Here is a 57671-nt window from a genome sequence, read left to right on the forward strand (position 1 = left end):
TTTAGCGTCTGAGTGTGTCATCTTAGTGTTTCAGTAAGGATTACTAAGTGATCAGATCACACACACTTGAAAGAGTTCAAAAAAAATCCCCAAGCTACAAGCTTGGGGATTTGTGTATAAGAGACAGCGCGTTTGCGAGGCTTTTGAACAGATAGACCGTTTTAAAGGTTTGGACCTGTAGACGGTCTGTGCGGCATATTGTTGCGCAGCTGGTTCATACCTTGGTACATACGTAGGAACCACACGAGAATCGCAAGCGTTGCGAACAGCATACCTACCCAAGGAATGAAATAAGCAACCGTGTCTAACAAGGTACTGTGCACCCAATAGTCACTAACACCAACCAATACACCATTCGATGTTGCCACTGTTACGATCAGAACAACAAAGAACGTGAAGTACAGGAAGAATGTGCGAATCAAGCCGTAGTAATGTGAATTCACTACATCACTGTCTTCACCTTTATCCAAACGGTAACCCGCGTAAATGATTGCGATAACGCCTGAGATCAAAAACGTAAACGGGGTAAAACAACTCAGGATGTAGGCAACCCAAATCCCGTTATGAGGTTTGTTCATTCGTCTTCGCTCCTTTTACGTCCGTTTGAGCTGTGTCAGCCTCACCCATCGCTTCTTTAGATTTCACTTCTTCATACCAAAGGTCGTGGTGCTCTTTCGCCCATGTCTCGTCAACTTCACCAGTAACCATACCTTCTAGTGCACCTTCCATACCGAATAGACCGATGTAGATGTGGAAGATAAAGCCACAGATCAGAATCAGTGCTGAAATCGCGTGAACAAGGTTAGATAGTTCCATATCGCGGCGAGTTTGGCCGAAAATTGGGAAATCCAGAACTAAGCCACTCACTGCAGCAATAGCACCGAAGAAGATCAACAGCCAGTAAATCGCCTTCTCACCACCGTTTGAGAAACCAGCCGATGGATGCGTACCTTTATGCTTACCAACCATGCCGCCCATTTTCATGAACCAACGAATGTCAGTCATTGTTGGAATGGACTTACGCCACCATTTCAACAGAACAAACATCAGCAAGATAAAGAACAAAGGACCCATGTAGTTATGGTACTGCTTCGCCAACATGACGATGAAGCCCCAAAACTCAGTTGGTACGTACGGCTTCAAGAAGTGCTTACCGTAAACCAGCATCAAACCACTGAATGCCAGCGTTAAGAAGGTAAACGCCATGCTCCAGTGCAGTGCGCGGTCTAGTCGAGACCAGCGTTTCATCTTCTTGCCAGTACGTGGCTTGCTTAGCATCAGAGGACCAACGAATACGTAAGCCATGATAACCATTGCGATACTGCCGAAAATCGCGACAGCGCCCGCAGGAGACATCCATTTCTCTTTAAGAATGTACCAAGTCTCACCCGGAGTACTGATCAGCACACCGTGTTCCGCTGATTTCGACGTGGTATAGCCTTCTTGCCCCTCTTTGACTTGACGCCAAAAATCTGCACCTGCAAGTTGCGTCATCTCCTGTTGTACCACTGGAGATGTGTCTTCTTGCGCAGACGCTGGCATCGTGAAGGTCAGCAGTAATGCTGTCATCATAGACAGCATTACAAGAGACGCACGTTTAAGAGTATTTAACATGTGTCTCTCCTACTTAGCTTTTGGTTGCGTCGTAAGAAAGATCGTTACCGTCTGTCCAACCTGCGTTTTTCGCACCGCGCTCAACCACACGTTGACGGAAGATGTCAGAAACTTTCTCTGCATCACCCGCTAGCAGTGCTTTTGTTGAACATAGTGACGCACACATAGGTAGTTTACCTTCAGCAATACGGTTCGCACCGTACTTCTCACGCTCTTCTAGAGAACCTGGTTCTGTGTTTGGACCACCTGCACAGAAAGTACATTTGTCCATTTTTCCACGCTCACCGAATGACGCTTGTTTCGGGAACTGAGGCGCACCGAATGGACAAGCAAACAGACAGTAACCACAACCGATACAAAGATCTTTGTTGTGAAGAACGATGCCATCTTCTGTGTGCTCGAAACAGTCAGCTGGACAAACCGCCATACAAGGCGCATCTGTACAGTGCATACAAGCAACAGAGATTGAGTTTTCACCTGGTTCACCGTCGTTCAGTGTTACTACGCGACGACGTTGAATACCCCACTCAAGCGCATCATCGTTTTCGTTCTTACATGCAGTAACACAGCCGTTACACTCGATACAGCGTTTGGTGTCACATAGGAATTTCATTCGTGCCATTATCAGACTCCTTACGCTTTACGAATGTTACATAGGGTTACTTTAGTTTCCTGCATCAAAGTAACAGGGTCGTAACCGTAAGTGGTTGCCGTGTTGGCTGCTTCACCAACAACATAAGGATCCGTACCTTCTGGGTACTTAGGACGTAGGTCTTCACCTTCGAACTTACCACCGAAGTGGAACGGAATGAACGCCAGACCCGGTTTAACACGACGAGTGACCATCGCTTTCACCTTGATGCGGCCTTTTTCTGCACCTTCAACCCAAACATCATCGCCATCTTTGAAACCAAGATCGTTTGCGTCTTTCGGGTTCACTTCAACGAACATTTCTTGTTGAAGTTCAGCAAGCCATGGGTTTGAACGTGTTTCTTCACCACCACCTTCGTACTCAACCAAGCGACCAGAAGTCAGGATGATTGGGTATTCGCCAGACTTGTCTTCTTTCTGGATAGACTTGTAAAGCGTTGGTACACGGAAGATTGCTTCTTTGTCGTCCCAAGTTGGGTAATCCGTTACAAGGTCACGACGAGGCGTATATAGCGGCTCACGGTGTAGCGGCACGCGGTCTGGGAATGTCCAAACAATCGCACGCGCTTTTGCGTTACCAAATGGGATACAACCGTGCTTGATTGCTACGCGTTGGATACCGCCAGACAGGTCAGTTTTCCAGTTTTTACCTTCCGCAGCTGCTTTTTCTTCAGCCGTTAGGTCGTCCCACCAACCAAGCTGTTTGATTAGCTTGTCAGAGAACTCTGGGTAACCGTCTTTGATTTCACAGCCTTTTGAGTAGCTGTCTTCAGCAAGTAGGCTTTGACCTTCAAACTCAACACCGAAACGCGTACGGAAGTTACCGCCACCCTCTGCAACCGTCTTCGACGTATCGTACAGAATGTGTGTGCCTGGATGCTTCATCTCTGGCGTGCCCCAACATGGCCAAGGTAGACCGTAAGTCTCACCATTCACAGGACCACCCTCTGCTTCCAGAGATGTCTTGTGGAATGTATGCCAGTTTTGTTGGTGCGCTTTCAGACGCTCTGGGCTTTGACCTGTGTAACCGATGGTCCACATGCCTTTGTTGAATTCGCGAGTAATGTCTTCGATCACTGGCTGGTTGTTCTCTACGCGTACGTTTTTGAACAGCAGATCTTCATAACCTAGCTTCTTAGTTAGCAGGTACATGATTTCGTGGTCAGGTTTAGATTCGAACAATGGCTCGATAACCTGATCACGCCACTGAAGTGAGCGGTTAGATGCTGTCACACTGCCGTGCGTTTCGAACTGAGTCGTTGCAGGAAGCAGGTAAACGCCGTCAGTACGATCGTTCATTACCGCTGCGACTGTTGGGTATGGGTCTACAATAACCATCATATCCAGCTTCTGCATCGCTTTCTTCATCTCAGGACCACGAGTCTGAGAGTTTACTGCGTGACCCCAGTAGAACATTGCGCGGATGTTTTCACGTTGACGAATGTTGTCTTTGTTTTCAAGAACACCATCCACCCAACGAGATACAGGGATACCTGCACTGTTCATTGGTTTTTGACCGCCGTAAGCGTTGTCATCGAAACGACCTTTGATCCATTCGTAATCGATTTCCCACACTTTCGACCAATGACGCCATGAACCTTCAGACAGACCGTAGTAACCTGGTAGCGTGTCAGATAATACGCCAAGGTCAGTTGCGCCCTGTACGTTATCGTGACCACGGAAGATGTTTGCACCGCCACCTGATTTACCGATGTTACCTAGCGCAAGCTCAAGTACACAGTAAGCACGAGTGTTGTTGTTACCAGTCGTATGCTGAGTACCACCCATACACCACACGATACAACCCGGACGGTTTTCAGAAAGCAGTTTCGCTGTTTGGTAAACTTCAGACTCAGGAACGCCAGTCACGCGCTCAACTTCTGCTGGTGTCCACTTAGCCACTTCTGCACGGATTTCATCCATACCGAATACACGTTGACGAATAAACTCTTTGTCTTCCCAGTTGTTCGCAAAGACATGCCATAGCACGCCCCAGATGAATGCAACGTCAGAACCCGGACGTAGAGATACGTAGTGATCCGATTTTGCAGCGGTACGAGTACGACGAGGATCCGCCACAACTATCTTACAGTTGTTCTTCTCTTTCGCGATCAGGATGTGCTGCATCGCAACAGGGTGCGCTTCTGCAGGGTTTGAACCAATGAACAGCATCGACTTACAGTTGTGCATATCATTGAAAGAGTTAGTCATTGCACCGTAACCCCAAGTGTTTGCTACACCTGCTACGGTTGTTGAGTGACAGATACGCGCTTGGTGGTCAACGTTGTTGGTACCCCAAAGCGACGCCATCTTACGGAACATGTACGCTTGTTCGTTGTTGTGCTTCGCACTACCCAACCAGTAAACCGAATCAGGACCCGACTCTTTGCGGATGTCCATCACCTTGTTACCGATTTCTTCGATCGCTTGATCCCAAGAAAGCTTCTTCCACTTACCGTTTTCAAGCTTCATTGGGTATTTCAGACGACGCTCACCGTGACCGTGTTCGCGCAGTGCTGCACCTTTTGCACAGTGTCCACCAGCGTTGAATGGGTGGTCAAATGCAGGCTCTTGACCTGTCCACACGCCGTTTTGAACTTCAGCGTAGATTCCACAACCTACAGAACAGTGAGAACAGATGGTACGTTTTACTTCTGTTTTCGCTTCTGGATCCACCGATTTAGCTTGTGCTTTCTTCATCATGCCCGGTGCAAAAAGACTTGCACCTACAACCGCACCACCAGCAGCAAGCGAGGTGTTTTTCATGAATGCACGGCGGGAAACGCCAAGCTGATTGGTTTCTTTGCTCACACTGTCGGAGCGTTTGACAAGTTTCATCCGTTATCTCCTAAAGTGTGTCGTAGTAATCGCGAATGTGTTGAGTTTCACGATACCCTTTCTTCTTCACGTCTTTTTCAGAAGGCTCAACCGTTTCTGAAGCGCTTGCCACTTTTGTTGTTCCAGCGACAACCGCACCAGCTACGGCTGCAGTCGTTAAGCCTTTCAGGAGATCCCTACGGCTTGTATTTATTTCTTTATTATCTTTCATCATTGCTTCCTTACCTTACGGTAGATCTTTGGAGGCTATTGCCCCTCTATCGATATGACCAAGTACTGCTCGATTACTCGTAATCAGTGACGTTTTTCACATCAATTTTTAATTTGTGCTTACTGCTTTTGGTGTTCACGCTAAAGCGCACTTGTTCCAGTGTTAAGAACGCCTCACACAGCTGAGCTGCTGGCTTATAAAAGGTCGCGCTCTGTGCGTTTTCTAGTTGTTGAGTGAAAGAGTTAAACCAAGGTGCGATGTGTTTGTTAAACACCGCTTGTTGAAGGTCTTCTTCTTCACCCGTTAGCATCGACATCACTTCACAAAGTGCTGCGATGTGGTCTTCCGGTTCTTTCACATTTTCATCGCGCTCGAAACCAAGCAGTTCCAAATCGTGACGAATTTCAGCCAGTGGTTTTTCCATCATTGCACCTGTCATGTGCCATGAGCCAAACGGCATAACTTCACCACGACCGATACCAATGAAAAGATCTTGGTATTCATCTTCGAGCGCTTCGCGGTTGGAATCTTTCGCCGCTTGCTGAAGCGCAATCCACGCTTTTTGCATTGCGCTTTCTGATGGTTCAACTTCTAGCGAAGTCAGGAACTCGATCATCTCCTCACTTGGTGCGCTACGGAAGAGCGCTGACAAAACCAAGTAGATCTCTGTTCTCAGTGTTTGTTCTTGTTCTCGTTGTGTATCCACTGCGAGCTCCTAGTATTTCAGTTGTTTCATTGGGTCTTCTGCCATCGACTCAAACATGTCGATCACACGGCAGTCTTCACACATCGCGATACGATTGATCGCCGCTTCATCAGAGAAATGAGAGTGACCGCGTAACTTGTTTTGTAGCATATCGATCATAGACTGAGGTGCGAATGGCTTATGACAGCGAATACATTCCGCTGCTTTCTCTTCGTGAATCACAACCGCTTTTTGGCGCTCTTCTTTCACCCAGTTCATGCGTGGCGTTAGAGTCAGAACTTTCTCTGGACATGCCTTTTCACACAAACCACATTGAATACAGTCTTGTTCAACGAATTTAAGTGATGGAGATTCACCATCGGTATGAAGTGCACGTGTTGGACAAACCGCCACACAACTCATACACAACGTACAATCTTTGCTCTCACAAGAAACATTGCCGTAAGGCGCGTTCGCAGGCAGTTCAACAATGTTCTCAACCGGAATACGAGAAGAAGACATTGCATCCAGCGCAGTAAACAAACGTTGACGCTTGTTACCTTGAAGATCGCCAAGAGCAAGATCGAATGAATCTGTACATAGTGTTGGAGGACCTTCACGAAGCGATTCCAAGTAAAGGATATCGATGGTCTCTTTTGCGATACCAAGTTGATCCAATAGCTCTTGCGCGATACCCACTTCGTTGTTCAGAACACGAATGATGGTTGCAGGCATAAAGCGAGAAGCCGCAAATAGCACTTGCGTCGCGCCATTAACTAGAGCGGCGAACCATGTATCGATACCGATAGAAGGCAGTTCTTCAACCACAATTGGAATCACGTTATCTGGTAGCGCTTTCAGTGCCATCACATTGTAAGTCTCGTGACGAGAGCTACAGATAAGAACGATAGGATCCAGACCGCCCGCTTGCTCGTAGTTCGCTAGCGTGCGTTCAATGAATTTTTGTGTATCTTCAGGATTAGGTAGAGCGTAATGAATCGCTTCTGTCGGACAAGCCGTTGCACAAGTACCCACGCCTTGACACAGGTATGGGTTAATCTCGATGCGATGACCCGTTTTATCGCTGCCTTCACTTGATAGTGCGCCAGCAGGACAAGCATCCACACAACGCTCACAACCTTTTACGCCACGAGAACTGTGCGCACATAGGTCAGTGTCCAGACGGAAGAATTTTGGCTTATCAAACGTACCCATTAATGTTGGGATTTCTTCTAGCGCTTCAGCCAGTTTTGGATAGCCGCGTCCCACTGGGTAGTAACCCGGAACCGGAACCTCTTCTGACATACAGCTGCGTAGACAAAGATCGAGAACAACATCGAAACAATCACTATTAATAGCGACTTTTGCTAGGTTGCTTGTTAGACCGTTATTTTCGATAAGCACTTCAAACGTGCCTAGGAAACCAGAAACCTGAACTGAGTTTGCAAAGTACAGTTCTGGATTGGTGCCTTTCTCTCCGTCTGTAGAAAGAAGTGTCAGGCTGTTCATTTGAGATAGCTGCGCGGCTGCACTCTCAATGATGGCAGTCGGTCCAACAATCAGTGTATTACCGCCACTCTCGTAGCTCACCGTTGGTGGAATAAGATTGGTCAACTCTACGGTATTCTCAAACGCATACAGACGCGCTTTACCGTTATTGGAAGTTGCTTGTTCTAATAGTTGTTTCAACATTGCTCAGTTCCATTTATACGCATGGATAGTTTCTTCCATCTTTCATTGTAGTTAGCGCAGGCGATTCTGCTGATTAACTCGTCAGTAACTACCCCTTTTAGGTAGTCCCACCCGGGTTATCACTGCCTGTTGGGCAAATGGTCTAACTTCAACAAGAATGGTAATGAGCAACAGATAGCAAATGTCGTGCCAATTAAATATCATCTAATTTTCAATAGGTTAGCTATTTATCTTAGAAATTGTAGGGATAAAAAAACCGACTGGGACATTTTGTCTCAGCCGGTTCATTGAGCGTTTAGTCAAAATGTACCTATTCTTTGTGTGGTATATTTTGTCCCACCTCTTCAGGGGCTAGTTTTGTCTCTAGATTATCACTTTCAACAGATGCTGTGTTTATATCCAGTTCTTTTTGTTCTTCGGGAATTTCGGCACCTTCAGCAAGTTCTACATCAGCCGATTCAATATCACTTTCTTCATGAGATTCAGTTAATTGTGTCGTTTCTTCTGCTGGTTCTTCTTCCGTTTTCTCTTTTACCCAATCACGAAGTGTTTCAGCCACCCCTTCAGAAAGCGACTTGAGGTTACTGTAGTCATCATCGTAATCATCCAAACCATCGCGAACGTTAAACTCTTCTGACAAGAACATCTTACGCAGTGCGGCTTTCTTAACGCTCTCTGAAGCCTCAGACACCAATAGCTGCGCTACGGACATCTCTTCAGAATCAGTAGTTTCGCTTGATGCTTCTTGAGCTATTGCTCCTTTAGCTTCAGTCTCAGTAACAGAAGCCTCGGTAGCCAATGTTTGCGCTTCCGTACTTAAGTCTTCATGAGCTAGTGCGGTTTTTGGTTCAGTAGATTCAACAGGCTCCACTACCTTAGCGTCTGTAGACTCGGTAGTGGTTTCTTCCAATTTACGTTTCGACCAACGGCTAAAAAAACTAGTTGCCATTTGCTCTGCCCGCTCCTTTGCGTTTCTTACGTCTTACTTCTAATAACTCACCATGGCGACCAATAAAGGCTTCCATCCAAGCTTGAATGGCTAATGGCATATCATTGGACAACACTAGGTTATCGCCATCCATATATTGTGCAGCAACCGTTTGAGAGGCAGTAAGCAATTGAATTATTGGTTTTTCACCAGAATCCACATTATCCATAATTAAAAACAACTTAGGTTGCTGAGAACTTAGATTAAATCGGTAATCAGTGCGCTCATCTTTATGCAGTTGCAGTAAACACACATCTTGAGTCTCATCCGTTGGCGTGATTTCAAAACCTGCAAGCTGCCATTGAGTCGTAACCCAAATCCCAGTGCTGATTTCGTGCTCTACCAAATCAACGCCAATTGGCCATGAATCTTCTGTTTTTTCGTATTTGTTCTCGAACTCTTTCGTATTCGACATAACTCATCCAGTTTGTTCTATGTAGGCTTGAAGACAGAAAAGGACATTTTGTACTTTGCTTTCAACCATTTTAGCGTTACAAAGCAATAAACGCGCCAAATCAAACTCACTTTTCTCTCTATACAAAATTAGTCTAGCCGTCAGTGTGAGTCTGTGTCATTACTGCGAACTCTCAGTTTTAGCAGACATTTGACGTAAAGCCTCGCAATTTCATTTATACCCGCTATTTTGGAATGAGAATTGCTTTGTAATCCTTGTTAAGACAAAAGAACCCATCAATGAGAGCGTCCATGAGCTCTCTCATTCATCAGGACATGACTGTGGTAAAACCAAACATTATTAAAACCAGTGAAAATCCCCTACAGACCATCGAAGTAGAAGTGTTTGACGAATACGGTGAGAAGCTGACTAAGCAAATTGCGTGTGAACGCCCTCTTACCGTCATGTTGAACTGGAAAGAGATTGTCACACTGATGACACTCGGTTCTCGCCCAGAAGCACTTGTATTGGGTTATTTGAAGAACCAGAGCTTCTTGTCAGATCCTGAAGCGATTGAATCTGTGATTATCGATTGGGAAACGCACACAGCTGCGGTTATCACCAACGAGAACATAGAACATCTTGAAGGTGCATTGAAGAAGAAGACCGTCACGTCTGGTTGTGGTCAAGGCACTATGTACGGCAACGTAATGAAGCAGCTTGAAGATTATCAAGTGCCACAAATGCCACTCAAACAGTCTGAGATATACACCTCGTTAGAAGCGTTGACGCACTATAATGACACTTACAAGAAAGCTGGTGCAGTTCATGGCTGTGCAGTGTGCAAAGGCGATAAAGTACTGTCATTTGTGGAAGATGTTGGTCGCCACAATGCTGTTGATACCCTCGCGGGCGAAATGTGGCTTAACCAAGAAACCGGCGAAGATAAAATTTTCTACACGACTGGTCGCCTTACATCAGAGATGGTAATCAAGGTCGCTCAAATGGGCATTCCAGTTTTGCTGTCTCGCTCTGGCGTTACGCAAATGGGCTTAGATCTAGCCAAGAAGTTTGGCATTACCACTATCGCTCGTGCTAAAGGTTTACGTTTCCAAGTATTCACAGGCGCAGAGAAAATTGATTTTGACGTAAAGGGAAATCAATAACTCATCATTAAGTCGCCAAATGAGTTAGACTTAAACAATCATATGGATTCACAAAGGATGTGAACGATGAACAACGATCAACTGTGGAATTATCTACTCACCCCAAGCGGTATCATCGTTTCGATGATCATTACTTTCGGGCTCGTTGGCATTTATGCTTATCTAATGAGGCAATTTAAGGATTGAACGCCACAACCTAGCGCTAGCAAAGAATTAGCGCTCACAAAGAATAGACATAAAAAAAGACCTCGCGATGAGGTCTTTTTCTTTATTCGGAAGAAGGATTAGCCTTCAATACCACGAGATTTTAGGAACTCAGAGTAAGTGCCTTTGAAGTCTGTGATTTTACCATCACGGATTTCGATGATACGCGTAGCTAGTGAGTCTACGAATACACGGTCGTGCGATACGAAGAACAATGTGCCTTTGTACTGCTCTAGTGCCGTGTTCAATGATTCGATAGATTCCATATCCATGTGGTTGGTTGGTTCGTCCATTAGCAGCATGTTTGGTTTGTGCATCATTAGCTTACCAAGCAACATACGACCTTGCTCACCACCCGACAGTACTTTTACTGACTTCTTAATGTCGTCTTGACCAAACAGCATACGACCTAGGAAACCACGGACCACTTGCTCGTCGTCGCCTTCTTGACGCCATTGACCCATCCAATCGGTCAGGTTCATATCTTCTGCAAAGTCATGCGCATGGTCTTGCGCGTAGTAGCCAATGTTTGAGTTTTCAGACCACTTGAACTCACCAGAGCGAGGCTCTAGTACGCCAGCAAGTGTGTTTAGTAGGGTTGTTTTACCCACACCGTTCTCACCGATGATTGCAACGCGCTCACCGACTTCAAAAATCGCATTGAAGTTAGCAAACAGATCGTCTTCAAAACCTTGGCTTAGGTTTTCAACAATCAGAGCGTTACGGAACAACTCTTTAGACTGTTCAAAACGAATGAATGGGTTTTGACGGCTAGACGCTTTCACTTCGTCCAGTTTGATCTTGTCGATTTGCTTCGCACGAGATGTCGCTTGCTTTGCTTTCGATGCGTTTGCAGAGAAACGCGCAACGAACGTTTGTAGTTCAGCGATTTGTGCTTTCTTCTTCGCGTTGTCGTTCAGCAGACGTTCACGAGCTTGGGAAGCCGCTGTCATGTACTCGTCGTAGTTGCCTGGGTAAACACGTAGTTCACCGTAATCCAAGTCAGCCATGTGCGTACATACTGAGTTTAGGAAGTGACGGTCGTGCGAGATGATGATCATGGTGCAGTTACGCGCGTTTAGCGTGTCTTCCAACCAACGGATAGTATCCATATCCAAGTTGTTGGTTGGTTCGTCAAGAAGCATCACATCAGGGTCAGCAAATAGAACCTGCGCTAGAAGCACACGAAGTTTCCAGCCTGGCGCCACTCCACTCATTAGACCGAAGTGTTGCTCCATTGGGATACCTACAGCAAGAAGCAACTCACCCGCTTTCGCCTCGGCCATGTAACCGTCCATTTCCGCGAACTGAACTTCAAGGTCAGCCACTTTCATGCCGTCTTCTTCGCTCATTTCTGGTAAAGAGTAAATACGGTCACGTTCTTGCTTCACTTCCCATAGTTCTTTATGGCCCATGATTACCGTGTCGATAACCGTGAACTCTTCATATGCGAACTGGTCCTGGTTCAGTTTTGCAACGCGCTCGTTCGGATCGTAGCTTACGTTACCGCTAGTTTGCTCTAGCTCACCACTCAGGATTTTCATAAAGGTTGATTTACCACAACCGTTAGCCCCGATTAAGCCGTAGCGGTTACCTTCGCCAAACTTAACTGAGATGTTTTCAAATAGCGGCTTAGCGCCAAATTGTTGAGTAATATTCGCTGTGGAAATCAAAACCTTTACCTTAGCAATTCAAGTTTATTGGGAAAAACCGCGCAACGTTACTGCTTAAGGCTACACACTTCAAGTTTTGTTTTTATTAATTAATGAGAAAAAGCTTTCTTCGTTCGGTTGTTTTTTGAGATTTGGCTAACATAAACCTTGCCATTCCTAAAGGTTCTTACCCTAACGGGTTCAAAAGTGAGACATAAATCTGTCATGACTAAGCATTGACATACCCCATGAGATTGGGTTTATAGTGCGTCCCCTTTTATCAATTCCGTACGTTATTCCTTTATTGAGCATCCGTTTCTCAAAGGAAATCGCAACATCACGCACGGTCATTGGGTAAAACTCGCATATCGCGATAAAGCAACTACACTAACTCTAACCTTATAAGTTTTAAGAGAATTTTATGCATTTCATGGCGCGCATTTTAATGCTAGTCGGTCTCGTGCTTTCTTTACCCGCTCACGCTGAGTGGGAGTACGAATTCCAACCTGAGCCTCAAGTATTGCCAGTGGCGCAAGAGATCACTCAGGAGATAAACAAATTGCCTGAACCTTTGTTTATGTCTGACCAAGACAAACGCAAAGTCAATCAACTGCTTAATGCAGTGATGAACGAGCAGCGCAAACAAACCCTCATCTTTGACCAACATTTAAAAGCTTATCGCGAGTCTGGTGAAGACAAAGAGTGGTTTGAAACTCAGTCTAGCAATTTGACTCTGAACAGTCTTGGTCAAAGCAAAGAGCGATTATTAGCGCTCACGGATCCGATTACACACGACAAGCTAACTGGCTTTGGTCCTTATGGTGTGACCCAATTCAAGCAAGAGTGGCGTCAAACTCAATTGAATGCGGAATACTTACTATTCTTCCAGGTTCGTTCATTCCAATCGCTGATAAAAGAGGTGTTCATTTCACCAATCCCAGTACTTTGGGCAGGCATTAAAGTACTGTTTATTTACTTTGGGTTGGTTTGGTGGTTAACCAACAGCAAGCGCATCATTACGCTGTTCCGTGAAACGCAATTAGACAATGTGGCCAAGCCTCCGATTTGGGTTCGTTTGATTTGGTACATTAGTCGTGCACACCGGGCGATTGCTTGGTTGATTGCAATTACGCTTTCTCTTCGCGTGCTATCAGAAATCCCGAGCTTGCAGCATTTGATCATTCTCGAGATCTTCACGTGGTGGGTGTTGGGTGGTTCTATTGCCATCAGCTTCATTTTAGAGTTTGCTTACCGTAACAGTCGTAGTACCAGCCAAGAAGTGATTGCGCTGCGTCTATCGACCATTCGTCGCTATGTATGGAGCGCGATTGTCGCAGGCGTGATTTTGCAAATCTCGATTCGAACACTAGGCAAAGGCACCATTTATTCTTGGATCTACAGCGCACTGTTCTTTTGGTTTGTATTGGTGACACTGTCGGTATTGCGCCTATGGCGTAAGAAGGTATTTGAAGTCGCGGAAAAGCTCTCTGACCGCCCTGTTTGGGTAAACTGGGCCATCCGACGTAAAGATACCTTGTTACTAAGCATCATCGGTACGGCTATTTGTGCTGTGTGGATTATGCTGCACAGCTTTAAACACCGCATTGTTGCCATGTTGTCTAACTACACCATGTTTAGCCAAGCTTTAGCGTATTTGTTCCGTATTGAAGTCGCAAAACAAACGGGAAATAACGGTGCAGATACTAATCTCGTAAGAATCAAAGGCGAGCAAACGTTTGACTATATTCTCCCAGGTATCGAAGAAAGCGAGTTGGTGGACTACGCCTCTGATGAAATCAAGCATCTGTCTAAATATCTCCTGACAGACAGCCCTGCCGTGTGCGTTATCTCGGGTGAGCGTGGCGTTGGTACAACAACCTTCCTACGCACTATCCTGAACAAAGTGAAGAACGCCGAACCGCTTTATTTGAACTGTCCATACGCAGGTTACAGCGAGTTGCTAAAAGAGTTGGCTCTGCAGCTTGGGTTGGAAGAAGACGCGTCTGAAATTCAGGTTCTTGCGCATCTTCGTAAAAGTGATACGCCTTACCTTATCGCCGTCGATAACGCCCAACGCTTAGTTAAGCCGATGGTGGGTGGTTTAGGCGGCCTAATCAAGCTGACTAACCTACTTCGCCGCTCTAAGAAGAACCACCGCGTTGTCATGGCGATTGAGAAAGCGAGCTGGCGTTTCGTCGACCGTGCTCGTGGCGAACGTTTGTTGTTTGACTGGGTGGCATTTATGCCGCGCTGGAGTGAAAAACAACTGTCTGCGCTGTTTGATACACGTATTAACCAACAGATTGAAAATCCAGTGACCTTTGATGGTCTTGTCGTCCCTAAACAATGGGACCAAGAAGACATCACTGAAGAAGAACGAGCTAAACAAGGCTTCTACCGTATTCTGTGGCATTACTCAGATGGTAACCCGACAGTTGGCTTGCGCTTTTTCCGCTTGTCTCTACGTCAGGATAAAGAGACGCAACAAGTGGTGGTTCGATTGTTCCACGCACCAGAATCTCAAGAGCTTGAGAAAATGCCGAAGCCCATGCTGGCCGTTCTGCGTTCTATTGTTCAGCTTGAAGTGGCATCGCCAGAGGAGTTGTCTGAATGTACCCAGCTCAGTATTGCGGAAGTTATCGGAACTCTTCGCTACTTCCAAAGCCGTGGCTTTATTGAGTGGAGCGAAGACAAAGCTCGCGTGTCGGACCACTGGTTCCGTCATATTACTAACGTTCTCGACCGTCAACATTTATTGGTGAAATAACGATGAAAAAACTACTCACCGTATTGGCTCTTTGTTTATTGAGCTCCCCTGCATTGGCGACTGAAGAAATCGCGAGTGTCGATAATATCTCGCAAATTGCCAGCTTAATTCGCTGGAGCGGCGTGTTCTTCTCTATCATCGTAATTGCATGTACATGGTTGTTGCTTAAGTTCATGAGCTCGATGGTAGAAAGTATTGGTAGCCAATTTGTGCAGTATCGAATGGTGCTGCAAAAGCTCCAATCATTCCTGCAGTTCTTTATCTACTTAACCGCCGGCTCTGTGGTATTTATGATGAGCTTTCGCATCAACGACCAGATCCTTGCTTTGATTGGTGGTACGTTGGCGGTATCCGTTGGTTTTGCAATGAAAGATCTAGCGGCATCGTTCATCGCGGGTATGACGGTTATGGTGGATAGACCGTTCCAAGTTGGTGACCGCGTCACGTTTGAAGGTAACTACGGCGATATTATTGCTATTGGTTTGCGCTCTGTGCGTATGCGTACCCTAACCGATGACATCATTACGATTCCAAACAACAAGTTCTTGAGTGAAGTTGTGGTCAGCGGCAACTATGGTGCGTTGGATATGCAGGTGGTGATTCCGTTCTATGTAGCCATGAATGAAGACATTGCGCTAGCACGTGATTTAATTCAGGAAGCGGCCTCTTCAAGTCGCTATATCCATCTACCGAAGCCTGTGACGGTTCTCGTAAAACAGACGATTACTGATAACTACTTAGCAATTCAGTTAACGTGTAAGGCGTATGTGGTAGATACCGCCTACGAAAAGCTCTTTGAAACCGACATTACTCTACGTGTAATGAAAGAGTTTAAAAAGCACGGAATCAATCCTCCAAAGATTGCGGTGCATACGGGTTAATTCGACGTTTTCCTCTCGCACTTAGAGAGGAACAGATACAAAGAGGGTCAGTAAATTTACCGACCCTTTTTATTTGATTGGGACTCATAGTCAGTTTAAGAATAGCGCTAAACAATATTCATAACGTCAAGTAGCAACTCGGCTTTTTTAGGCAGATAGATACTGAATGTGCTTCCTTTGCCCCATTCCGATTCAGCTTTTAGTTCGCCGCCTGTTTGGCTAAGAATACTTTGCGAAACAGAAAGCCCTAGACCAGTACCGTCACGCTTAGTTGTATAGAACGGCGAGAAGATACGACTTAAGTTTTCTGGCTTGATACCGCAACCTTCATCGGTGACATGAATCGCTGCACCTTTCAGTTCGCCGTCTTCAATCCAATCATCACTCACGACGGTTAGCTTACCTCTGCCGTCCATCGCATGAATGCCATTCATCTGCAAGTTCACCAGAATCTGCAACAAGTGGTGGCGATTGATCTCGACCGAAGTATGAGCCTGTAAATCGGTGACAAACTCGATGTCGCGCTTCTTAGTACCGGTTTTAACCAGCGTAATACTCTCATCAATGATTGGGTTCACGTGTTGCCACGTAATTTCGTCTTGCACACCACCCTGACGGCTGTATTGCAGTAAACTACGCGTGATATTACGAATGCGGTCAATTTGAGCGTGAATGGCGTCAATTTCTTCCTGAACGCGGCTTGCCTCTTCACCTAACTCAAACTGAATCAATTCAACGTTACCCAGAATCACTGCGGTTGGGTTGTTAATCTCGTGTGCAATACCCGCAGTTAACTCACCCAGTGCGGCAAGCTTTTCGTTGACCACCAGTTTGTCACGCGTTTGGTTGAGCAGCTGAATATGGAGTTCGAGCTGTTCTGTTTTTTCCTTCAAACTCGCCGTACGTTTTTGAACTTTACCCTCAAGTTGCATCGCAGAGTTTTTAAGCTCGACTTTACGATCTTCAAGTGCATCCAACATATTGTCGAATTGGCGAGCTAACTGAGCCAGCTCGTGGTGTTCGTCTAGTCCGAGAGGCCCAATACGTTTTTCTTTACCCAACTGAACTAATTTCACGACTTTATGGATGCGTTCAATTGGACGGAATAAGTCTCGTGAGCCTCGATATACCATCACACCAGAAACTAAGAGCAGCATTAAAGTGATCAAGCTTATCTCGACGATATTGGTCATGTAGGCTTTTACGAATGGCCACATCAAGTAACCGGTGTAGAGCATACCGATGACATTATCGTATTGGTCTTTGATTGGCTGATATGCGGTGATATACCAAGCATCGTAAACAAACGCGCGGTCGACCCATTGCTCACCTTCCTCCAATACCTTGTTGTACACCTCAGAACTCACTCGCGTACCAATAGCGCGCCCCAAACGTTGGTCACTGTCTAAGGGAACATTGGTACTAACACGAAGATCATCCAAAAATACCGTCAGAGTCCCCACTGGACGGAGGGTGTCGTTATCACTCAAATAGATAAGATCACGAATTTGATCGACCAATACCGTGCTGTTGTTGAGCAGCAAACCGCCATCTAAGAAGCCAATTAAATCATTCTGCTGGCTGTAAACCGGTATTACGGTTCGACTCACCAAGCCACGCGCTTCCACACCACCATTTTTTAGAATCGGTACTTCAGCACGTTTTGCGAGTTCGGGGTCTAGCTTTTCCAGTTCTTTTCTGTCCAGAACATCGAAGAAAGATTCGCGCTTGGTTAAATCCATAAAGCGGAATTTGTTTTCCATCGAATTAACACGTTGGAAGGACAAAAAATCCAACCCGTAGCGTTTCTTCTGCGCAGTAACCCACTTTTGCAATTCTGCTTGTGGGACATTTTGGTTCACTCGGGTACGAAAATCATAAGAGTCCGCGAACGATTTCACGTAGTTCGCTTGTTTTTGTTGTAGCAAGGTGATGCTGTTATTGGCCACACCAAGACGTTCTGAAACGTCCAGCAGCGCATTTTGCCACGTATAGTGAATCGACCAATAGATCGTGATACCAATCAATGCCAATGACGTTAAAAAGATTGGCGCGGAGGTCAAAATCAATAATCGATAGCGCACCATTGTTTTGAACCGATACGCCCATTTAGACAATCCCTTGCGTTGCTGCCAAGTACTATTCGGCATAATCCTCGTCCTCAGAGTCCCACTCTTTGTATTTGCGCTCTAGGGTTTTTCTTGCCACACCCAAATCACGTGAAGCGGCAGATTTATTGCCTTCATGAAGAGTAACTACTTGTTGTATATGCGCTTTTTCAACCTCTTTTAACGTCCAAGTGTTTGGGTAACCTTCACCGCTGAACTCTCTGCCCTCTTTGAATGTTGGCAGCTCTGCAGTATGAGAAACCGTGATCGACACGTTAGGCAGCGCATGTCCTCCATTCAATTCACGCCAATGGTGCGCGGGCGGTTTGCCTAACAAGATGCAGCGCTCAATGAGGTTTTTCAGCTCACGAATATTACCTGGCCATTCGTACTCACTCATCGCTTCCATATCCTCATGCGCCCACTTCGGTGCTTGCATACCCAGTTCGCTCGTTAGCATGTTGCTAAAATAAGGCACAAGCTCGAACAAATCGGTTTTGCGCTCACGCAGGGGAGCGACTTCAATCTTCAACACGTTCAAACGGTAGTAAAGGTCGCTACGGAAGTTGCCTTTGTTGACCTCTTCTTGCAGATTACGGTTGGTCGCCGCGACAATGCGCACATCAATGCTGATTTCGCGTTCAGAACCGACCGGACGAATGGTACGCTGCTCTAACACGCGCAGCAGTGACGCTTGCATGGATAACGGCATTTCACCAATTTCATCAAGGAATAATGTACCTCCGTTCGCTACGCGGAAAAGGCCTTCGCGAGACTTTTTAGCGCCCGTGAAAGCACCTGAGGTATGCCCGAATAGTTCACTCTCTAAAAGCTCTGGTGCAATCGCACCACAGTTAAGTGGGACAAATGGTCCTGTGCGACCACTCGCTTGGTGAATGCCGCGCGCAACGAGCTCTTTACCTGTTCCCGACTCACCTTCGACCAAGACTGATGCGCGAGAAGGCGCAAACTGGGTAATCAGCTGTTTGAGTTGACGGGTTTTCTCAGAGCCGCCAATGATTTCTGACGTGTGAAGACGCTGATAGTCACGTTTCATCGCGTATTGCATGCGCTCAGTCAAACGACGATCCATACAACGGCTGACCGCTTTCAACATCTGCTCTAGGTTAAACGGCTTGAGGATAAAGTCCGACGCACCAAGCTGCAGTGCTCGAATTGCAATTTCCAAATCCGCGTAGCCAGTCATGAAGATGACATCCGCGCGTTTGTCGTCATCTTCAAACGCCTCTTCCCATTCAATCCCTGAACGCCCCGGCAAGTTGATATCCAACAGAATCAAGTCGTAGTGGCGTGAATTACGCAGTTCTTCCGCTTCTTCAATGCTACCCGCTGTATCGACTTGCGAAAACAGTTTGCCCAGAGCCTTTTTAAGGATGGCTTGCATACCGAGTTCGTCATCAACGACCAGTACTGAAAAAGCGTTGTATTGTTGGTTTGTACTAATATGGGATTGAGTAGACATATTTACCCCAGTTGGATTGGAATGGGACAGAGTGTACCAAGTTTAAACAGAGATACCCTACAAAAAGTGCGACATTTTGTACCAACGCAAATTTTTATGCAAATAAGTCCATGAATTAGCGCATAAATCAAACATTTTGAGCTTGTAAAATGTTGGCATCTTGTTTGCTATATGGAGTGTCCAAGTGACCTCAGGATGTGGGAGACATCAATGCAATACCATCGCTTCTCGCTCCTCCACCCTAAGATGACTTGTGATATGAGCGCGCTATGACGCTCTGGCGACTTCTTTAGTAACCCAAGACTTAAGAAGCCAAAGAATCATTGGAAAGGAAACAACTAAAATGAAAAAAATTGCGCTGACTCTAGCTGCAACGTCAATCACTCTTGTAAGCTACTCTGCTTTTTCAGCTCAAGATGGCGAACACATTCGTCTGGCGACAACAACAAGTACTTACCACTCTGGCTTACTGGACTACCTACTTCCTCAATTTGAAAAAGACACTGGCTACAAAGTAGATATCATCGCTGCTGGTACTGGTAAAGCGCTGAAGATGGGTGAAAACGGCGACGTTGATTTGGTTATGACACACGCTCCTAAAGCAGAAGGTGTGTTTGTTGAGAACGGCTACGGCGTCCTTCCTCGTAAACTGATGTACAACGACTTCGTTATCGTTGGCCCTAAAGCTGACCCAGCACAAGTAAAAGACGATGCGTCAGTACTAGACGTATTCAAAGAGATCGCAAACAAAGACGCGACATTCATCTCTCGTGGCGATGATTCTGGTACACACAAAAAAGAACTAGGCATCTGGGCGCAAACTAAGATGGAACCAAACTTTGGTGGCTACCGCAGCGTAGGTCAAGGTATGGGCCCTACTCTAAACATGGCGTCAGAAATGCAAGGCTACACGATGACCGACCGTGGTACTTGGTTGGCTTACCAAAACAAATTGGATCTTGCGATTCTATTCCAAGGCGACGAAAAACTGTTTAACCCGTACCAAGTGATTTTGGTGAACCCAGAGCGTTACCCAACCATCAACTACCAAGGTGCGAAGGCTTTCAGTGACTGGTTGGTGAACCCACGCGGTCAAGAGCTGATCAATGGCTTCCGTCTGAATGGTAAACAATTGTTCGTTGCGAATGCTGAGAGCAAATAACGCAATATGAATCTTGCTGATACAACACTAGAAGCCTTGCGCTTATTGGTGAATTTTGATGCAGACCTATGGGAGATCGTTGCGGTCTCCTTTAGTGTTTCTATTACGGCAATATCTTTGGTGGTATTGCCGTCTATTTTGATGTCTTTTGTCCTAGCCTACACCGACTTCCGTGGTAAGTGGTTCTTGCTGTCCATTGTGAACACCTTACAGGCGGTGCCAACGGTCGTGATTGGTTTGCTGTTGTACATGATGCTTTCAAGAGCAGGCCCTTTGGGTGATTGGCAAATGCTGTTTACGCAAAAAGCCATGATCTTAGGACAAATGATCGTCTGTTTTCCGGTTCTGGTTTCCATGATGCACGGTGCGCTTCAATCAAGTGACCGTCGCGCAGTTGAAACAGCGATTACGTTAGGTGCGTCAATCCCTCGTATCGCTGCTACTATGATCTGGGAGACACGTTTTCCTTTATTGGCAGCTATCATTGCGGGATTCTCACGAATCGTCACAGAGGTAGGCTGTTCAATGATGGTTGGTGGCAACATTATGGGCGTAACCCGTAATATTCCGACTGCCATTGCTATGGAAAGTAGTAAAGGTGCTTTTGCGCAAGGAGTTGCATTAGGAATTGTATTACTATCGTTAGCGTTAGCGCTCAACTTCCTCTTATCGAGCATGAGAGGCAAAGGCTATCTAAGAACATGAAGCAAGCAATCGACTCGCCATCGACCCAATGTAAGGGTGAATTATGACTATAAAAGTTACCGCCGAGCAATTGTCCATGCGCTTTAAAGAGCGTGTGCTTTTCCACATCCCTGAATTGGCCATTGGTCCAAACGACGCGATTTACCTAAAAGGTGACAATGGCGTTGGTAAAACCACTCTACTCAAGATCCTTGCAGGTTTGCTCAAGCCTTCAACGGGTAAAGTGGTGGCACCGAAAGATACTTGGTTGAAGAAGTGGACGCGCCGCAATGGTCGTGTTGATGTGATTTATCTCCATCAGTCTCCTTACCTTTTTGACGGCACTGTTTATGAAAACGTCGTTTATGGAGTTAAATATCAACAAGACACGGCAAAAGATAAGCGAGCTCAAGTTATTAGTGCGCTACGCATGGTAGGGTTAGAAACCTTAGCCGACGAACACATCTCTGTATTGTCCGGCGGTGAGAAGCAACGCGTAGCAATGGCACGAGCTTGGATCTTAAAACCATCGATTTTGTTGATGGATGAACCAAGTGCCTCTCTCGACCAAGAGTCGATTGAACGTCTGGTTATCATGGCAAAAGATCTGCTTGATCGCGGCTCTAGTATTGTCGTGACCAGTCACCAAGCCAACGCGTTGACGGATTTATGTAAAAAACAGTGGTGGATTAAAGACAAGACTTTGGTAGAGTCTCCACTCTTGTATGTCATACCAAAAGAAACATCCCAAGAGAACGCATATGCTTCAGCCAACACAAACTAGTTGGGTCATTTTGGCTGGTGGTCAAGCCAGCCGCATGGGTGGAAAAGACAAAGGTCTGATCGAACTGAATCAGAAGCCACTCATCGAACACGTTATCGAACGTTTATCTCCGCAAACACCGCGCATTCTAATCAATGCGAACCGAAACCAAGACGCCTACCGTGCGTTTGGTTTCGTCTTCAGCGATCAATTTAAAGATTTCCCAGGTCCGATGGGCGGTATCCACGCGGGCCTAGTTCATGCAGAAACCGATTGGGTTGGCTTCGTCCCTTGCGACAGCCCACAAATCAACACCGACCTTGTTGAACGTTTTTGCAATGCAGTAAAAGAAGACACCGATATTTTGGTTGCTCATGATGGCGACCACCAACAACCTGTCTTCACGCTTTACCACAAGCGCATACTGCCAAAGCTGACCGCGTTTTTAGAACGTGGCGATCGTAAGATCATCCTACTCTACAAAGAGTGCAACACCAGTTACGTTGACTTTAGCGACTCACCAAACTGTTTCGTCAACTTAAATACGCCTGAAGAATTGGCGCAATTTGGACAACTTGAATCATGAAACACACGCTAAACATCCCTATTCTTGGTTTTGCTGCCTACTCTGGTACAGGCAAAACTACGCTACTTGAAGCATTACTACCAAAGTTGACCGATGTGGGTTTACGCATCGGTATGCTAAAGCACGCACACCATAACTTCGATGTCGACCAACCGGGCAAAGACAGCCATCGCCTACGTAAAGCGGGCGCATCGCAAATGCTGATCTCTTCTCGTAACCGCTTCGCACTGATGACAGAAACACCAGAGTCAGAATCTGAGTTTGATTACCTTCTGACGCGTTTCGATGAAGACAAGCTAGACGTGGTTCTAGTGGAAGGCTGCAAAAACATTGCCTTCCCAAAGATCGAATTGCACCGTGAAGAAGTCGGTAAGCCTTGGCTTCATCCAAATGATAAAAACATTATCGCGATTGCTTCAGACAGCGGCGAATTGGATTCTGATTTGCCACAAATGAACATCAACGATCTTGAAGCGATTGCCCAGTTCGTTATTGAGTATGTTCAAGAAGCGAAAGCACCAAAGAGTAAAGAGAAAGAAGCCGCTTGCTGCGATACCCTTTCTCCAGCTTTCCTTTCTGTGGTTCAAGGACAAGAAAAGATCCTTTCGTTGGTAAACACGGTTTCTGAAACCGAAGCATGCAAGATTGAAGATGCATACGGTCGTGTGCTTGCAGATCATGTTGTGTCACCAGTGAATGTTCCGCAATACACAAACTCAGCGATGGACGGTTACGCGATTCGCGGTGATGACGTCGAGCGTGAAAGCTACCAAGTGGTTGCTGAAGTGATGGCGGGTCATGCTTACGATCAGCCTTTAGAAGTTGGTCAAGCGGTTAAGATCATGACGGGCGCCCCAACACCTATCAATGGTGATACCGTTGTTATGCGTGAACAGGCAACACAGCATGGCGATACAGTCACTTTCAATGGTGTAAGCATCAAAACCGGTCAAAACGTTCGTCAAGCGGGTGAAGACTTAGCAATTGGTAGCGATGTGTTTACCGCAGGCACTCGCCTAGCCTCCCCTGAGATGGGCATGATTGCTTCTCTTGGCTTTGGTGAAGCGAATGTGTTCCGCAAGTTGAAAGTTGCTGTGTTCTCTACCGGTGACGAAGTTCAAGCGCCAGGTACAGAACAGAAAGCGAATTCAATCTACGATTCAAACCGTTTCACTATCATGGGCATGTTAGAGAAGCTAGGTTGCGAGATCTTGGATTTCGGTATCCTAGAAGATAACGAGCAATTGATGATTGAAGCGCTCGAAAATGCTTCTGCGCAAGCCGACGTAGTGATGACTTCTGGCGGCGTATCCGTTGGCGATGCCGATTACATTAAGCTGGCATTGGATAAGCTGGGTCAAATTGATTTCTGGCGTATCAACATGCGCCCTGGTCGTCCGCTTGCGTTTGGTCAAATCAACGATAAGCCTTTCTTTGGTTTGCCGGGTAACCCTGTGGCGGTGATGGTTTCATTCATCAACTTTGTTGAGCCTGCTCTGCGTAAGATGCAAGGTGAACAAGGTTGGAAGCCACTCAAAGTCAGTGCCATTGCGACAGAAAATCTGCGCTCTCGCCAAGGTCGTACCGAGTTTAGCCGTGGTATTTACGAGCTAGACGAAACAGGTCGCCTAACCGTTCGCACAACGGGTAAACAAGGCTCTGGTATTCTGCGCTCTATGAGTGAGGCGAACTGTTTGATCGAAATCTCCCCTGCTGTTGATACAGTAAAATCGGGAGAAAGCGTGACAATTATCCCACTTCAAGGCAGAATCTAGGCCGATTCAGAATTCAAAGGTCAGCGTGTCTGACCTTTTTATTGATAACAGAAAAATTTTTCAGAGAGACAGCTATGGCTCGCACCATTCTTTACACTTACAAAGACCAAGACAAAGAACTGACGTTCTCGTACCAGCAACACCGCAACATTCAAGAAGCAGTTGCAGAGGCGGAAGGTATCGACATCACTGAGTACCTAAAGATGGAGCAGCAAATCGAAGCAGTATCTGACACGAAGGCAGTACGTAACTACCGCGACAATCATTTCAGAAAATTAGGCTTTAGCAAAATCACCCTAGCTCAAAAAGAAAACTTGGGCGTAGGTAAAAAGAACAAATAAGCTTAACCACAAAAGTTAAAAACAAAAAACTCGCGGCAAATCGCGAGTTTTTTTATGTATGGAATCCAAAATCAACACACTATAGCTGAGGCTCTACGATCACAAACTGGTTCGTTCCCGCAATTGGCGCATACCAGTCACTGCCTTGAACGTAGAAAGTCGCCCCATTAACGGTCACCGTGGTTGCTTCATTCGGCAACACGTCGACTATCTTACCTGCCATCCCCTTATTTGATACGACAGTGGTACTCCCCGTATTCACTTGGCTTTGCACAGATACCGGAGGTTGCTCCACGTAAATATACTGATCGCCACTTCGCTTGTAATAGACATTATCAACGACGGCATAAGTGATCCCCGCTATCACTAGGTAAGTCGCGGTTCTCGGAATTTTATTGTAATGGTATACACGGTGAACTGGCGCTTTATAAACGGGACGGTAGACAGGCTTTACCACCACCACCTTCTTTCCATGCTTTGGTGGCTTAGGTGCTGGAGGCTTAGCAAACGTCGGTGAAACCATACCAACTAAGGCGATGCTAAGAACGCCGTAGCGTAATTTTGATGAGTTGAACATCTTCATTCCTACTGTTCGTGGAAGCAATAAAAACAGCTTATCAATCGAGAGTTCAAGGGACGTAAACGAAGCGTAAAGCTGGGTAAAGATGGCAGCTCAATAATACAAAGCAGCAGGATGGTTCGATAAAAATAAAAAAGCCTCGTTTCACCTTAAGGGAAAACGAGGCTTTCAATTCTGATCTTATGTGTTTTGGCTTATCGAAAACTCAGACGATTATTTGATGTTTAGGAACGCAGCACCACGTACGCCGCCTGAATCACCATGTTTTGCTTTGATGATCTTCGGGCACTTCGCTACAGAAAGTAGGTACTTAGGAATACGTTTTGGCATCTCTTCGTAAATCAGTTCGAAGTTAGATAGACCGCCGCCTAGTACAACAACGTGTGGGTCAGTCGCAGTAAACAGGTTCGCGAAGCAGATTGCTAGAAGCTCCATAAAGCGCTCAACGTGCTCAACCGCTTTTGCTTCGCCTTCTGCGTGTGACTTAATGATATCGATCGCTTTCTTCTCTTCGCCGTAGTAATGCGCGTAAAGAAGCTCGAAACCACGACCAGATAGGTAGCTATCTAGACAACCTTTCTTTTCACAACCACAACCTAGTAGAGGCGCGTTTTCGCCTAGGTGGAACCATGCGTCGATAGGAAGACGTGTATGACCTACCTCACCCGCTACGTGGTTACGGCCAGAGAATACTTTACCCTCGTAGATAAAGCCGCCGCCAAAGCCTGTACCAAGGATCAAACCTAGTACAGATGGTTCGTCTTGAAGGTCTTCATCCCATGCTTCAGAAAGCGCAAAACAGTTTGCATCGTTTTCAATTTTTACGCTGCGACCGATTTTAGCTTCAAGATCAGCACGAAGTGGTTTGCCTTTTGCTGCAGGTACGTTAACCGTTAGTACAGTTGCATCATCAGCATCTTCCATCCCAGGAAGACCAAGACCAATCGTACCTTCACAACCAAATTCCGCATCGTATTTGTTAACCAGACCTGCGATGGTTTCTACCAGCAAATCGTAGTTGTCTGTTGGTGTTGGTACACGTTCAGTTGCTACACGCTCAAGTTTTTCGTTAAACGCACCAAACTCGATTTTAGTGCCACCGACATCAAAGCCGTAATACATGCAATTCTCTCCTAAAAAGCTCAAACGACTCCCAAAAAATGCTGGAGTCAAAAAAGATAAACTCCGAGCATTATCCATATCTGTACGCCTGCAAACCGTGACCGAATGCAGATTTATCCCCTCGTTGAAGCCAGTTGAACAACAAGCCATCAACAAAAGTTCATTCCTTAGAGTTAGCTCTCGATTTTAGCCCACTCTTTGAAACGTTTCAGATGCGGTCGAGACCAGTCAGTTTTTACTCGAGTTTTCGTCAGCATGTAGGTTTCACGGAAGGCTTCAAACCACAATTGCAAACACTCCGAAGCTTGCTCTTCACCTGCTTGTTTGAATACTAACGTCGCGACCTCTGCTGTAGACAGATGCTGCTCATTGTCCGAGCGGCGCATGATGTATTCAGACAGTGATTCCGGCTCAATAGAAAGCACCGGCAAAGACTTCAAGAACTCGGAACGGCGGAAGATCTTACGCGCTTCACGCCAACTGCCATCAATGAAGATCAGCAACCATTTTTTATCTGAGCCAGCGGATGCCTTCAATCGCTCTGGATTCAAACCATCCAATAAACGCTCAGGCTCATCCACGTAATCTGCTGGGAACACAACCACAGGTTGATAAGCATCGTTTTCTAGCAGTGCAAGCATCTCTTGAGAAGGCTCGGTACGATTCCATTGATACACGTAGGTCTCTTGAATCGTATCAGCAATTAGACGCCCGGTATTACTTGGTTTGAACACTTCGTTTTCCGATACGATCAGCATGCAGGCAATATTGGATTCGATGTTCGGCTGAATGTCGCACAAACAATATTGCTCAGAAACCTGACAATATGGACAGCGAACCACTTTACAGCCACGAGCGCTAAACGGCTTCGTTGAGATAGATTGACGGTGCTGGTATAAACGATGGAAAGCGTGGATTCTCATGGATAGAAAGTGCCAGTTAGAATAAGTGCATGTATAAAGTAGAGCGCGATTCTACTTGCATCGCCAGTGAGTCTCAAGAAATGCTCGTAAACGGACGGACATTCACATTCCTTTCTTCTCGGTGAAAGATACGGTGGAGTCTTAAGGTCTTAACAAATAAGCGAATCAATCAAGGAAATTAGCGTGACCGAAACTGCATTTAACGACCCTTCTTGGCTACGACTCAGCATCTTTATTGGTGTTTTGTTGCTTTGTACTCTGTGGGAAAACAAGCTACCGAGAAAGCAGTTGACCGTCGACCGTTCGTTTCGCTGGTTTAACAATCTCACACTGGTCGCACTGAATAGTGTCGTTATTGCTGTTGTCATGCCTATTGCCGCTTTCCAAGCTGCTATCATCGCTTATGAAAACCAATGGGGTCTACTCAATGCACTTTCCTTCCCGACTTGGTTAAATGTGCTGATAGCCGTTGTGTTACTCGATCTCATCATCTACCTACAGCATTTAGTTTTCCATCGCGTTAAACCGCTGTGGAAACTTCACCGCATGCATCATGCAGACTTGGATATCGATGTCACAACCGGAACACGATTCCACCCGATAGAAATCATTCTCTCAATGATTGTAAAAATCGCTGCGGTGTTTGCTTTAGGCGTGTCTCCTATCGCCATCGTGGTGTTTGAAATCGTATTGAATGCTAGCGCGATGTTTAACCATAGCAATGCAAAGCTGCCACTACCTTGGGATTCGAAGTTACGCAAATTGGTTGTGACGCCAGACATGCACCGCGTGCACCACTCTGTCATCGTGCGCGAGACACATTCAAACTTTGGCTTCTTCTTGTCGATATGGGATCGTTTGTTTGGCACTTACCGCGCTCAACCGGAATTAGGTCATGATGATGTTGTGATTGGTGTTCCAGAGATTCGCGACAAAGACGAGCAAAGGTTGGATAAACTGATCACCCAGCCATTTCGTTACAAGGAAAAGTCTTCCTCATGAGCAGTTCAATGAAAGTGAATGTGTTTGGAAAAATCATACTTGCTGAATGCAAAGATGGGATTTGGACGCTTTATATCGATTCGGAAACTTCGATAAAGCGCCCAATCAGAGACTTTGTAGTGCCGCCCTTTCTCGATGAAGACGAGTTACTGACCTACCTAGATGATATGTATCACGAACACGCGACCGCAACTCATCCCAATGTATTTCGGATTGAATAGAAACCTTTAGGCTTTAATCAAATCGCGTTTTTTGTTTGATTGGGTCACACCAACAAACAAACCGATAATCCCAAGAACAATTGAAGAGATGGCGAATACACTCACATCCTGTTGTTTATTGATGGCTGCGTAAACAAATGCAGCACCAAAAAAGATTGCGCCAAAACTAAAGCCCGATAGCGCGGCAAAAACACCGAAACTCGCCAGCTCCTTAAAGTTATCCATAACACTTCCCTGTTTAAAAATACGTAATATCGAATAAAACAATTACCGGAATATCTGACGTGAGTGGCGATGCTTTTGCGAATTCCACAGCCAAATTGATACTCCAATAGAAAACCCTAACAACAACGTTTGCCATTGCAGCTGTCCACTGCTCTCCAATACGCCCAATCCATAGTGCGCATAAGAGTTAAAGCCTACGCTGCTCAACATAATCAATAACAGTAAAACCAACCCAGTCCGGCGGTGCCTGATCAGCAAATAAACGGCGAGTAAATCAAGGAGACCAAGCGCGCTCCAATACATGTTTAACCAGCCTGGGGCAAAATCGTAAGGCAAAAAGCCATCGACAATATTGTCGTAAATGTGGATGACACCACCCACTGTCAGGCAAAGGCATAGGAGAAACAGTACGAATTTATCCATTATCGTTTCCTTTCCTTATCTGAATGAATGCGCAAAGCATATAGAAATCAGCTAAATAATTGTAATTTCAACGCCATTTTTGAGAGCGACAGTGCCTTTAAACCGTACGTGAGAGGTTGAAAGAACAACAATGGCTGTTCTTCCTTATCATTTCGCTCCTGATAAAAGCATAGCGTTTGGTTTGATGGTTCGCTTAAAAGCTTAGTTAACCTCTATTGGCCCTTTCTGTGCCTGCATCGTTATTGTGTATGGTAGGAATAAAGTATCAGCCAACGCTGAAAAAGCAGTATCAAACACAAAGAAAGGCACCCCATCTAGTTTGGGTCCCGTGTTTTCAGAATAGCTAGGCTCACCATTCAACAAACACATGTTGTAATTCACTCCACTGTAAATTCTTGGTATTTCCTTGCAGTAGCTCTGCTTCCCCTCATGAGAGATTCTCACATGATTGTTTGTTGGGTTTAGGGTCTCTATTGTTGCACAACCTTGCGACGCAATGGCTGCCAATATGACGAGTCGCTTTTTCATGAACTTTCCTTGTTTGTACTTCCTTCGTGAGAATGATTTACGTATTTCTTCGCTTACTGCTGATAAACGTGAGATGTGACGTTTGGATGTGGTTTAGAAGCTGCAACAAATCTCCCAGTGAAATTGTCGGGAAAGAGTAATAGTCAAACGTCAATATTGCTCTCCCTCTTTAGTCTTCGCATCAATGAACACAAACTTCATCGAAGGAGGAAAGATAAAAGTACCATCACACCGATAACCTCTTAGCCAAACACCATCATCCCGCTTACGCAAATACAAACCTCTGGGATAGGTCTCTTCCTGAGCAAGAGGCAAAGAAGCGAGCGTTATGTATTCGTCTTTTGTGAGCGAAATACCTTGAAGTAACAAGTATGGTGCGACGGCGAGCGGACAAGGCTCTAGCCCTTTCAGAGCTGCATGAGCAAGAAGCTCAGCCAGCGTTGCACCAAAAGGTGCCCCCAATTCCGAAGGCGTTGTTACCAATACAGACAATGTCTGGCCACCTTGTTTGGTTTGTATCAATTGATCTTCAAACAGCTGTAAGGCAAACGGATTGAATTGAATGCGTTGATCTTTGAGTTCTTGAAGCAACTCTGCATTCGTGTGATTACCGATTTCAACTTTCACTTAATTGCTCCAAGGCGGATAAGCTGACGAACTTGCTCTAAAGCACGCTGAAAGACAGGGTGCGCATGGGAGGAAATGTCTTTCGCAACTTCATGCCAAAATAATTCGAAATCATGTCCACAATCATCTTGAGTGTGGAAGACCCAATGTTCCGGCAACACTTCACATTCACACAAAACGAAATGCCAACGTTGCTCCTGAAATCCACTCTCCCAAGCCCCTAAGTAGGTTGTGTGATTGACCAATTCGATGCCCGACTCTTCTGCCAATTCTCTTTTTGCCGCGCTTAAGAAGTCGCAATCGAATGGTTCGACAGTACCTTTCACCAACTGAACGCCCGCAAGAGGATGTTTGAAAAGAAGAATCTCGCGGTTTTGTTTTCGCAATACCAGAGGACATACTTTAATAACCAACGAATATCTCCTCATTCTGAAGGCATATTTGTGTTGCGAGATATTCTAACAACCCTGAAGCGACAACAAAGAATTAACAAATACTAATGACACATTTCTCCCGTGCCGTTAATCAATTTGCGATTTGGGTCACTCACTCTTGGAGTCAAAAAATAAAAAGGCAGAGCGATGCCCTGCCTTTGATCGTATTGGAAGTTGGTTTGGTCTTACCTAATGCTGGATCAACTCACCTGATGCAGTTCGTATTTATGCAGCATCGCTTGTTGATGCCCCGCGATGTCTGCGACTTGCTCTGAGCTTTCAACCATGGATTCTAATTGGAGTTTAGTGTATTCACCTTGGTCAGAAATATGTGTAATGGCTTGCGATACATCGGCTGTTGCTCGTTCTTGCTCTTCTGTCGCAACAGAAATCTGTTCGACACGTAGCTGTATATGTCGAACCGCCGCATCGATATCCGAAAAAGCCGACTTTACTTCATGACTCGATTGAAGTGCATGCGCCATCTCTTCACGCGACTCACTTACCGCTTTACGTGAACGTTCTGCGGCAGCCACAAGCTCATTCATCATCTCTCGAATATTTGTGGTTTGTTGGGACGTATCACTCGCTAACTTGCGTACTTCATCGGCGACGACTGCGAAACCTCGCCCTTGCTCCCCAGCACGCGCCGCTTCAATCGCCGCATTCAAAGCAAGTAAGTTGGTGTTATCAGCAATACCACTGATCATGTCTACCATCTCGCGGATCTGTTTAACTCGTTGGTCGAGTTCTAACATCGACCGCTCGTTCAAATTAAGGGAGCTTTCAAGAGACTCCAAACGCTGACGGTTTTGCTCTACCACGCCAACCCCCTTCACTGTGTGTTCTGTCGCTAAATGCGAATCTTCGGAAGAGGCATTTGTCACCGTCGCGATCTCTCTAATCGATGCTTCTAACTGAGTAATGGTCGTCACCATGCTCGCCAGCGCTTCATTTTGCAAAGTTAAGCTTTGATTTGTTTGCTCGGCCGCATCGTGGCTTATCTCAGCGGTTTGGTACAAGGTTTCGCAGTTACGCGTGACGGTAGAAATCGAATCGTGGGTTGAATCGATAACTTGGTTGAGTTTGCGTGCGACTTCTTTAAGCTCAAACGGGCCAATCTCTTGCGCTCTATCTCGGAAATCATGTTCCGTTAAAGCGGAGAGACGAGTAAGGATGTTTTTCAACCCTCGATTGATCCAAGTACGGAGGCCAAACCAAGTCGCTAACACCACAAGCGAGATGACGCCAGCGGCAACAACAACCATTAAGCTGACGTTTTGAATGGTACTGTGGACAATAGTTTCACGCTCATCAATCAACGCTGAGGCGGAATCAGATACTTGGTCGAGCAAATACATGGTTTCGTTTGAGAGCTGAGAGGCACGTTGAAACTCCACTTTTTGCTGTTCGCTCTGTTCGAGTTTCGCCAGAATCAAACGCAAAACCCCTTCATCTTTGAAGCCTGCCTGTACCATCTCATAAGGTGCTGTTAGGCTGGCGAACTCAGTCACTTCAGGGTGCCATTCTTTGAAGTCATCGTAAGCGAGATTTATACCAGCGATACGGTTTCGCATTTCTCTGTATTCTTGCTCCGCTTTCTCTAGCTCGGTTTGCATCATCATGACCAAGAAAGTACTTTCCATCGAGCTCGCGGATGCAATGAAGCGATTTGCCGCATCACTCGATTCAGGGTTGTCGTTGCTGAGAAACGAGCTGATACGGTTCATCTCTGGACCAATCGAACTTAACCCATACCGAAACCCACCAACGGCCGAGTTAATGTCGCTTTGCATCTGAATCACCGCAGATTGTTTCGATAAAATGGAATTGGTGACTTGATGCAACTCAGCAACGTTTTCTTGAGCATGCTTGATAGGTGTTCGGCAACACCGGAAGTTTGCTCTATGAGTCCGTCACTTTGCTGCGCTAGCTCTTCAATTTGAGAAGTGATAAGAGGAAGTTCCTCTGGATCAGAAATTTGCATTCCATAGTTAAGCAACTTTACTTGCTCTAAAACATTTCTTGTCAGTGTCGCATTTGCCATCGCCATCGGTAACGCTTTTTGAGACAACTCCTCAAATTGTGCGCCAACCTGCTCCATTCCTTTGAAACTTGAGACAGAAAGGGCTATAACAAGAGCGATGATAGTTAAAAATGTTGCACTGACCGTTTGAATCAGTGAAAAAGAAAAGCGTAGACGTTTGCGCGTTGTCATAATCAATTAATGTTCTTTCTTGGGTTTGAATCAACTTTCCGTTTATTCGTCACAGAAGTGAGACAAAACGTGATTTGCTGCCCATACTAGGTATTGGTCATGACATTAATATTTCAGTTTTAAGTTGTAGGGATGACAGGTGGGTGATGTGCGTCGTATTTATTTTCCTTTGATAATCAGTGTACTACTTAGTGCATGTTCGTCCGCCCCCGATCCAGAAACACAAGCTGAGGTCTCTCTTCCTGTTACTGAACTGCTCTCCGACAATCGGGGCCTGTTCGACTTTTATGATGAGTGGGAAGGCACGCCTTATCGCTTGGGTGGAACCAAAAAGTCTGGTATTGATTGTTCTGCCTTCGTACAGAAAGCCTTTGTCGAGGCATATCAAATGTCGTTACCAAGAACGACAAGACAGCAATCTAAGCAAGGCGTAGAGATGAGCTGGTCAGATGCACGACAGGGTGATCTAGTGTTTTTCAAAACAAGAAGAACCACTTACCATGTAGGTATCTATCTAGGGAATAAGCAGTTTATGCACGCTTCCGCATCGAAAGGCGTGATCATTTCAAGAATAGACAACCCTTATTGGGCATCGAAGTTTTGGCAAGTAAGAAGAGTTACCATGTAACTCCTCTTTAGATCGAAATGACGAGAGACTAGATTTAATCGTAAGTCGCGACAGCGGTATCAAATAAGTTTTTCACTAGCGCAATGTATTCATCAAGGAATGCAATTTGCTCGTTGGTCGCTTTCTTACCCCAAACGCCAGCTAACACTTCACCAAGGTCTTCAACGACGGCATCCGCTTCTTTAAGTAGCTTGAAACGTACACTTGAATGCAGTTCTGGGTTTTGTTCGAAAATCGCCATGATGTTCGACGCCACCATGTCATTCACGACATCTTCGATGCTTTCTGATCCTGTGTCACCAATTTCAGACGTGAAAATATCTAAGTTAAGTGACAGGTGCTCTATAAGAGCGAGATATCCATCGGTTTCTACAACCACTGTTTTTCTCCGTTTAATGCAAGCCTTCGAAGATGAAAGCGAATTAGTTTCAATAGTAAGACATGCCGAGAAAATTTCATTAACTTATTTCATATTAACAAGCATTGATGCGCCAACTGAATGATTTTTATCCAATTAGGTTAGTCGTCTTGATGACAACAAGTCTGATTGCGTCCATTCTCTTTCGCGCGATACAACGCTGCATCGGCACTCTTCAGCCATTGTGTGTGACTCTCAAAGTTAGATTTATACTCGCAAACACCGATACTTATCGTGTAGTTAATCAAAAAGTCTTCAACTTTCACGATTTCTTGCTCAATTCGTTTTCTAAGACGCTCTGCGAAATAGGACGCTTGTTCTTGGTTGGTATGTGGCAATAAAACGGTAAACTCTTCTCCACCAAAACGCCCACACACGTCGCTACTGCGTGCGGTTTTCCGCAATAAACTGGACGTCCGACGGATCACTTCATCCCCAGTATGGTGACCATAGGTATCATTGACTTTTTTAAAATGGTCGATGTCAAAAATAACCAGTGAGCACGCCCCTTCCATCACTTTAAGTTGATTGAATTCTTCCTTCAGTGACTGTTCCCAATAAGCACGGTTAAATAATCCGGTTAATCCATCTTTGCGGCTGATTTCAGACAGGTGTTGGTTGGTTTCTCTTAAGTGGATTCTATTACGCGCGGTTTCAGAGACATCGTTGATTTGAATGGCTATGTGGCTCACCTCACCTGATAACGAGCGTAACGGCGTGATAACAATATCTTGGAACATCAAATGACTGCTGTTGGAAACCGGCGAAAAGTTGTTGAATTTAAAAAGGTATGGACGGTTTTCCCAACTTGAAAATGAACGAGTTTCTAAATCCGCGGACGTCTTGAGCTTGGTCTCTAGCCAAGTTCGGGGTAAATCTTGGAAATGGTCAAACAAACATTCACCGAGGATATTCTGCGATAGTATGCCACTGTAAGACTGCATAAAACTGTTCCACACGCAGACTTTATAGTCTTCATCTAAAACGATGAGCCCTGAGTCCATGGTATCGAGTATTTGGGTAACCCAATGAAAGTCTGCTATGTCCAGCGTAATTTCGGACATTAGATTAGCTCCATAATTTCATAGATGATTTCTACGGATGATTTATCTATCAAAAACAGAACTTCACACTCAAAATCGAGCGCCTCTGCCATGTAGGTGTATTCGATGGTAAAGAGTTCACCAGATTCACTCTTCTCTTCATTGTATGGAATGACGTTTTCTATAATAGCAGGCTGGCGCAACGAAAATTGCTTATCCAACTGTGTACCCAGTGACGTTAAGAATGAAGATACCAAAAGATTCGACACATTCAGGATAATCTCGTTGTGCCGAGTGAACTCAAGCAAATAACCAAGGCGCTCTCCGATTTGATTGATGTCTTTGCCACGCAAACAAACTAGAGCTTCACCATGGATACCACCACCAACAAATCGCTGAGCAACGGCAACTGAACTGTCTCGACCGATCACGTCCACTAACGTCATATGCAGTTCTCCATACGACAATGGACCAACGTGAGGCACTGGCAGTTGAATGAACTCATGAAGATGGTCGGCCATAATCGCAGCACCCTTACCTAACGCGATGTTGGCCACTTCACGAAATTTCGCCAGAGGGGTAATCTCAATTTCGGGGGCTGGCGCTGCATTCCCACTCGAGCTAAATGCGTATTGCAACCCTAACGTTTCGTATAGCGGGATAACCTGTTCTTCTGACAGAGGCTTGGCGATAAAGTCGATTGCGCCAAGATCTAAACAACGTTGTTTAGCCTCTTGCTGAACGTCACCAGAAATGATGACAACTTGAGTGGGATAATTGCTGACCGGTAGAGACTCTAGTACCTCGAACCCGTCCATAATCGGCATCGTTAAATCGAGAAACAAAACGTCAATATTTTGTTCCGCTAGAATCGTCAACGCTTCGTAACCGTCTTGGGCTTCGATCAGGTGCAATGATGTTTCGTGTACGATGGAACGGGATATCAACTTTCGTGCTACCGCCGAATCATCACAAATCAGTATTTTCATGCCACCAATGGAACTAAAGTCAAAAAAATAATAATACTCGTTGTATACCAATAGCTCCATATGTTAAGTCCATAAATCATAGGGTTATAGGCGACATGATTCACACTTATGCACATTTTCTACTATGTGCAGCAGTTTTATTGTCGAAGTTTGCTCAACTGCGCGTCAATCTTCCGCCGTTTATCCTAAACTATTGTTGGTCAAATAGATAAGCGAGGTTTTGTATGTGGCAAGCAATATCGCAACAGCTTTCTGATACCTTGATGTTCGAATATCAAATCACTGAGAAGACACGCCTCTCTGGTGGAGACATCAATGAGAGTTACATGATCAATGACGGAGAACAGCGCTATTTCGTCAAACTCAATGATCGAGATTTTTTATCTAAGTTCGAAGTTGAAGTAGAAAGCCTTCACTTGTTACGTGAAACCTCGACGGTTTTTGTCCCTGAAGTCGTGTTAGCGGGCAAAACCAAAACCCACTCATTCTTGATCCTGAATTACCTACCAACCAAACCACTTGAAGATGCAAAGCACAGCTTTAAGTTTGGCCAGCAACTGGCGCGTTTACATTTGTGGGGAGAACAGAAAGAGTTCGGATTTGATTCCGATAATTACATAGGCTCTACCCTTCAACCAAATCAATGGCATAAAAAGTGGTGTGTCTTTTTTTCTGAGCAACGAATAGGTTGGCAGTTACAGTTGCTGAAAGAAAAAGGTGTCATCCTCGTCGATATCGATGACTTTATTGATGTTGTGAAACAGCTTTTAGCCAATCACGCTCCAGAGCCATCATTGCTTCACGGTGATTTGTGGAATGGGAACACGGCATTGACACCATTTGGCCCTATCTGCTTTGACCCTGCTTGCTATTGGGGAGATCGTGAATGTGATATCGCGATGACTGAGCTGTTTGGTGGGTTCCAACCGGAGTTTTATCAAGGATATGAATCCGTTGCGCCATTACCCGCAGGCTATGATGAACGAAAAGACATCTACAACCTTTATCACATCCTCAATCATTGTAACTTGTTCGGAGGTCACTATCTTGAACAGGCCCAATCGATAATTAAGAAGATTATTTCTTATTGATCTGGAAGGGAAAGATCATTGCCGAATGTAAAAATTCGACGCATATCACCCTAGTTTGAGGCCCCAAGCTCAATCATGAGTTTGGGGTCAACTTTTGTACTTATTTCGACTCAATTAGCAACAACAGCACCTAATATTCAAAGTAACTCGACTTAATTTGAATCTCTGCACCAGAGAGAAGACGAGTGTTCAAGGGCTGAATTTTCGAGACACCAAAGTATTAAAAGCCCTGCAATACTAGGAGTTTTTGTATGCAAAATTACACTGAAAGACATGTTAAATGCCCTCACTGTGGGCACTCTATCGGTATCACTTTAGATGCAAGTAATGGTAACCAAGAGTTTTATGACGACTGCCCTGCGTGCTGCCACGCCATCCACCTCAACATGAAAGTGGATGAGATGCACGAAAAGGTAGAACTGTTCATTGACGATAACTACGAATAGAGAGCTTTAATCCCCCGAGTAATCATCTACATGAAGTAAACATCTACACAAAATATAAAAAGGAGCGGTTAAGCTCCTTTCTTGTTTCCGGTCATAAGTAAACGCTTTACAACTGCTTTGCTGCTAATACACGTTCAACCGTATCGACGATGGCTTGAGTTTGCGGGTCAAATTCAATGTTTATTTTCTCTCCAACCTGACGCGCACCAAACAAGGTTCTTTGCAGGGTTTCCGGAATCAAATGCACCGAAAATCGATTCTCTTCGACTTCGCCGATGGTCAGTGAGCAACCGTCCAAACCGATGTACCCTTTAGCCAGTACATATTTCATTGATTCTTGCGGCAGTGTAAACCAAATGGTGCGGTTATTTGGCATATCAATCACATCAACAATTTCGCCCATTAAACTGATGTGCCCAGACATACTGTGGCCACCAATCTCATCACCAAATTTGGCTGCTCGCTCAATATTTACGCTGTCGCCTTCTATCAATTCACCTAGGTTTGTAAGAGCTAAGGTCGCTTGCATTAGATCGAAACTGATGTGCGTTCCTTCAATTTTGGTGACGGTTAAACAACAACCATTGTGTGCGACCGAGGCTCCAATCTCTAGCCCTTCGCTTAACGAGCCTTCAAGTTCGATAACGTGAGTTTGAAAGCGCTCTTTTTTTTCGATTTGAACGACTTTAGCCGTACCCTGAACTATTCCTGTAAACATTCTCTTTACCTATTTGTTAGAAGCGACTGATAGCCAGAACGAACATTCGCAAGCTGTTTTTACCATTGTCTATCAATTAACCAAAAATCCCTATCTTGTGGGTATGGCATCTGGGCATACAATTGTTTATCATCTGCGCGGAGTTCCTCCGAGGCATTTTTTCACCTTATAGTGACTAAAATCAACCATCAGATCAGTTCATCACATCTTTTGTCCTCGAATACTCCCTATCTTTTCAACTTATTTCATTTTCAACTTATTGTTCCGCTCTGGAGTATTTCGTGCATCGCTATAAAGAAGAAGCATCGAGTCTTATTAAATTGGCGACCCCTGTGTTGATCGCTTCTGTCGCGCAAACCGGGATGGGGTTTGTGGATACCGTCATGGCTGGTGGCGTCAGTGCTACTGACATGGCTGCGGTATCTGTTGCAGCAAGTATTTGGTTACCGTCAATTCTATTTGGCGTTGGCTTATTGATGGCCCTTGTACCTGTTGTCGCTCAATTAAATGGTTCTGGCCGTCGAGTAAAAATTCCTTTTGAGATCCAACAAGGCATCGTTTTGGCATTGTTGATCAGCATCCCTATTATCGGCGTTTTGTTCCAAACTAAGTTCATACTTGGATTGATGGATGTAGAAGCAGCGATGACAGAGAAAACCGTTGGTTACATCCATGCGGTTATTTTTGCAGTACCCGCTTTCTTATTGTTCCAAACGTTACGCAGCTTTACTGATGGCATGTCGCTAACCAAGCCTGCCATGGTGATTGGTTTCATCGGCCTAATGTTGAACATCCCATTAAACTGGATTTTCGTTTACGGTAAGTTTGGTATGCCAGCCCTTGGTGGTGTTGGTTGTGGCGTCGCAACCGCCATCGTTTATTGGGTGATGTTTGGGCTGCTTTTCCTTTATGTGACTACGTCTGCTCGTCTAAAAAGCATCAATCTGTTTGGCGAATTTCATAAACCACAGCTGAAAGCTCAGATTCGTCTGTTTAAGCTCGGCTTCCCTGTTGCCGCTGCATTGTTCTTTGAAGTGACATTGTTTGCTGTGGTCGCGCTTTTGGTCTCTCCATTAGGTTCAATCATTGTTGCCGCGCACCAAGTCGCCATTAACTTCTCTTCATTGGTGTTTATGCTGCCAATGAGTGTGGGTGCCGCAGTCAGTATTCGTGTTGGTCACCGTCTTGGGGAAGAAAACGTCGATGGCGCACGCGTCGCTTCTCGTGTTGGCGTCATGGTCGGTTTAGCGTTAGCAATGATGACCGCGATTCTTACGGTTCTGTTCCGTGAGCAAATCGCTTTGCTTTACACGAATAACCCAGAAGTTATCGAACTAGCAATGGTGCTATTGCTGTTTGCTGCAATCTACCAATGCACTGATGCGGTTCAAGTTATCGCTGCTGGTGCACTACGTGGCTATAAAGACATGCGTGCAATCTTCAACCGTACCTTTGTTGCGTACTGGTTATTGGGACTTCCAATTGGTTACATTCTTGGCCGCACAGATTGGATTGTTGAACCAATGGGCGCACAAGGCTTTTGGTTGGGCTTCATCATAGGCCTGTCTTCAGCGGCTTTCCTATTGGGTATTCGTTTGCGTTGGATGCACCATCAAGAGCCGGAAGTTCAGTTGAATTTCTCTCAACAATAACTCGAACTTCAACCCGCCAAATTTTAAAGCCAGCACTCGCTGGCTTTTTTGATCTCTCATATTCGTTAAGCGGTATACTTATCTAAGTGATTAAAAAGGAAATGCTGTGAGAAGTTCCCTTGTAAGAAGCTCCCTTGTTGCTGCGTCGCTTGTACTACCGACAACCTTACTCAGTGGATGCAACGACTGGTTTAACCCAGAGAAAGCGGTATTCGAAAAATACAATCAACGCCTAGCCAACGTGTTAGATACGTCGGAGTCGGAGTTAGAAGCCTCTCCTGCTGTCACTATTCCTGATAAAAGAGAACTGTTTCAAGAGCTCCCTCGTCTATCACTTGGCTTACTCGAAAGCTACCAACTGCGTCAATGTGGTTTGTTTAACTTACTAGCAGAAAAAAACTCTCAACTGGGTAAAGTTCAAGACGCCTTTTACGACTTTGATTATCAAACCAACCTGCTGAGAACATTGAATGGCTGCTTGAGTGATTACCCATTGAGCGATGAAGAAAATACAAAGCTGAACGGTTTGTACGACCAGAAGTGGCACCATCTAACAGTGCATCTCGACAATATGTTGCTGACTAGCGATGCCATGCGCAAACAGCTAACAGGATCTGAATGGTTACCATTGGAAAGCAAAGACCAAGTTGCACACGTACGAGATGCTTTCCTTGCTTTGGATGAAATGTACCAAACACCGTATCGTACCCTTTCTCGATTACCCGATGTGACCATCGCGAACTACCAAGAAGAGATCGAAAAAACACGTCTCGTTGGTCGACTCTATTACACTTTGATCGATGCGACTCATTGGTTAGAACAAACCACTCACATGCTCGAAGCAAACCAAGACAAAATCATTTGTGGCGCCAACCGTGATTCCACGCAATTTCGTTACTTGAGAAACGTCTTCCAAACAATTTATGTTGCAGAGGTTCAACCTTATATGGCGTACGTCGATAGTACCTATCAGCAGCTCGATGGGGGGCTTTCCCTTGTTGAAAAGAGAATGCAAGCTCATGGTGCAAACTATGGAATCGAAAAAGCACACGATCAGTTTCGTGAGGAAACAATGAAGCATGTGCAATTTTGGAAAAATCTATTTAAACGTTGTGGTGTGAAAATCGGAAATAGTTAGCTCAAGCCGTTTATACGCCGCTATTTAGATTTATTGTGAAGCCCGCTCTCTTAAAAATCGGGCAAATCTCGGTTTGCCATTGTGGGTAAAACCGTTGTAGCGAAATGTAATGGTAGATCCTATTCGAGGAGGAGACTTTCGAACGTCATCGGTAAAGCCGCTACCAATGTAAAACTCGGTGCCGTCTGCCAACCTAACCAACAAGGCGCCCATCATACCCAATAAACGACCAGTTCCCGGTTTGTAGCCCAATACTAAGGCCTCTGCATCTTCATAACGCTTAAGTTTGAGTAAATCACTGCCTCTTCCTGCCTGATAACGGCTTGATACCTTTCGCAACATCACACCTTCGCCGTCAGATTGCGAAATTCGGTCCAATTGCGTGAACAAATGTTTCTCATCTTGAATTGCACGATGCTCAACGTATTTAATATGAGGTGCGTCAATCGTAAACACCAGATCTTGAATGTTGTAGTAGCGCTTTTGATAATCACCCGCAGAATACGGCATATCGAAAACCATAAAATCGATTCGTCGCCATGCGCCTTCTACTGGCGTTTTATCCAATACCGTTTGTTGAACAAGATGGAAATTTCCTCGACCAGCCCATAACTCGCCATCCAAAGGGTAATCTGGCAATACCTTGGTAAACCACTCTGGCGCGTAAATGCGGTTGCCGTTGCGTGTAACGAGATGTTGACCGGTCCAATACGCTCGAATCCCATCCAGTTTCTCGCTATACCAATACTGAGAGACATCGATACCATCTTGGTATGATTCAGCTAAAGAGACAGGTGGAAGTAAATTAGGGTCAGCTTGTGGCTGAGCAGAAGCAATTACAGCGAGGGCAATCAATGTCATTCTTAATGGCATATGGGGACCTTGTACAAAAAAGCATCTCCATTGAACCGTAAGTCGATCAATTCACCTACTCAACATTTTGCATTCTACGATCTACAGCAACACTCATAAGCAAGCAAATGCAAACAAGCACATAAAGTTCAGATCGAAATAGCATTTATAAATTCTTCGATCTGTATGCGTTTTTGATTCTCAAAATGAAATCGCCTTAATTCTCAATATAAAAACCAAGAACTTGCATAAGTAACTGTATGTTTTTATGAACTTTTATTCTTGGCATGTTCCGTGCTCTATACCAAGCAGACAGTTTGTTAACGGAGAATGCACTATGGAACTGCGAAAATTGGAAACCGACCAAAACACATTGACCATCGAATTTTTTGGTGATTTAGACGCAAAAGGCTGTCGTCAAGCTCAGCATCATATTGATGAGGTAATTCACAGCGATGATCACAAGGAAGTCGAAATCAACCTCAAACACGTCCAATTTCTTGATTCCTCAGGGATTGGTGCCATTGTTTATTTATATAAGCGCCTAGTTGAACGTGAACGCAGTATGATAATCGAAAACGTATCGGGACAACCGTTAGAGATAATGAGCCTGTTACGTATCAATCATGCGATTCCCGTCAATTCAAAAGGCCACTAAAAACACCGGTTAATACGGAGGTTGGCATGGTGAATCTAATACGACAAAGTGTAATGAGCGGTCTCGTTGTCGGCGTTGTTGGTTGCTCAGCGTTTAGCTACCCCGATCATGGTCAGGGCGGCATGGCGGAAAGTTACCAAGATATTTCTATCGAGAATTATCAGTTTTCACCGGTTATGCCTGATGAGCCTCTTGGCCCAGAGCATGGGCTTCGCTTCGATTGGCAACTCACAAAACTTCATTTAGATGCCTTAATTGATGAAGGCGCAAGATGGTGTTTCCCTGCTGCTGTAGTGCAAGCATTAGAAAAGCAAAATCGAATCGCAAGAGAACTCGAGGGCGGGCTTTTACTTGATGCTGCAAACGATATTGTGATTCAGCGTCGTCGATTGAGCCAACTAGAACAACAACTTGATTACGTGCTCTCTCAAACCACTTGCTCGCCGCCGCAAGACATTGAAGCTCTGCGCAGCGACTTGAACATCGTCGCTGACGTCTATGACCTGCTCAATATCGATAATCAGTTCGCCGTCGATTCTGCCGAAATCAATCCAAAGTACATGGGACACCTTGCGGAAGCGGCTTACATCTTACGAGAGCACCCGTCTCTCTCCTTGGTGGTAACGGGTCATGCCGACGTTACTGGCGAACCGGAATACAACCAAAAGCTCGCGCAAGAACGTGCAGAACAAGTAAAACGATACCTCAATGTCTTCGGTATCACCTCTGACCGCGTGCAAACAAAATCCGTGGGTGAAAAGCTCCCACTCTACGAAGGACAAACACCAGCGGTTCGCTTGACCAACCGTCGAGTAAGCATTGAAGTACTCAACTCAAATTCTGACAGCACAACAGAAATGGGAGACACGCTATGAGCATCCTCAAATCGATTGTCGCCCTTTTGTTACTTTGCATGATCAACATAAATGCGAGTTGGGCTGCGGAAGACGATGTCGTTAAAGTCGGTGATTTAGTCCAAATCAACCTTCCAGGAGAAGCCTCACTAAACAAAGGCTTCCAAGTCGATAAACGAGGTCGCATCAGCCTACCGGAAATCGGACCTGTATTTGTAGCTGGATATAATGAAAAGCAACTTCAAGATGTGATTATCGAAAACCTGAAATCCGTTTATCGAGACGTGAACAACGCGCGCGTTTTCATCAAGCAGCAGCAACTACTCATATCCGTTCAAGGCTATGTGGTCAAACCCGGAGAATACACTTTACAAGCCGGCTCTAACATTCAAATGTTCCTATACGAAGCCGGTGGACTCCGTGCTGGTGCGCAGCTGGATAAAATCATCGTCAAGCGCGGTAACAAGAACATCGAATTCGATTACAAACGCTTCCTTGATACTGGTGATGACACCCAACTGCCGACGCTTGAATCTCTGGATGTTCTCTTCGTCCCTGCCTCTCCTCTCGTTGGTAACATAGAGCAAGAATTTGACGCTGCTAAACTGGCCAACTCTGGCGACAGTGCAGATGAAACGAAAGCTATCAAAGTGTTTGGTGAGGTGAACGCACCCGGCTCATTCACATACAAGCCAAACACAACACTCGTCGACGTTGTGATGCGAGCGGGTGGTGTTACGCGCTTCGCGAGTGTCGAACAAATCCGTGTGATCACCAACAATACACCAGTGATTTTTAACCTAAAGCGCTACCTAGACTCAGGTGATTCCAACTTACTACCAGACATCTTACCAGGGGCAACCATCTTTGTGCCTAAGCAAGAGGAAGAGATAAAAGCGGGTGCCAATGTTGTTTATGTTATGGGTGAAGTCGCAAACCCTGGAGCATTTGAAGGCAAAAAAGGCCCGAGCTTTATGGACATTCTCGCCAACGCTGGCGGCCCTACTCGTTTTGCTGAATCCCGCCAAATCCGTGTGATTAAAGCGAACGGACAAGTGATCAAATTCGACCTTACGGCACACACAGAGGGGCTCACTTCTGCGAGACCGCCTGCAATATCCTCAGGAGACGCTATTTTCGTCCCTGAGAAAACCGATATGAATGAAAAATCATGGTTGAAAGTCGCACCAAGCCGAGCTGTTGCAGTGATGGGGGAAGTGGTTCGTCCAGGTCGAATCGAATGGTCCAATGAAATGGATTTGATTGACCTACTCGCCCATGTTGGCGGCCCAACTCGCCGCGCAGACACCAGCAAAATAGAAGTGGCGAATAACGGTAAGATGACTCAGTTTGATTTGGACAAGTACATCCTACAAGGTTCACCAACCTCTAAGTTACCGAGCGTATCTGCAGGAACCGTGGTTCGAATTCATGCCCTGCCAGATGATCCAACAGACAACAAATCACAATGGGTTAGCCAAAGTTCAGATGCGTCTATTTATGTTTTTGGACAAATCAACTCTCCAGGCCGCTACCGTTTTACCAACGAGATGCACTTTCTCGACATTCTTTCTGCGGCTGACGGCCCAACGAAAGATGCCGATATTCATAATATTCGAGTAACGCACCGTGGTCTTGGTTACGCTAAAGTCAGCAAATTAAACCTATCGATGTATTTTGAAACTGGTGATGAAAACATCTTGCCGGATGTTCGCCCGGGCGACACCATCTACATCCCTGAGAAGAATAAGAACTGGCTTGACCGCTCAAAAGAATCGACCGTACGAGTGTTGGGCGAAGTGAGAGACCCAGGTCGTTACGTATTTAATGACAATATGACAATCCTTGACCTATTGGCAGAAGCCGGAGGACCAAGTGATAACGCTTACGTAGAAAAAATTAGCGTGGTCAACATGTCTTGTTGCCAAGGCCAAGCTCGTACATTCGATCTAACCGAGTTTAGTAAAACCGCTAACATTTATGACCTTCCGGTTATCCGCGCGGGCGACACTATCTATATTCCACACAAAGATGAGAGTTTTGCAGAGAAAGCACGGGCTGGCTTACGTGACCTTTTGCAAATCACGACCACCATTGTGTTAATAGGAGCGCTGTAATGACTATTCCTGCGACTCATGCTGAAATCGAACAAATCTACTTACAGGGCGAATTAAAAGGCCATCGCTCCCTATGTATCGTCGCTTGTCAATCCGAAGACGGCGTGACATCCGTGGCTTCCGCTTTGGCCGAGCGTTTGATTCTTGCAGGGCATAACACGCTTTACGTGGATTTGAACTTGTTCAAGCCTGCATACAATACGGTGCATCAATTTCCTGAGCAAGACGGCATCGGACAGCTCATCGCAAGAGAAGAAGATCATCAGACCTTATTCGGCTTAACGGCCCCATCGATGGCCAGCACGCAACTCGCTTATCGCGATCCAACCATGCTTAAAAAAATCATTGAGACTTGGTTAAACCAATATGATCGTGTCGTTATCGACACCTCACCGTTATTGAGCTTAAATCGTAATAACATCCCCGCTCAAGTAGTTGCAGGCGTCTGTGATGCGAGCATATTAGTCGCCAGTTACGGTTCGACCACAGCTACACAAATTGACCAAGCAAAAAAACTATTAGAGAACAGTAACGCCAACCTACTTGGGGCGGTATTAAACATGAAGCACAATGCAGGCTTAAAAGACGAATTGATTCGTCAGGTAAAAAAGCTGCGCTTTTTGTCAGATAAGTTAAAAGCAAAAATATCGCAACAGATTAAAGACAGCGAATTATTTACCTTATAGGGAGCGTATCCAATGAACAATCACACAGATGTGGCCGTAGAGCCTGAATTGGTCGATGAATTGATTCTTCAACAAATGATCAAAGATACGTGCGCTGAGATAATGCCCACACTCATTGAGCACTACATCGAGGAGTCTCGCGAACGGGTAGAAAAGATCAAACAAGCATTAGAAACCTGCAATATCAACACCCTAGAGTTTGAGGTGCACACTCTAGGCAGCTCCGCACTTGCTCTAGGGAACCGTACCCTTTCTCGACATGCGAGAACCATTGAGAAACACTGCGTGGAAGGTGAAACTCAACAAGCCCTACTCCTATGCCAATCATTGCCGCAACTCGCCGAAAATTCCTTTATTGCCTTGAATCAGAGAAAGGAGCAAGGATTTGAAGATTAAAGTCTATACCTAGGTAACTTCAACACGCTTGGGTATATATTGATTTATTTAATTAGCTAAAAAATAAAGAATTTTCTGCAAGACTCCCAACCTGTGCTAATACTTAAATATAACGATTCTCAAAATGAGAATAGAAAAGAAGCTATCTGCTTGAGAGTACGACAACTATTCATTCTCGCGAACTGACTCACAAGCTGACAAAGCAACGTTAGAACCAATACAGTGTCAGTACTGATTAAAGGTTTAAACGGAAAACGAATAAAAGTTGGGAAAGGACTATGAGACCAAGGGTGTTATTGGTAGAGGACTCTACCTCGCTAGCCATACTATACAAACAGTATGTCAAGGACGAACCTTACGACATCTTTCACGTAGAAACTGGGCGTGAGGCCATCCAATTCATTGAGAGAAGTAAACCGCAACTCATCATTCTCGATTTAAAATTACCCGATATGTCCGGGGAAGACGTTCTTGATTGGATCAATGAGAATGAAATTCCAACTTCAGTCATCATTGCAACCGCACATGGCAGCGTAGACATTGCGGTAGGTTTAATTCAAAAAGGTGCGGAAGACTTTCTTGAAAAGCCCATCAACGCTGACCGACTCAAGACCTCTGTTGCACTTCACCTTAAACGTGCCAAGTTAGAAAACTTAGTAGAAAACATTCAATCTACCTTCGACCGACACAATTACCATGGATTCATCGGTTCTAGTTTGCCAATGCAAGCCGTCTACAAAACCATTGATGCTGTCGCTCCAACCTCTGCTAGTGTATTTATCGTTGGTGAGAGTGGTACTGGTAAAGAAGTCTGTGCCGAAGCAATCCATCGTCAAAGTGATCGTCGTGACAAACCCTTTATTGCCATCAACTGTGGTGCGATTCCACGAGATTTAATGGAAAGCGAAATTTTTGGTCACGTTAAAGGCGCATTTACTGGTGCGACAACAGATAGGAAAGGTGCAGCAACCGTTGCTCATGGTGGAACCCTCTTCCTGGATGAACTGTGTGAGATGGAATTGGAAATGCAGAAAAAGCTGCTCCGTTTTCTACAAACAGGCACTTACACGCCACTTGGCGCGACCAAAGAAATGAAAGTGGATGTTCGCATCATCTGTGCGACAAACCGCGACCCACTTACGGAAGTCGAAGAAGGCCGCTTCCGCGAAGATTTATACTATCGCGTCCATGTTGTACCTATTGATATGCCGCCACTCAGAGAGCGAGGTAGTGACATTGTCACTCTTGCTAAGCATTTTCTGACCACCTACTCCAAGCAGGACAAAAAGAAGTTCAACAATATCGATAATGAAGCACAGTACGTGATCAAACATTACGACTGGCCGGGGAATGTTCGTCAATTGCAAAACATCATCCGTAACATCGTGGTGTTAAACAATGAAGACAAAGTCACCGTCGCGCATCTACCCGCGCAGCTAACTCGCAAGCCATCAAAAGCACGTGTAATTACGCAGCCCGTAGAACCCGCACCGACCACCGTCGCTAAGCCTTCTCCAATACAGCCCGTTGAACATATCGCTACCGATATGCTGCCTCAAGAACCGGTAACCAGACCCGAACCGATACCAATGAGTGCTTCTGCACAAGTCGCGTCGCCGTACTTTAATACGGACGGCACCATTCGACCGATGTGGAAGGTGGAACGGGAAGCAATTCAAAATGCGATAGCCTACTGCGATGGTAACGTACTCAACGCCGCGGTAATGTTAGAGCTGAGTCCATCTACTGTTTATCGTAAAAAACAAGCGTGGGAAGCGGATGAGGCTAATCTCGAACAATCGTGAGATACCTGTCGCTGGCGAGGTTTGGATTTTACTCGACAGCCGCATTTTTGGTGGCATAGAAAGTCACGTTCTTGAGCTTGCCAAAGGATTACAAGCATTTCATGTCCACGTTAGAGTGGTATTGGTGGTTGAGTACAACCCACCAGCATCGCTTGTTTCTAGGTTGGCCGATTCCGATGTTCCCGTAAGCTACTTACACCAACTTAGCCCCAAGAATAATGACACACATTCTGTCATTGCGGTAAAACTGCTTACCATTGCGGTTGCAGAGCATCAACCAAGCGTTATCCACACTCACGGCTACAAAGCGAGCTTACTTGCGCGCAGCGCCGAACTGTTTACACGAACCTTCCCTCGTCTTATTTCTACCTACCATGCCGGAGAAACACCAACGGGAAAAGTGTGGTTTTACGATTGGCTTGATCGTTATAGCGGTCGTTTGTCCGATCATTGTTTTGCGGTTAGCCAAAGTATTCAAAATAAACTGCCGATAAAAACCGAGCTATTGAACAACTTTGTTTCACTTCCTGCACAAAACAGCAGCTACAAAGAAATCGCATTCGTTGGTCGATTGAGCCATGAAAAAGGCGCGGATCGCTTTATCGACATCGCGAGGCATTTTCCTGATCGTCAGTTTTCTATTTACGGCGACGGTCCTGAAGGAAAAGACCTTGCCCAACAAGCGCCCGGTAATGTTGTGTTTCATGGGCATCAACACAACATGAACGCGGTATGGAACAATATTGGCGTATTGATTATCTCTTCTCGGTATGAAGGCCTCCCAATGGCGGCATTAGAAGCGATGTCGAGAGGAATTGTGGTATTCAGCCTAAATGTCGGCCGATTATCTGATCTTATTGAAGATGGCAGTAATGGATTTATTGCGCCAGATATTCTCAATTTGATAGACAAGCTCAACCATTGGATAACCATGAGCACCTATACCCAATCGCTTATTCGCAAAAAGGCCATTAAGACCATCTCGGAGCAGTATTCTTCACAAAGTATCATTCCTATTTTGATTGAACGTTATCAAATTGAAAATCAAACTTGATGCATATGCATTCTCATAATGAAAAACTTGCTTCCCCCTACCTACTCTTAAATATCTTTACTCCATTAAATCAGTAACTTAAACAAATGATAAGGTTTGGCATCTCGGTTGCAGTATCCCAGTAAACAAAAGGGCAAACCGAGGTGACGACGATGGCTACTCCAAAACGCATTCTATATGTTCATTATGGCGACAACTGGCTTCGCCACAACGAAGTTGTATTACTTGATCTTTTGTCGCGCATTGATCGTGAGCAGTTCTTGCCTTATGTCTGGACGAACTGTGAGCCTTTAATTGAAAAATGCCGAGAGATGGGGATTGAAACTCAATATTCTCCCTTCAAGTTAGTCGGAGGCTGGAGTACTCCCCGCTGGGACATCAGCGCCTGGAATCGCCTTATCAAGCAAGGCTCTGAACTCATCGAAAAGCACACTATCGATCTTGTGCATGTGAACAGTGGTGCGACCTGTCAGTGGATGTGTCTGGCGACACGAATGAACCACATACCTTTGGTTACGCAGCTGCATTGCCATTATCCCATCCGTGATCGGTTTTCACTTGACTTGCATATGTCGCCAAAGCTGATCTGTGTCAGTAAGGGAATAAGCCAAGAGCTGGCCCGCGACGGCTACCCAAAAGAAAACTTACACGTGATTCACAATGGCGTTTCGTTAAACCGAAATGAACCATCGGTTGATGTGAAGGACTACCTCGGTATCCCACAAAACGCTTTCACCTTCCTCTCCGTTGGTGCTCTGATTAAAAGTAAAGGTTTTGACCGCCTGATTCGCGCGATTCACATGCACAACTATCATCAGAATAATCCACACCTTGTGATTGTTGGAGACGGGGAAGAAAAAGCCCCCTTACAACAACTCACAGCGGATCTTGGTGTTGAAGACCGTGTGCATTTTGTCGCGGAACAGCATAACAAAGACGCATGGATGACAGGCAACGTCGACGCCTTTATCAGTGGTGCTTACGAAGAAGACTACGGCCTGGCGATTGGGCAAGCTGCGTTAGCAAAATTGCCTATCGTGGCCCCAAAAATCGGTGTTATCCCTGAATTAGTCGAACACAATCACAGTGCTCTTCTGTATTCCAATCATGGGATGGCCGGTCTGCTCAATTCTGTGCAGCGCATGCTAAATGATGCTCCGCTGCGAAATAAAATTGCTCACAATGCTTATCACTACGCGACGCAACACCTTACCGTTTCGGCTTCGGTGAGCGCGATAGAGTCAATTTATCATGCAGAGCTGGCACATGAGCCTACGGCTTCTATACCACCCACGCACAGTCTTAAACCTATGCCTCGTTGGCTAAAACACAATTGAGGATAGGGTCATGAAATACGTACTGATGTTGGACACTATCCCGTTGCAAAGCGGTTCAAAAACAGCAAATGCTGAACTCTTAAAACAGTGCGATCAGCGAGATGTCGTCGGTTATGTCGCAACGACTCACCCAGAGCACTGGAATCGGTTACTGAAAGATGACGAACGTATTCAAGTCGTTAAAGTTCGTCGCTCGCCGATTATTTCTCAGCATGGCCTGGCTTATTGGTTAATGAATGGGTTTTACCTTTTCCAATTGTTGTTCATCTTGTGCAGATTACCCAAAATTGATTGGCTACTCGGCCTTTCTAATCCCAACAACGATATGCCTTTGTATCTATTGCGCTTATTGAACCGTAAACCAATCGTTCAAATCATCAGCCAATCGGTTGGTAAATCACGATCTGCAGGTTATTGCGTCACAAAAGCAACCAGTATCTATTACTTGGCAAGTTGTCGCGAATCCATAATCCACGCATTGCAAGCGTATCTCAACCAACCCATTGCTGCAGTTAAACGCTACTGGGCAGACCTAAATACCTCATCATTCGTTAACGGTCTCTCTTCAGAGCGTTGGCCAAAGCAAGCGAATCCTATGTCCTCTCGCGTGTTTTGGGCAGCGACTCTCCTAAAACGCAAAAACGTCGACTTGCTCTTAGACGCCATTCAATTGGAAAACGGCACAAACTTCAAAGCAACCGTGTGTTATATCCAACCCAACTTAATTGATGATGAATGCTTAACCCCTGATTTAACTGCAAAAGGCGTCGATTGGTACGAGTCACCAGCAAACCTTGATGACCTAAGAACACAATGTGGTGTGTTTGTTGCAACAGCAGAGAATGAGCCGTTTGGTCTTGCAATTTTGGAATCATTAGCCGCAGGAATGTGTGTGGTAATTCCACATGATGACAGTTACTGGGATCGAATCCTTACTGACGGAAAAAATTGCATCAAATACACACCCAACGACGCGGCCTCGCTGCACAACGCGATTCGCTTACTCAATGAGTCTCCATGGTTAAAGGTAACGATGGGAATCGAAGCACTCAATGTCGCTCAACTTTATACGGCTGAACGTTGTTACTTCCCAATCACTCAGCATTTGTGCTCAGGCCCAGAACAACAAAATGAATCCAGCGCGAAAAAGCGCAACAACGTCAAAGGATATGACCATGTCTAGAGCAATGACCAACATGTCACTCTTTGCGATTGCACTGGTGATCAACAAGAGCATTAGCTTAATCATGCTACCAATACTTCCGCAATATTTGACACCGGAACAAATCGGTAAAATGGAAATCATCGCGTCTGTTGGTATTGTGATTGCTTTAATCATTAGCCTAGCGTTGCATGAAGCCCTAAATCGCTTCGCTGGCGTGGAAGACGACCCGCAGAAAAGGAAGTCACTGCTAGACCAAATTTACTCTCTTTCATTGCTTATCTCTGTTCCTATCGCTTTGGTCTTGGCTACGATCATCATTGTTATGCCCGTACCAGAACCTTTTACTAAGACTGAATGGATGGTTACCTTAGTTGCCATTGCTTTCGAGGGCGCGATTGCGATAGGGACAGCGTGGCTAAGACTACAAGACGACAAGGCGAAAACCTTGTTGTATGTGATGGTGACGACCACGGCACTTCAAGCGGCGTTCATTATCATCGCGCTTCAATTTAGCCAAACGGTGCTGTCCGTCTTACTTGGTGGTCTGCTCGCTGCTGCGGCACAATTAATTTGGTTACACTTCATCAATCGCTATCAGTTGGTTCTTCCGAGTTTTATTTCGACAAAACAATTCTTTAAATACTGCTATCCCATTATGTGCTCGGGCTTAATCATGTTTTGTTTAAATGGTGCAGAACGTTGGTTTATTGGGGCAAATGCATCGTTAGCAACGCTCGGGGTTTACACAATCGCATTTAAATTCGCAATTGGTATGTGTTTTTTGGCACAACCTTTTGCCATGTGGTGGTCGCCAAGACGGTTTTCGATTTTAGAGAAAAAGGGCGCCAACGAAGCGACGCGAATCACCCACCTAGGTATGATTTATCTTACATTTCTAGTCGTAGTCGTAGGCTCATTAGCCGTAATCATCATCAACAATTTCTTGCCTGTGGCGTATCGAGAAGCGTCGCTTTATGTTCTGTTTCTTTTACCGATAGCCTTACTTAAAGAATGGAGCGACTTACTATGTATTAGTATCCTATACAAAAGGAAGACCCACTGGTTAATGGGCATTAATGTAATACCGGCCGCAATTGGTCTTGCGATGTTGTTCAGCTTATCAGCACTAGGGATCTTCGGTGTGTTTATCGCTCTTTATTATGCTCAGCTTTGTCGACTGGCGTTGACCTTTAGCATTGGTCAACAATGCATGAAGCTCCCTTTCCACCTGAGCTTAATGGTAATACTACATATCCTTGCTGGCGCGTCGTTATTCTTGATTCATTCAGCCGGTTCTGCCCCACTTATCATGCTCGTATGTTTCACAAGTTGCGTGCTCATCGCGACCATAGCGTTTCGTTACTTTGATGCACAAACCAAAAGTAACGTGCACCACTTTTGGCTCAAGTGGCGCGGCCAAATGAAGAGAACACCGCTATGATCAGCGCTGAATTGAGAATGAAGCAGTCCATCATTGCGATCACGCTCACGACGTGTATCGCGCTATTATGGTTGGTGATGCCAAATCCAATTCTGATTCTCGTACTTTGTTTCGCACCATTGGCTATCTTGTTTGTTCTCAACCAAACCTTCTGGTTCGTGACTCTGTTTGTGATTTTTTCTTTCTTTCGGATTCACGAAACTTTTCCGGTGATTTACAACTTCAAAATTCCTTTGCTGCTTTCGCTTGGGGCTCTTATGGCCTTGTCATTTCATTTATTGATCAGCCGTCAAATAATTGCGTTTTGGCACCCTTGCTTGAAATGGTTATCCATTTTTTGGGTTCTGGTGACATTAGGCGTAGCATTCGCTTCAAACCGCCCTGTTGCGATTGATGAATTCAACAGTGTTTATTGGAAGATCATCGTAATGACGCTAGCGATAACCTGGCTCATCACCACACCAAAACAAGTTGCTCAAATGTCGAAAGCCATCATGCTAGCAGGACTATTGGTTGGCTTAACCGCCCTGTCTAACGCGAGTAATGGTATAGGATTGGTCGAAGGCTCACGCGTGACCATCAGCCGCGACTTAGGTTCGGTACTTGGTGACCCAAATGATTTATCTTTAGTACTGATGTTCCCACTTGCATTTACTGTTAGCCAATTGCTAGAGAAAAGAGCCAGCTTTGTTCTTCGCTTGTTTGCATTGATCACCTGTGTCGTGTTGTTCTTCGCGATATTAGAAACACAAAGCCGAGGAGGCCTACTTGGTGCGCTTTCTGTCTTTGCGTACTTCGCGTTTAAACACATCAAAAGCAAAGCGTTAGTTATCTCTCTTGGGTTGGTTGGGGCGCTCGTTCTTTATGCCGTTGCAGGGATTTCTGGCCGCTCGTCTGGCGGTGCCGCGGAAGAAGGGATAGACGAGTCCGCAATGGGACGGATTTATGCTTGGGAAGCCGCAATAAAAATGGCGATAGAAAACCCATTAACGGGCATCGGGATAGACAACTTCTACAATAACTACTTCTTCTACAGTTCTCATTGGGATGGACTCAATCACGCCGTACACAGCACGTGGTTTGGTGTGTTAGCTGAAACTGGATTTGTTGGTTTATTCGTGTTTATCGCGCTGATTGTGTCTTTAATTCGAACTTCTCGTGAGACCATCCAGATGCTCACCCCTACTAGTGACCATACGTTGTCTATTGGAGCAAACGCCGTCTTGGGTGGTCTTATCGGTACGATTGTTTCCGGTACTTTTTTAACTCAAGGGTTTACTTGGCCAATATACATCCTAGCCGCGCTGACTATTGTGATACATCGTATCGTTCAATCTGATTGTCAAAATGCGAAAGCGTCATAGCCCTTTCCCTCGTTAAGTTCAACCATCTGTTTTTATTAAATTATTTCCTTGGCACGCAATGTGATAAGTCTACTTATTAGAACAATCATAAAGTTGGCTCAAAGGAGAAAATGATGACGGACATCGTAGTGTTTGGCGAAGACTTTGGCGGATTGCCTTCTTCCACTCAACATATCATTAAACATCTGACAGACAATCACCGCATCCTGTGGGTTAATTCCATCGGTTTAAGGCAGCCGAGGTTGGTGACAAAAGATGTAAAGCGCATCGTTAACAAACTCACACGCTCTTTTGATGAACATACACAGAACAATACAACGTTCAATCAAGACTGCCACATGAGCGCCAGTATTCAAACGATTAACCTACTCACCATCCCTGCACCGCGGACTCAATGGGCAAGGAAGGCGGCTTCGAGCATGATGCAACATCAACTGAAGCGAAAGCTAAAAGAGCTTGGCTTTGAAAAACCGGTACTCTGGACGTCTCTGCCGACTGCCGTTGATGTGTGTAAGAGTATGGATAACTCTGGCATCGTTTATTATTGTGGCGACGATTTTGGTGCACTCGCCGGCGTCGATCATCAAACGGTCTTGGAACACGAAGAGGATTTGATTGATTGCTGCGACCTCATTTTGGCCGCGAGTGAAAAACTGGCGGCTAAATTCCCACAAGACAAAACTGTCACCCTCCCTCACGGCGTGGATTTCACCTTATTCTCAACTCCCTCAGTCAAAGCTAACGACTTGCCAGATAATGGCAGAAAAATACTTGGCTTTTACGGCAGTTTATCCGAATGGTTAGACTACGCATTGATTGAACAAGTGGCGGTTCAAGCACCCGATTGGGATCTCGTTTTCATTGGCCCAAACGAACTGCCCCACAACCCGCTCCCACAACGAACTAATATCCACTACCTTGGACCTAGAGCACATCAACAGTTGCCAAGCTACTCACAGCACTGGGATGCGAGTTGGTTACCTTTCGTCGACAATGCTCAGATTAAAGCGTGTAATCCACTCAAGCTTTTGGAGTATTTAGCAACCGGCACACCTGTTATCAGCACCACTTTCCCAGCGCTCATGCCTTACAAACAGATGTTGCATGTTGCAGCGGGTGCCGAGGATGTATGCGCCAGCTTAAATCATTTACTGCCTCCTCCAATTGGTACTATGGCTTTGATCGAAAAACAAAGCTGGGCATCGAGAGCCTTTCAAGTTGAACAACTCGTGAGGTCACTATGAGCGATTTAAGAGAAAACCTATCTGTATTACTTCACGGGGCCTGGCGTCGACGTTACCTGATCGTGGTCCCTATGCTAGTGCTGCCCGTCCTTGGTTTTATTGTCAGCAAGATTTTGCCTACAAGTTACGTTGCGCATACCAGCATGCTGGTACAGGAAACCGCCAAAATGAATCCGTTTCTTGAAGATCTGGCCGTTTCTACTCAACTGAAAGACCGTATCAACGCGTTGAGTACATTATTAAAGAGCCGACACGTGCTCTTCTCCGTCGCTCAAGAACAAGGGTTGATAAACGATGAGATGGATCTAAAAGAACAAGAGTTCATTATTAAAGATCTCGCCAGTCGACTCTCCGTCAACCAGTTGGGTAAAGATTTCATTCAAATTGAACTTACCAACAAGACACCAGATGGCATGGAAGCGATGCTCACGTCAGTCAGTAATCATTTTGTCGAACAATTGCTTGCACCAGAGCGCTCCTCTATTAAAGATTCCAGTCATTTCCTGACGATTCATATCGATAAGAGACGCACAGAGCTTGATGTAGCAGAACAAGCATTTGCTGAATACAAAAATACTTACGCCGACGCAACACCCGAGATGCAGGCGCAAAGTTTGTCGCGACTCGCCAGCCTCAAGCAATCCTTGGCAGAGAAGGAAGCAGAGCTAGCCGGAGTAAAACGCAGCTTGGGTAGTTTGGACCAACAACTTTCTAAAACAAACCCAGTTATCGGTAAGATTGAAGAACAGATCATAGAAATACGAAGCGAGTTGACGCTGCTTCGTGCTAAATACACCGAAGCACACAGTCTGGTCCAAGGTAAAGTCCGAGAACTCAATCGACTTGAGCAAGAACGTACCGTACTGATTAATTCTAAACAACCGGAAATGAACAGCAATCAGCTTTGGGATATTGCCAGCACGGCAACGGTCAGCAACCTCGGCGACGCACAACCCTTGCTTGTCTCTCAACTCCATCAACTGCAAATCATGCGAGGTCGATACGAGTCGCTAGAAGAAGAAACCGATAGTCTCTACAGCATGATTCAAGATCTGGAAAACAACGCCAACCGGTTTGGTAGTACCGCGACTGAGATAAACAGGCTGGCACGAGACGTCGCAGTCAAACGCGAATTATACGATGATTTGGTTGAGCGTTATGAAATGGCTCAATTGACGGGTTCTCTCGGAGTGTTCGAAGAAAACAAACGGGTAAAAATCATTGATGAACCCTACACGCCAACCCTACCTTCTAATCTACCCAGTATTGTTTTTGTCCTTCTGGGGCTCATTGGCGGTACGGGATTAGGAATTGGCATCGCAACTCTTATCGAGCTGGCTGACAACTCTATCCGTTCACGTAAGGCATTAGAAAATCACTTAGGCGTCGCTGTCATCACCACGATTCCAAAGGTGACATTTTAGCTCTTCACTGACGGCCCCCTCAGCACAATCAAAGCACTCGAACTTCGGGTGCTTTTTCTTATTTATCAACTTCTTGCTTGTTTGAAAGTGCACAACGAATATGAATTTCAATTTGAGAATAATGTTGTGTCATTTTAAGCACCTCACCAAAGTCCACCCTAACCATATGTTTTAACTGAATTTAATGATTGGCATGCACTGTG

54 protein-coding genes and 1 pseudogene are annotated in these 57671 nt (G+C 45.4%); 29 read left to right on the forward strand and 26 right to left on the reverse strand.

The genetic code is table 11. The features are described 5' to 3' along the window. Positions 1–161 precede the first annotated feature (161 nt). The 9 genes from ATB76_RS04600 to ATB76_RS04640 all read right to left on the reverse strand — a co-directional run bounded on the left by ATB76_RS04600 (position 162) and on the right by ATB76_RS04640 (position 9094). Complete coding sequence (locus tag ATB76_RS04600) at positions 162–578, reverse strand: hypothetical protein (RefSeq protein ID WP_038875061.1); 417 nt, start codon at positions 576–578, stop codon at positions 162–164. Beyond that, entirely contained in the window at positions 562–1614 is a 1053-nt protein-coding gene (locus tag ATB76_RS04605; protein WP_042600801.1) for a formate dehydrogenase subunit gamma, read from the reverse strand. The genes ATB76_RS04600 and ATB76_RS04605 overlap by 17 nt, the downstream gene beginning before the upstream one ends. Before the next feature lie 13 nt (positions 1615–1627). Further along, entirely contained in the window at positions 1628–2236 is a 609-nt protein-coding gene (gene fdh3B, locus ATB76_RS04610; RefSeq protein WP_005427693.1) for a formate dehydrogenase FDH3 subunit beta, read from the reverse strand. Between the two features lie 11 nt (positions 2237–2247). Next, a complete protein-coding gene (locus ATB76_RS04615) occupies positions 2248–5103 on the reverse strand; it encodes a formate dehydrogenase subunit alpha (RefSeq protein ID WP_033006499.1) in 2856 nt (951 codons plus the stop codon). Positions 5104–5113: 10 nt separating this feature from the next. Beyond that, positions 5114–5314: a twin-arginine translocation signal domain-containing protein gene (locus ATB76_RS04620; RefSeq protein ID WP_005427585.1), complete on the reverse strand. Its 201-nt coding sequence runs from the start codon at positions 5312–5314 to the stop codon at positions 5114–5116. A gap of 73 nt (positions 5315–5387) precedes the next feature. Next, positions 5388–6020 carry a molecular chaperone gene (locus tag ATB76_RS04625; protein WP_061034763.1) on the reverse strand — a complete coding sequence of 211 codons (633 nt, stop codon included), beginning with the start codon at positions 6018–6020 and terminating at the stop codon, positions 5388–5390. A 9-nt stretch (positions 6021–6029) separates the two neighbouring features. Continuing rightward, complete coding sequence (locus tag ATB76_RS04630) at positions 6030–7691, reverse strand: 4Fe-4S dicluster domain-containing protein (RefSeq protein ID WP_061034764.1); 1662 nt, start codon at positions 7689–7691, stop codon at positions 6030–6032. Positions 7692–8001: 310 nt separating this feature from the next. Next, positions 8002–8640, reverse strand: a complete 639-nt coding sequence (locus tag ATB76_RS04635; protein WP_042600798.1) for a DUF3306 domain-containing protein — start codon at positions 8638–8640, stop codon at positions 8002–8004. Further along, on the reverse strand, positions 8630–9094 hold the full coding sequence (locus ATB76_RS04640; RefSeq protein ID WP_042600795.1) for a DUF3305 domain-containing protein: 465 nt from the start codon (positions 9092–9094) through the stop codon (positions 8630–8632). The genes ATB76_RS04635 and ATB76_RS04640 overlap by 11 nt, the downstream gene beginning before the upstream one ends. A 320-nt stretch (positions 9095–9414) precedes the next feature. Here ATB76_RS04640 and ATB76_RS04645 point away from each other — a divergent pair, with 320 nt between their 5' ends. Further along, positions 9415–10239 (forward strand): formate dehydrogenase accessory sulfurtransferase FdhD, encoded by an 825-nt coding sequence (locus ATB76_RS04645; protein ID WP_042600824.1) that lies wholly within the window; start codon positions 9415–9417, stop codon positions 10237–10239. 284 nt (positions 10240–10523) lie between these two features. Here ATB76_RS04645 and ATB76_RS04650 read toward each other — a convergent pair whose 3' ends face one another. Continuing rightward, on the reverse strand, positions 10524–12116 hold the full coding sequence (locus tag ATB76_RS04650; protein ID WP_038872740.1) for an ABC-F family ATPase: 1593 nt from the start codon (positions 12114–12116) through the stop codon (positions 10524–10526). A 400-nt stretch (positions 12117–12516) separates the two neighbouring features. On the opposite strand from ATB76_RS04650, the gene ATB76_RS04655 reads away from it, so the two are divergent. Then, positions 12517–14862: an ATP-binding protein gene (locus ATB76_RS04655; protein WP_061034765.1), complete on the forward strand. Its 2346-nt coding sequence runs from the start codon at positions 12517–12519 to the stop codon at positions 14860–14862. 2 nt (positions 14863–14864) lie between these two features. Continuing rightward, positions 14865–15743: a mechanosensitive ion channel domain-containing protein gene (locus tag ATB76_RS04660; RefSeq protein WP_061034766.1), complete on the forward strand. Its 879-nt coding sequence runs from the start codon at positions 14865–14867 to the stop codon at positions 15741–15743. Positions 15744–15850: 107 nt separating this feature from the next. Here the strand turns inward: ATB76_RS04660 and ATB76_RS04665 are convergent, their stop codons facing one another. Together ATB76_RS04665 and ATB76_RS04670 are read right to left on the reverse strand one after the other, a co-directional pair. Further along, positions 15851–17893, reverse strand: coding sequence for a cache domain-containing protein (locus ATB76_RS04665; RefSeq protein WP_038875045.1), 2043 nt, complete (start codon positions 17891–17893; stop codon positions 15851–15853). Continuing rightward, positions 17883–19334, reverse strand: a complete 1452-nt coding sequence (locus ATB76_RS04670) for a sigma-54 dependent transcriptional regulator (RefSeq protein ID WP_038872736.1) — start codon at positions 19332–19334, stop codon at positions 17883–17885. Before ATB76_RS04670 ends, ATB76_RS04665 begins: the two co-directional genes overlap by 11 nt. Before the next feature lie 343 nt (positions 19335–19677). Here ATB76_RS04670 and ATB76_RS04675 point away from each other — a divergent pair, with 343 nt between their 5' ends. From ATB76_RS04675 to ATB76_RS04700, 6 genes are all read left to right on the forward strand, one after another. Beyond that, positions 19678–20496, forward strand: a complete 819-nt coding sequence (locus ATB76_RS04675) for a substrate-binding domain-containing protein (protein WP_005441551.1) — start codon at positions 19678–19680, stop codon at positions 20494–20496. A gap of 6 nt (positions 20497–20502) precedes the next feature. Beyond that, on the forward strand, positions 20503–21201 hold the full coding sequence (locus ATB76_RS04680; RefSeq protein ID WP_005427748.1) for an ABC transporter permease: 699 nt from the start codon (positions 20503–20505) through the stop codon (positions 21199–21201). A 43-nt stretch (positions 21202–21244) separates the two neighbouring features. Continuing rightward, positions 21245–21964: an energy-coupling factor ABC transporter ATP-binding protein gene (locus ATB76_RS04685; protein ID WP_061034767.1), complete on the forward strand. Its 720-nt coding sequence runs from the start codon at positions 21245–21247 to the stop codon at positions 21962–21964. Beyond that, the gene (mobA, locus tag ATB76_RS04690; protein ID WP_061034768.1) at positions 21942–22529 is read left to right on the forward strand and encodes a molybdenum cofactor guanylyltransferase MobA; all 588 of its coding nucleotides are present in this window, start codon (positions 21942–21944) and stop codon (positions 22527–22529) included. The genes ATB76_RS04685 and mobA overlap by 23 nt, the downstream gene beginning before the upstream one ends. Beyond that, positions 22526–24304, forward strand: a complete 1779-nt coding sequence (locus tag ATB76_RS04695; RefSeq protein ID WP_061034769.1) for a bifunctional molybdopterin-guanine dinucleotide biosynthesis adaptor protein MobB/molybdopterin molybdotransferase MoeA — start codon at positions 22526–22528, stop codon at positions 24302–24304. The genes mobA and ATB76_RS04695 overlap by 4 nt, the downstream gene beginning before the upstream one ends. Before the next feature lie 74 nt (positions 24305–24378). Further along, on the forward strand, positions 24379–24645 hold the full coding sequence (locus ATB76_RS04700) for a DUF2960 domain-containing protein (RefSeq protein ID WP_038872732.1): 267 nt from the start codon (positions 24379–24381) through the stop codon (positions 24643–24645). A gap of 79 nt (positions 24646–24724) precedes the next feature. On the opposite strand, the gene ATB76_RS04705 is transcribed toward ATB76_RS04700, so the two are convergent. The 3 genes from ATB76_RS04705 to ATB76_RS04715 form a co-directional block, all read right to left on the reverse strand. Then, positions 24725–25222 carry a hypothetical protein gene (locus tag ATB76_RS04705; protein ID WP_061034770.1) on the reverse strand — a complete coding sequence of 166 codons (498 nt, stop codon included), beginning with the start codon at positions 25220–25222 and terminating at the stop codon, positions 24725–24727. A 216-nt stretch (positions 25223–25438) separates the two neighbouring features. Next, complete coding sequence (nagK, locus tag ATB76_RS04710; protein ID WP_005445828.1) at positions 25439–26347, reverse strand: N-acetylglucosamine kinase; 909 nt, start codon at positions 26345–26347, stop codon at positions 25439–25441. 173 nt (positions 26348–26520) lie between these two features. After that, complete coding sequence (locus tag ATB76_RS04715) at positions 26521–27270, reverse strand: tRNA-uridine aminocarboxypropyltransferase (protein WP_061034771.1); 750 nt, start codon at positions 27268–27270, stop codon at positions 26521–26523. 183 nt (positions 27271–27453) lie between these two features. Here ATB76_RS04715 and ATB76_RS04720 point away from each other — a divergent pair, with 183 nt between their 5' ends. Further along, entirely contained in the window at positions 27454–28272 is an 819-nt protein-coding gene (locus tag ATB76_RS04720) for a sterol desaturase family protein (protein WP_038872727.1), read from the forward strand. Next, on the forward strand, positions 28269–28493 hold the full coding sequence (locus ATB76_RS04725; RefSeq protein WP_052486853.1) for a hypothetical protein: 225 nt from the start codon (positions 28269–28271) through the stop codon (positions 28491–28493). Before ATB76_RS04720 ends, ATB76_RS04725 begins: the two co-directional genes overlap by 4 nt. A gap of 6 nt (positions 28494–28499) precedes the next feature. On the opposite strand, the gene ATB76_RS04730 is transcribed toward ATB76_RS04725, so the two are convergent. The 6 genes and pseudogenes from ATB76_RS04730 to ATB76_RS04755 all read right to left on the reverse strand — a co-directional run bounded on the left by ATB76_RS04730 (position 28500) and on the right by ATB76_RS04755 (position 32948). Continuing rightward, complete coding sequence (locus ATB76_RS04730; RefSeq protein ID WP_039977299.1) at positions 28500–28718, reverse strand: hypothetical protein; 219 nt, start codon at positions 28716–28718, stop codon at positions 28500–28502. A 42-nt stretch (positions 28719–28760) separates the two neighbouring features. Continuing rightward, positions 28761–29141, reverse strand: a complete 381-nt coding sequence (locus ATB76_RS04735) for a hypothetical protein (RefSeq protein WP_020197396.1) — start codon at positions 29139–29141, stop codon at positions 28761–28763. 201 nt (positions 29142–29342) lie between these two features. Next, positions 29343–29669 carry a YceK/YidQ family lipoprotein gene (locus tag ATB76_RS04740; RefSeq protein WP_061034772.1) on the reverse strand — a complete coding sequence of 109 codons (327 nt, stop codon included), beginning with the start codon at positions 29667–29669 and terminating at the stop codon, positions 29343–29345. A gap of 150 nt (positions 29670–29819) precedes the next feature. Beyond that, positions 29820–30296, reverse strand: coding sequence for a hypothetical protein (locus tag ATB76_RS04745; RefSeq protein WP_061034773.1), 477 nt, complete (start codon positions 30294–30296; stop codon positions 29820–29822). After that, entirely contained in the window at positions 30293–30709 is a 417-nt protein-coding gene (locus ATB76_RS04750) for an NUDIX domain-containing protein (RefSeq protein ID WP_038872715.1), read from the reverse strand. Before ATB76_RS04750 ends, ATB76_RS04745 begins: the two co-directional genes overlap by 4 nt. Before the next feature lie 221 nt (positions 30710–30930). After that, positions 30931–32948 (reverse strand): annotated as a pseudogene (locus ATB76_RS04755) (methyl-accepting chemotaxis protein). A 139-nt stretch (positions 32949–33087) separates the two neighbouring features. On the opposite strand from ATB76_RS04755, the gene ATB76_RS04760 reads away from it, so the two are divergent. Further along, complete coding sequence (locus ATB76_RS04760; RefSeq protein WP_061034774.1) at positions 33088–33576, forward strand: NlpC/P60 family protein; 489 nt, start codon at positions 33088–33090, stop codon at positions 33574–33576. 34 nt (positions 33577–33610) lie between these two features. Here ATB76_RS04760 and ATB76_RS04765 read toward each other — a convergent pair whose 3' ends face one another. The 3 genes from ATB76_RS04765 to ATB76_RS04775 form a co-directional block, all read right to left on the reverse strand. Then, positions 33611–33955 (reverse strand): DUF3802 family protein, encoded by a 345-nt coding sequence (locus ATB76_RS04765; protein WP_038875014.1) that lies wholly within the window; start codon positions 33953–33955, stop codon positions 33611–33613. 140 nt (positions 33956–34095) lie between these two features. Continuing rightward, positions 34096–35058, reverse strand: a complete 963-nt coding sequence (locus tag ATB76_RS04770; RefSeq protein WP_038872706.1) for a diguanylate cyclase — start codon at positions 35056–35058, stop codon at positions 34096–34098. Beyond that, a complete protein-coding gene (locus ATB76_RS04775) occupies positions 35058–36026 on the reverse strand; it encodes a response regulator (protein ID WP_038872772.1) in 969 nt (322 codons plus the stop codon). The genes ATB76_RS04770 and ATB76_RS04775 overlap by 1 nt, the downstream gene beginning before the upstream one ends. Positions 36027–36250: 224 nt before the next feature. On the opposite strand from ATB76_RS04775, the gene ATB76_RS04780 reads away from it, so the two are divergent. Both ATB76_RS04780 and ATB76_RS04785 read left to right on the forward strand, forming a co-directional pair. Beyond that, on the forward strand, positions 36251–37117 hold the full coding sequence (locus tag ATB76_RS04780; protein WP_061034775.1) for a fructosamine kinase family protein: 867 nt from the start codon (positions 36251–36253) through the stop codon (positions 37115–37117). Between the two features lie 251 nt (positions 37118–37368). Then, entirely contained in the window at positions 37369–37563 is a 195-nt protein-coding gene (locus tag ATB76_RS04785; RefSeq protein ID WP_038872701.1) for a CPXCG motif-containing cysteine-rich protein, read from the forward strand. A gap of 106 nt (positions 37564–37669) precedes the next feature. Here ATB76_RS04785 and ATB76_RS04790 read toward each other — a convergent pair whose 3' ends face one another. Then, entirely contained in the window at positions 37670–38281 is a 612-nt protein-coding gene (locus ATB76_RS04790; protein ID WP_061034776.1) for a riboflavin synthase, read from the reverse strand. A 281-nt stretch (positions 38282–38562) separates the two neighbouring features. Here ATB76_RS04790 and ATB76_RS04795 point away from each other — a divergent pair, with 281 nt between their 5' ends. After that, a complete protein-coding gene (locus ATB76_RS04795) occupies positions 38563–39933 on the forward strand; it encodes an MATE family efflux transporter (RefSeq protein WP_038872695.1) in 1371 nt (456 codons plus the stop codon). A 106-nt stretch (positions 39934–40039) separates the two neighbouring features. Next, entirely contained in the window at positions 40040–41071 is a 1032-nt protein-coding gene (locus tag ATB76_RS04800) for a DUF3080 domain-containing protein (RefSeq protein WP_061034777.1), read from the forward strand. Positions 41072–41101: 30 nt separating this feature from the next. On the opposite strand, the gene ATB76_RS04805 is transcribed toward ATB76_RS04800, so the two are convergent. Beyond that, a complete protein-coding gene (locus ATB76_RS04805) occupies positions 41102–41944 on the reverse strand; it encodes a DNA ligase (protein WP_038872688.1) in 843 nt (280 codons plus the stop codon). 316 nt (positions 41945–42260) lie between these two features. Between ATB76_RS04805 and ATB76_RS04810 the strand changes: the two genes are divergently transcribed. The 13 genes from ATB76_RS04810 to ATB76_RS04870 all read left to right on the forward strand — a co-directional run bounded on the left by ATB76_RS04810 (position 42261) and on the right by ATB76_RS04870 (position 57468). Then, on the forward strand, positions 42261–42581 hold the full coding sequence (locus ATB76_RS04810) for an STAS domain-containing protein (RefSeq protein WP_038872685.1): 321 nt from the start codon (positions 42261–42263) through the stop codon (positions 42579–42581). Positions 42582–42607: 26 nt separating this feature from the next. Continuing rightward, the gene (locus ATB76_RS04815; protein ID WP_039977309.1) at positions 42608–43456 is read left to right on the forward strand and encodes an OmpA family protein; all 849 of its coding nucleotides are present in this window, start codon (positions 42608–42610) and stop codon (positions 43454–43456) included. After that, the gene (locus ATB76_RS04820) at positions 43453–45552 is read left to right on the forward strand and encodes an SLBB domain-containing protein (protein WP_061034778.1); all 2100 of its coding nucleotides are present in this window, start codon (positions 43453–43455) and stop codon (positions 45550–45552) included. The genes ATB76_RS04815 and ATB76_RS04820 overlap by 4 nt, the downstream gene beginning before the upstream one ends. Then, complete coding sequence (locus ATB76_RS04825) at positions 45552–46238, forward strand: CpsD/CapB family tyrosine-protein kinase (protein ID WP_061034779.1); 687 nt, start codon at positions 45552–45554, stop codon at positions 46236–46238. The genes ATB76_RS04820 and ATB76_RS04825 overlap by 1 nt, the downstream gene beginning before the upstream one ends. A gap of 12 nt (positions 46239–46250) precedes the next feature. After that, positions 46251–46634 carry an Hpt domain-containing protein gene (locus tag ATB76_RS04830; RefSeq protein WP_038874991.1) on the forward strand — a complete coding sequence of 128 codons (384 nt, stop codon included), beginning with the start codon at positions 46251–46253 and terminating at the stop codon, positions 46632–46634. 278 nt (positions 46635–46912) lie between these two features. Then, positions 46913–48439, forward strand: coding sequence for a sigma-54 dependent transcriptional regulator (locus tag ATB76_RS04835; RefSeq protein ID WP_038872671.1), 1527 nt, complete (start codon positions 46913–46915; stop codon positions 48437–48439). Beyond that, positions 48414–49493, forward strand: a complete 1080-nt coding sequence (locus tag ATB76_RS04840) for a glycosyltransferase family 4 protein (RefSeq protein WP_061034780.1) — start codon at positions 48414–48416, stop codon at positions 49491–49493. Before ATB76_RS04835 ends, ATB76_RS04840 begins: the two co-directional genes overlap by 26 nt. A gap of 152 nt (positions 49494–49645) precedes the next feature. Next, positions 49646–50830, forward strand: coding sequence for a glycosyltransferase (locus tag ATB76_RS04845; RefSeq protein ID WP_061034781.1), 1185 nt, complete (start codon positions 49646–49648; stop codon positions 50828–50830). A gap of 10 nt (positions 50831–50840) precedes the next feature. Then, positions 50841–52013, forward strand: a complete 1173-nt coding sequence (locus tag ATB76_RS04850) for a glycosyltransferase family 4 protein (RefSeq protein WP_061034782.1) — start codon at positions 50841–50843, stop codon at positions 52011–52013. Further along, entirely contained in the window at positions 52006–53436 is a 1431-nt protein-coding gene (locus tag ATB76_RS04855; RefSeq protein ID WP_061034783.1) for an oligosaccharide flippase family protein, read from the forward strand. Before ATB76_RS04850 ends, ATB76_RS04855 begins: the two co-directional genes overlap by 8 nt. Next, the gene (locus ATB76_RS04860; RefSeq protein WP_038872656.1) at positions 53433–54800 is read left to right on the forward strand and encodes an O-antigen ligase family protein; all 1368 of its coding nucleotides are present in this window, start codon (positions 53433–53435) and stop codon (positions 54798–54800) included. The genes ATB76_RS04855 and ATB76_RS04860 overlap by 4 nt, the downstream gene beginning before the upstream one ends. Positions 54801–54913: 113 nt before the next feature. Then, on the forward strand, positions 54914–56044 hold the full coding sequence (locus tag ATB76_RS04865; RefSeq protein ID WP_061034784.1) for a glycosyltransferase: 1131 nt from the start codon (positions 54914–54916) through the stop codon (positions 56042–56044). Beyond that, positions 56041–57468 carry a GNVR domain-containing protein gene (locus tag ATB76_RS04870; protein WP_061034785.1) on the forward strand — a complete coding sequence of 476 codons (1428 nt, stop codon included), beginning with the start codon at positions 56041–56043 and terminating at the stop codon, positions 57466–57468. Before ATB76_RS04865 ends, ATB76_RS04870 begins: the two co-directional genes overlap by 4 nt. The last annotated feature ends 203 nt before the right edge of the window (positions 57469–57671 follow it).

Source organism: Vibrio sp. MOR3 (assembly GCF_001557775.1).
GTDB classification, from domain to species: Bacteria; Pseudomonadota; Gammaproteobacteria; order Enterobacterales; family Vibrionaceae; genus Vibrio; species Vibrio jasicida.

What these genes read in the sequence shown, in the direction of transcription:
- ATB76_RS04735 (WP_020197396.1), bottom strand. Translation starts at nt 29,141, where the DNA reads ATGGATAAATTCGTACTGTTTCTCCTATGCCTTTGCCTGACAGTGGGT.
- ATB76_RS04790 (WP_061034776.1), bottom strand. Translation starts at nt 38,281, where the DNA reads ATGTTTACAGGAATAGTTCAGGGTACGGCTAAAGTCGTTCAAATCGAA.
- mobA (WP_061034768.1), top strand. Translation starts at nt 21,942, where the DNA reads ATGCTTCAGCCAACACAAACTAGTTGGGTCATTTTGGCTGGTGGTCAA.
- ATB76_RS04825 (WP_061034779.1), top strand. Translation starts at nt 45,552, where the DNA reads ATGACTATTCCTGCGACTCATGCTGAAATCGAACAAATCTACTTACAG.
- ATB76_RS04815 (WP_039977309.1), top strand. Translation starts at nt 42,608, where the DNA reads ATGGTGAATCTAATACGACAAAGTGTAATGAGCGGTCTCGTTGTCGGC.
- ATB76_RS04640 (WP_042600795.1), bottom strand. Translation starts at nt 9,094, where the DNA reads ATGTCGAATACGAAAGAGTTCGAGAACAAATACGAAAAAACAGAAGAT.
- ATB76_RS04605 (WP_042600801.1), bottom strand. Translation starts at nt 1,614, where the DNA reads ATGTTAAATACTCTTAAACGTGCGTCTCTTGTAATGCTGTCTATGATG.
- ATB76_RS04615 (WP_033006499.1), bottom strand. Translation starts at nt 5,103, where the DNA reads ATGAAACTTGTCAAACGCTCCGACAGTGTGAGCAAAGAAACCAATCAG.
- ATB76_RS04845 (WP_061034781.1), top strand. Translation starts at nt 49,646, where the DNA reads ATGGCTACTCCAAAACGCATTCTATATGTTCATTATGGCGACAACTGG.
- ATB76_RS04835 (WP_038872671.1), top strand. Translation starts at nt 46,913, where the DNA reads ATGAGACCAAGGGTGTTATTGGTAGAGGACTCTACCTCGCTAGCCATA.
- ATB76_RS04740 (WP_061034772.1), bottom strand. Translation starts at nt 29,669, where the DNA reads ATGAAAAAGCGACTCGTCATATTGGCAGCCATTGCGTCGCAAGGTTGT.
- ATB76_RS04670 (WP_038872736.1), bottom strand. Translation starts at nt 19,334, where the DNA reads ATGTCTACTCAATCCCATATTAGTACAAACCAACAATACAACGCTTTT.
- ATB76_RS04705 (WP_061034770.1), bottom strand. Translation starts at nt 25,222, where the DNA reads ATGTTCAACTCATCAAAATTACGCTACGGCGTTCTTAGCATCGCCTTA.
- ATB76_RS04830 (WP_038874991.1), top strand. Translation starts at nt 46,251, where the DNA reads ATGAACAATCACACAGATGTGGCCGTAGAGCCTGAATTGGTCGATGAA.
- ATB76_RS04810 (WP_038872685.1), top strand. Translation starts at nt 42,261, where the DNA reads ATGGAACTGCGAAAATTGGAAACCGACCAAAACACATTGACCATCGAA.
- ATB76_RS04780 (WP_061034775.1), top strand. Translation starts at nt 36,251, where the DNA reads ATGTGGCAAGCAATATCGCAACAGCTTTCTGATACCTTGATGTTCGAA.
- ATB76_RS04840 (WP_061034780.1), top strand. Translation starts at nt 48,414, where the DNA reads ATGAGGCTAATCTCGAACAATCGTGAGATACCTGTCGCTGGCGAGGTT.
- ATB76_RS04855 (WP_061034783.1), top strand. Translation starts at nt 52,006, where the DNA reads ATGTCTAGAGCAATGACCAACATGTCACTCTTTGCGATTGCACTGGTG.
- ATB76_RS04620 (WP_005427585.1), bottom strand. Translation starts at nt 5,314, where the DNA reads ATGAAAGATAATAAAGAAATAAATACAAGCCGTAGGGATCTCCTGAAA.
- ATB76_RS04600 (WP_038875061.1), bottom strand. Translation starts at nt 578, where the DNA reads ATGAACAAACCTCATAACGGGATTTGGGTTGCCTACATCCTGAGTTGT.
- ATB76_RS04635 (WP_042600798.1), bottom strand. Translation starts at nt 8,640, where the DNA reads ATGGCAACTAGTTTTTTTAGCCGTTGGTCGAAACGTAAATTGGAAGAA.
- ATB76_RS04850 (WP_061034782.1), top strand. Translation starts at nt 50,841, where the DNA reads ATGAAATACGTACTGATGTTGGACACTATCCCGTTGCAAAGCGGTTCA.
- ATB76_RS04725 (WP_052486853.1), top strand. Translation starts at nt 28,269, where the DNA reads ATGAGCAGTTCAATGAAAGTGAATGTGTTTGGAAAAATCATACTTGCT.
- ATB76_RS04685 (WP_061034767.1), top strand. Translation starts at nt 21,245, where the DNA reads ATGACTATAAAAGTTACCGCCGAGCAATTGTCCATGCGCTTTAAAGAG.
- nagK (WP_005445828.1), bottom strand. Translation starts at nt 26,347, where the DNA reads ATGTATTACGGCTTTGATGTCGGTGGCACTAAAATCGAGTTTGGTGCG.
- ATB76_RS04730 (WP_039977299.1), bottom strand. Translation starts at nt 28,718, where the DNA reads ATGGATAACTTTAAGGAGCTGGCGAGTTTCGGTGTTTTTGCCGCGCTA.
- ATB76_RS04630 (WP_061034764.1), bottom strand. Translation starts at nt 7,691, where the DNA reads ATGTTGAAACAACTATTAGAACAAGCAACTTCCAATAACGGTAAAGCG.
- ATB76_RS04775 (WP_038872772.1), bottom strand. Translation starts at nt 36,026, where the DNA reads ATGAAAATACTGATTTGTGATGATTCGGCGGTAGCACGAAAGTTGATA.
- ATB76_RS04675 (WP_005441551.1), top strand. Translation starts at nt 19,678, where the DNA reads ATGAAAAAAATTGCGCTGACTCTAGCTGCAACGTCAATCACTCTTGTA.
- ATB76_RS04680 (WP_005427748.1), top strand. Translation starts at nt 20,503, where the DNA reads ATGAATCTTGCTGATACAACACTAGAAGCCTTGCGCTTATTGGTGAAT.
- ATB76_RS04655 (WP_061034765.1), top strand. Translation starts at nt 12,517, where the DNA reads ATGCATTTCATGGCGCGCATTTTAATGCTAGTCGGTCTCGTGCTTTCT.
- ATB76_RS04805 (WP_038872688.1), bottom strand. Translation starts at nt 41,944, where the DNA reads ATGCCATTAAGAATGACATTGATTGCCCTCGCTGTAATTGCTTCTGCT.
- ATB76_RS04785 (WP_038872701.1), top strand. Translation starts at nt 37,369, where the DNA reads ATGCAAAATTACACTGAAAGACATGTTAAATGCCCTCACTGTGGGCAC.
- fdh3B (WP_005427693.1), bottom strand. Translation starts at nt 2,236, where the DNA reads ATGGCACGAATGAAATTCCTATGTGACACCAAACGCTGTATCGAGTGT.
- ATB76_RS04820 (WP_061034778.1), top strand. Translation starts at nt 43,453, where the DNA reads ATGAGCATCCTCAAATCGATTGTCGCCCTTTTGTTACTTTGCATGATC.
- ATB76_RS04695 (WP_061034769.1), top strand. Translation starts at nt 22,526, where the DNA reads ATGAAACACACGCTAAACATCCCTATTCTTGGTTTTGCTGCCTACTCT.
- ATB76_RS04700 (WP_038872732.1), top strand. Translation starts at nt 24,379, where the DNA reads ATGGCTCGCACCATTCTTTACACTTACAAAGACCAAGACAAAGAACTG.
- ATB76_RS04715 (WP_061034771.1), bottom strand. Translation starts at nt 27,270, where the DNA reads ATGAGAATCCACGCTTTCCATCGTTTATACCAGCACCGTCAATCTATC.
- ATB76_RS04770 (WP_038872706.1), bottom strand. Translation starts at nt 35,058, where the DNA reads ATGTCCGAAATTACGCTGGACATAGCAGACTTTCATTGGGTTACCCAA.
- ATB76_RS04860 (WP_038872656.1), top strand. Translation starts at nt 53,433, where the DNA reads ATGATCAGCGCTGAATTGAGAATGAAGCAGTCCATCATTGCGATCACG.
- ATB76_RS04665 (WP_038875045.1), bottom strand. Translation starts at nt 17,893, where the DNA reads ATGCCGAATAGTACTTGGCAGCAACGCAAGGGATTGTCTAAATGGGCG.
- ATB76_RS04660 (WP_061034766.1), top strand. Translation starts at nt 14,865, where the DNA reads ATGAAAAAACTACTCACCGTATTGGCTCTTTGTTTATTGAGCTCCCCT.
- ATB76_RS04870 (WP_061034785.1), top strand. Translation starts at nt 56,041, where the DNA reads ATGAGCGATTTAAGAGAAAACCTATCTGTATTACTTCACGGGGCCTGG.
- ATB76_RS04865 (WP_061034784.1), top strand. Translation starts at nt 54,914, where the DNA reads ATGACGGACATCGTAGTGTTTGGCGAAGACTTTGGCGGATTGCCTTCT.